This is a genomic window from Stenotrophomonas maltophilia group sp. P373, from assembly GCF_053295075.1.
Window position 1 is genome coordinate 2,344,821 of record NZ_CM129994.1, and the last position, 55,645, is coordinate 2,400,465.

General features: G+C 66.7%; 54 protein-coding genes and 1 pseudogene (2 of these 55 only partly in view). 24 read left to right on the forward strand and 31 right to left on the reverse strand.

The annotated features are described in order from the left end of the window. Positions 1-173: the 3' portion of a hypothetical protein gene (locus tag ACSYHF_RS10905; RefSeq protein WP_005416693.1), read on the forward strand. Its footprint begins 700 nt before the window's first position; the window shows 173 of its 873 coding nt (coding positions 701-873); its start codon lies beyond the left edge, outside the window; it ends in the stop codon at positions 171-173. 42 nt (positions 174-215) lie between these two features. On the opposite strand, the gene ACSYHF_RS10910 is transcribed toward ACSYHF_RS10905, so the two are convergent. Both ACSYHF_RS10910 and ACSYHF_RS10915 read right to left on the reverse strand, forming a co-directional pair. Continuing rightward, a complete protein-coding gene (locus ACSYHF_RS10910) occupies positions 216-641 on the reverse strand; it encodes an organic hydroperoxide resistance protein (RefSeq protein WP_005416694.1) in 426 nt (141 codons plus the stop codon). A 117-nt stretch (positions 642-758) separates the two neighbouring features. Continuing rightward, positions 759-1,424: a TraX family protein gene (locus ACSYHF_RS10915; protein ID WP_005416695.1), complete on the reverse strand. Its 666-nt coding sequence runs from the start codon at positions 1,422-1,424 to the stop codon at positions 759-761. Between the two features lie 114 nt (positions 1,425-1,538). Between ACSYHF_RS10915 and pip the strand changes: the two genes are divergently transcribed. The 8 genes from pip to ACSYHF_RS10955 all read left to right on the forward strand — a co-directional run bounded on the left by pip (position 1,539) and on the right by ACSYHF_RS10955 (position 9,655). Then, the gene (gene pip / locus ACSYHF_RS10920; protein ID WP_005416696.1) at positions 1,539-2,486 is read left to right on the forward strand and encodes a prolyl aminopeptidase; all 948 of its coding nucleotides are present in this window, start codon (positions 1,539-1,541) and stop codon (positions 2,484-2,486) included. A 207-nt stretch (positions 2,487-2,693) separates the two neighbouring features. Further along, positions 2,694-2,993 carry a hypothetical protein gene (locus ACSYHF_RS10925; protein ID WP_005416697.1) on the forward strand — a complete coding sequence of 100 codons (300 nt, stop codon included), beginning with the start codon at positions 2,694-2,696 and terminating at the stop codon, positions 2,991-2,993. Positions 2,994-3,286: 293 nt separating this feature from the next. Beyond that, positions 3,287-3,586 (forward strand): hypothetical protein, encoded by a 300-nt coding sequence (locus ACSYHF_RS10930; RefSeq protein ID WP_005416698.1) that lies wholly within the window; start codon positions 3,287-3,289, stop codon positions 3,584-3,586. A 63-nt stretch (positions 3,587-3,649) separates the two neighbouring features. After that, positions 3,650-6,409: a magnesium-translocating P-type ATPase gene (mgtA, locus tag ACSYHF_RS10935; protein ID WP_005416699.1), complete on the forward strand. Its 2,760-nt coding sequence runs from the start codon at positions 3,650-3,652 to the stop codon at positions 6,407-6,409. Positions 6,410-6,440: 31 nt separating this feature from the next. Beyond that, positions 6,441-7,178 (forward strand): MgtC/SapB family protein, encoded by a 738-nt coding sequence (locus ACSYHF_RS10940; RefSeq protein WP_005416700.1) that lies wholly within the window; start codon positions 6,441-6,443, stop codon positions 7,176-7,178. Positions 7,179-7,417: 239 nt separating this feature from the next. Further along, on the forward strand, positions 7,418-8,473 hold the full coding sequence (locus ACSYHF_RS10945; protein ID WP_005416701.1) for a sensor histidine kinase: 1,056 nt from the start codon (positions 7,418-7,420) through the stop codon (positions 8,471-8,473). Continuing rightward, positions 8,466-9,107: a response regulator transcription factor gene (locus ACSYHF_RS10950; protein WP_005416702.1), complete on the forward strand. Its 642-nt coding sequence runs from the start codon at positions 8,466-8,468 to the stop codon at positions 9,105-9,107. The genes ACSYHF_RS10945 and ACSYHF_RS10950 overlap by 8 nt, the downstream gene beginning before the upstream one ends. Further along, the gene (locus ACSYHF_RS10955) at positions 9,104-9,655 is read left to right on the forward strand and encodes a DUF1697 domain-containing protein (RefSeq protein WP_005416703.1); all 552 of its coding nucleotides are present in this window, start codon (positions 9,104-9,106) and stop codon (positions 9,653-9,655) included. Before ACSYHF_RS10950 ends, ACSYHF_RS10955 begins: the two co-directional genes overlap by 4 nt. 69 nt (positions 9,656-9,724) lie before the next feature. On the opposite strand, the gene ACSYHF_RS10960 is transcribed toward ACSYHF_RS10955, so the two are convergent. After that, on the reverse strand, positions 9,725-10,897 hold the full coding sequence (locus ACSYHF_RS10960; protein WP_447575638.1) for a low temperature requirement protein A: 1,173 nt from the start codon (positions 10,895-10,897) through the stop codon (positions 9,725-9,727). Positions 10,898-10,906: 9 nt separating this feature from the next. After that, positions 10,907-11,173: a hypothetical protein gene (locus ACSYHF_RS10965; protein ID WP_005416705.1), complete on the reverse strand. Its 267-nt coding sequence runs from the start codon at positions 11,171-11,173 to the stop codon at positions 10,907-10,909. Positions 11,174-11,376: 203 nt separating this feature from the next. Between ACSYHF_RS10965 and blaL1 the strand changes: the two genes are divergently transcribed. Beyond that, complete coding sequence (blaL1, locus tag ACSYHF_RS10970; RefSeq protein ID WP_005416706.1) at positions 11,377-12,246, forward strand: L1 family subclass B3 metallo-beta-lactamase; 870 nt, start codon at positions 11,377-11,379, stop codon at positions 12,244-12,246. A 116-nt stretch (positions 12,247-12,362) separates the two neighbouring features. Here blaL1 and ACSYHF_RS10975 read toward each other — a convergent pair whose 3' ends face one another. The 3 genes from ACSYHF_RS10975 to ACSYHF_RS10985 all read right to left on the reverse strand — a co-directional run bounded on the left by ACSYHF_RS10975 (position 12,363) and on the right by ACSYHF_RS10985 (position 15,669). After that, a complete protein-coding gene (locus tag ACSYHF_RS10975) occupies positions 12,363-12,902 on the reverse strand; it encodes a DUF411 domain-containing protein (protein ID WP_095377529.1) in 540 nt (179 codons plus the stop codon). A 114-nt stretch (positions 12,903-13,016) separates the two neighbouring features. After that, positions 13,017-13,358: a hypothetical protein gene (locus ACSYHF_RS10980; protein ID WP_447576437.1), complete on the reverse strand. Its 342-nt coding sequence runs from the start codon at positions 13,356-13,358 to the stop codon at positions 13,017-13,019. A gap of 25 nt (positions 13,359-13,383) precedes the next feature. Then, entirely contained in the window at positions 13,384-15,669 is a 2,286-nt protein-coding gene (locus ACSYHF_RS10985) for an FdhF/YdeP family oxidoreductase (RefSeq protein ID WP_447575639.1), read from the reverse strand. A 244-nt stretch (positions 15,670-15,913) separates the two neighbouring features. Here ACSYHF_RS10985 and fdhD point away from each other — a divergent pair, with 244 nt between their 5' ends. Both fdhD and ACSYHF_RS10995 read left to right on the forward strand, forming a co-directional pair. After that, positions 15,914-16,753 (forward strand): formate dehydrogenase accessory sulfurtransferase FdhD, encoded by an 840-nt coding sequence (gene fdhD, locus ACSYHF_RS10990; protein ID WP_134955807.1) that lies wholly within the window; start codon positions 15,914-15,916, stop codon positions 16,751-16,753. A 204-nt stretch (positions 16,754-16,957) separates the two neighbouring features. After that, positions 16,958-17,956, forward strand: a complete 999-nt coding sequence (locus tag ACSYHF_RS10995; protein ID WP_162911588.1) for a TraB/GumN family protein — start codon at positions 16,958-16,960, stop codon at positions 17,954-17,956. A 56-nt stretch (positions 17,957-18,012) separates the two neighbouring features. Here ACSYHF_RS10995 and ACSYHF_RS11000 read toward each other — a convergent pair whose 3' ends face one another. Next, complete coding sequence (locus tag ACSYHF_RS11000; RefSeq protein ID WP_447575640.1) at positions 18,013-18,549, reverse strand: carboxymuconolactone decarboxylase family protein; 537 nt, start codon at positions 18,547-18,549, stop codon at positions 18,013-18,015. 106 nt (positions 18,550-18,655) lie between these two features. Here ACSYHF_RS11000 and ACSYHF_RS11005 point away from each other — a divergent pair, with 106 nt between their 5' ends. After that, complete coding sequence (locus ACSYHF_RS11005; RefSeq protein WP_134955805.1) at positions 18,656-19,537, forward strand: AraC family transcriptional regulator; 882 nt, start codon at positions 18,656-18,658, stop codon at positions 19,535-19,537. 128 nt (positions 19,538-19,665) lie between these two features. Here the strand turns inward: ACSYHF_RS11005 and ACSYHF_RS11010 are convergent, their stop codons facing one another. The 8 genes from ACSYHF_RS11010 to ACSYHF_RS11045 all read right to left on the reverse strand — a co-directional run bounded on the left by ACSYHF_RS11010 (position 19,666) and on the right by ACSYHF_RS11045 (position 26,293). Next, positions 19,666-20,223 carry a TetR/AcrR family transcriptional regulator gene (locus tag ACSYHF_RS11010; RefSeq protein ID WP_005416714.1) on the reverse strand — a complete coding sequence of 186 codons (558 nt, stop codon included), beginning with the start codon at positions 20,221-20,223 and terminating at the stop codon, positions 19,666-19,668. A gap of 4 nt (positions 20,224-20,227) precedes the next feature. Beyond that, positions 20,228-21,760 carry an MFS transporter gene (locus ACSYHF_RS11015; RefSeq protein WP_447575641.1) on the reverse strand — a complete coding sequence of 511 codons (1,533 nt, stop codon included), beginning with the start codon at positions 21,758-21,760 and terminating at the stop codon, positions 20,228-20,230. Positions 21,761-21,911: 151 nt separating this feature from the next. Further along, positions 21,912-22,658 (reverse strand): hypothetical protein, encoded by a 747-nt coding sequence (locus ACSYHF_RS11020; RefSeq protein ID WP_447575642.1) that lies wholly within the window; start codon positions 22,656-22,658, stop codon positions 21,912-21,914. Beyond that, entirely contained in the window at positions 22,658-23,278 is a 621-nt protein-coding gene (locus ACSYHF_RS11025) for a DUF3299 domain-containing protein (protein WP_375366715.1), read from the reverse strand. The genes ACSYHF_RS11020 and ACSYHF_RS11025 overlap by 1 nt, the downstream gene beginning before the upstream one ends. After that, positions 23,268-23,819, reverse strand: a complete 552-nt coding sequence (locus tag ACSYHF_RS11030) for a DUF3299 domain-containing protein (RefSeq protein WP_375366717.1) — start codon at positions 23,817-23,819, stop codon at positions 23,268-23,270. Before ACSYHF_RS11030 ends, ACSYHF_RS11025 begins: the two co-directional genes overlap by 11 nt. Positions 23,820-23,821: 2 nt before the next feature. Then, entirely contained in the window at positions 23,822-25,075 is a 1,254-nt protein-coding gene (locus ACSYHF_RS11035) for an ABC transporter permease (RefSeq protein ID WP_447575643.1), read from the reverse strand. Then, entirely contained in the window at positions 25,068-25,763 is a 696-nt protein-coding gene (locus ACSYHF_RS11040) for an ATP-binding cassette domain-containing protein (RefSeq protein ID WP_111129344.1), read from the reverse strand. Before ACSYHF_RS11040 ends, ACSYHF_RS11035 begins: the two co-directional genes overlap by 8 nt. Then, positions 25,760-26,293 (reverse strand): ZrgA family zinc uptake protein, encoded by a 534-nt coding sequence (locus ACSYHF_RS11045; protein WP_095377519.1) that lies wholly within the window; start codon positions 26,291-26,293, stop codon positions 25,760-25,762. The genes ACSYHF_RS11040 and ACSYHF_RS11045 overlap by 4 nt, the downstream gene beginning before the upstream one ends. 32 nt (positions 26,294-26,325) lie before the next feature. Here ACSYHF_RS11045 and ACSYHF_RS11050 point away from each other — a divergent pair, with 32 nt between their 5' ends. Then, entirely contained in the window at positions 26,326-26,799 is a 474-nt protein-coding gene (locus ACSYHF_RS11050) for a MerC domain-containing protein (protein WP_095377518.1), read from the forward strand. A gap of 175 nt (positions 26,800-26,974) precedes the next feature. Here the strand turns inward: ACSYHF_RS11050 and ACSYHF_RS11055 are convergent, their stop codons facing one another. Then, positions 26,975-27,877 (reverse strand): LysR family transcriptional regulator, encoded by a 903-nt coding sequence (locus tag ACSYHF_RS11055; RefSeq protein WP_111129348.1) that lies wholly within the window; start codon positions 27,875-27,877, stop codon positions 26,975-26,977. A 118-nt stretch (positions 27,878-27,995) separates the two neighbouring features. Between ACSYHF_RS11055 and dkgB the strand changes: the two genes are divergently transcribed. Genes dkgB through ACSYHF_RS11075 form a run of 4 tightly spaced genes read left to right on the forward strand, consistent with a single transcriptional unit; the run spans position 27,996 to position 31,036 of the window. Beyond that, the gene (gene dkgB / locus ACSYHF_RS11060) at positions 27,996-28,799 is read left to right on the forward strand and encodes a 2,5-didehydrogluconate reductase DkgB (RefSeq protein ID WP_447575644.1); all 804 of its coding nucleotides are present in this window, start codon (positions 27,996-27,998) and stop codon (positions 28,797-28,799) included. A gap of 11 nt (positions 28,800-28,810) precedes the next feature. Continuing rightward, positions 28,811-29,758 (forward strand): TIGR03571 family LLM class oxidoreductase, encoded by a 948-nt coding sequence (locus tag ACSYHF_RS11065; RefSeq protein WP_005416725.1) that lies wholly within the window; start codon positions 28,811-28,813, stop codon positions 29,756-29,758. Between the two features lie 19 nt (positions 29,759-29,777). Then, positions 29,778-30,716: a cyclase family protein gene (locus ACSYHF_RS11070; protein ID WP_111129351.1), complete on the forward strand. Its 939-nt coding sequence runs from the start codon at positions 29,778-29,780 to the stop codon at positions 30,714-30,716. Next, entirely contained in the window at positions 30,713-31,036 is a 324-nt protein-coding gene (locus tag ACSYHF_RS11075; RefSeq protein ID WP_111129353.1) for a MoaF-related domain-containing protein, read from the forward strand. The genes ACSYHF_RS11070 and ACSYHF_RS11075 overlap by 4 nt, the downstream gene beginning before the upstream one ends. A 19-nt stretch (positions 31,037-31,055) precedes the next feature. Here the strand turns inward: ACSYHF_RS11075 and ACSYHF_RS11080 are convergent, their stop codons facing one another. Further along, complete coding sequence (locus tag ACSYHF_RS11080; protein WP_111129355.1) at positions 31,056-32,009, reverse strand: LysR family transcriptional regulator; 954 nt, start codon at positions 32,007-32,009, stop codon at positions 31,056-31,058. Between the two features lie 106 nt (positions 32,010-32,115). Here ACSYHF_RS11080 and ACSYHF_RS11085 point away from each other — a divergent pair, with 106 nt between their 5' ends. Beyond that, entirely contained in the window at positions 32,116-32,859 is a 744-nt protein-coding gene (locus tag ACSYHF_RS11085) for an SDR family oxidoreductase (protein ID WP_447575645.1), read from the forward strand. 165 nt (positions 32,860-33,024) lie between these two features. Here the strand turns inward: ACSYHF_RS11085 and ACSYHF_RS11090 are convergent, their stop codons facing one another. The 3 genes from ACSYHF_RS11090 to ACSYHF_RS11100 are packed head-to-tail and all read right to left on the reverse strand — an operon-like array spanning position 33,025 to position 38,515. Beyond that, positions 33,025-36,102, reverse strand: coding sequence for an efflux RND transporter permease subunit (locus ACSYHF_RS11090; protein WP_447575646.1), 3,078 nt, complete (start codon positions 36,100-36,102; stop codon positions 33,025-33,027). Next, complete coding sequence (locus ACSYHF_RS11095) at positions 36,099-37,271, reverse strand: efflux RND transporter periplasmic adaptor subunit (RefSeq protein ID WP_447575647.1); 1,173 nt, start codon at positions 37,269-37,271, stop codon at positions 36,099-36,101. The genes ACSYHF_RS11090 and ACSYHF_RS11095 overlap by 4 nt, the downstream gene beginning before the upstream one ends. Continuing rightward, positions 37,268-38,515: a TolC family protein gene (locus ACSYHF_RS11100; RefSeq protein WP_197598954.1), complete on the reverse strand. Its 1,248-nt coding sequence runs from the start codon at positions 38,513-38,515 to the stop codon at positions 37,268-37,270. Before ACSYHF_RS11100 ends, ACSYHF_RS11095 begins: the two co-directional genes overlap by 4 nt. Positions 38,516-38,577: 62 nt before the next feature. Between ACSYHF_RS11100 and ACSYHF_RS11105 the strand changes: the two genes are divergently transcribed. Then, positions 38,578-39,252: a response regulator gene (locus ACSYHF_RS11105; protein ID WP_053500938.1), complete on the forward strand. Its 675-nt coding sequence runs from the start codon at positions 38,578-38,580 to the stop codon at positions 39,250-39,252. Continuing rightward, positions 39,245-40,618: a sensor histidine kinase gene (locus tag ACSYHF_RS11110; RefSeq protein WP_197598953.1), complete on the forward strand. Its 1,374-nt coding sequence runs from the start codon at positions 39,245-39,247 to the stop codon at positions 40,616-40,618. Before ACSYHF_RS11105 ends, ACSYHF_RS11110 begins: the two co-directional genes overlap by 8 nt. Before the next feature lie 143 nt (positions 40,619-40,761). Here the strand turns inward: ACSYHF_RS11110 and ACSYHF_RS11115 are convergent, their stop codons facing one another. The 3 genes from ACSYHF_RS11115 to ACSYHF_RS11125 all read right to left on the reverse strand — a co-directional run bounded on the left by ACSYHF_RS11115 (position 40,762) and on the right by ACSYHF_RS11125 (position 46,400). Beyond that, positions 40,762-43,113 carry a GH92 family glycosyl hydrolase gene (locus ACSYHF_RS11115; protein WP_447575648.1) on the reverse strand — a complete coding sequence of 784 codons (2,352 nt, stop codon included), beginning with the start codon at positions 43,111-43,113 and terminating at the stop codon, positions 40,762-40,764. 82 nt (positions 43,114-43,195) lie between these two features. Then, positions 43,196-45,646 carry an NERD domain-containing protein gene (locus ACSYHF_RS11120; RefSeq protein ID WP_197598951.1) on the reverse strand — a complete coding sequence of 817 codons (2,451 nt, stop codon included), beginning with the start codon at positions 45,644-45,646 and terminating at the stop codon, positions 43,196-43,198. Between the two features lie 337 nt (positions 45,647-45,983). Continuing rightward, a complete protein-coding gene (locus tag ACSYHF_RS11125) occupies positions 45,984-46,400 on the reverse strand; it encodes a baeRF12 domain-containing protein (RefSeq protein WP_197598950.1) in 417 nt (138 codons plus the stop codon). Positions 46,401-46,973: 573 nt separating this feature from the next. Here ACSYHF_RS11125 and proP point away from each other — a divergent pair. After that, positions 46,974-48,464 (forward strand): glycine betaine/L-proline transporter ProP, encoded by a 1,491-nt coding sequence (proP, locus tag ACSYHF_RS11130; protein ID WP_329845964.1) that lies wholly within the window; start codon positions 46,974-46,976, stop codon positions 48,462-48,464. Positions 48,465-48,537: 73 nt separating this feature from the next. Here the strand turns inward: proP and ACSYHF_RS11135 are convergent, their stop codons facing one another. From ACSYHF_RS11135 to ACSYHF_RS11150, 4 genes are all read right to left on the reverse strand, one after another. Then, complete coding sequence (locus tag ACSYHF_RS11135) at positions 48,538-49,167, reverse strand: AAA family ATPase (protein WP_447575649.1); 630 nt, start codon at positions 49,165-49,167, stop codon at positions 48,538-48,540. Positions 49,168-49,170: 3 nt separating this feature from the next. Then, complete coding sequence (locus tag ACSYHF_RS11140; RefSeq protein WP_005416745.1) at positions 49,171-49,512, reverse strand: type II toxin-antitoxin system prevent-host-death family antitoxin; 342 nt, start codon at positions 49,510-49,512, stop codon at positions 49,171-49,173. Between the two features lie 70 nt (positions 49,513-49,582). Next, positions 49,583-51,169: a sensor histidine kinase gene (locus tag ACSYHF_RS11145; protein ID WP_197598947.1), complete on the reverse strand. Its 1,587-nt coding sequence runs from the start codon at positions 51,167-51,169 to the stop codon at positions 49,583-49,585. A 9-nt stretch (positions 51,170-51,178) separates the two neighbouring features. Beyond that, positions 51,179-51,583, reverse strand: a complete 405-nt coding sequence (locus ACSYHF_RS11150; protein WP_005416747.1) for a response regulator — start codon at positions 51,581-51,583, stop codon at positions 51,179-51,181. A gap of 123 nt (positions 51,584-51,706) precedes the next feature. On the opposite strand from ACSYHF_RS11150, the pseudogene ACSYHF_RS11155 reads away from it, so the two are divergent. Together ACSYHF_RS11155 and ACSYHF_RS11160 are read left to right on the forward strand one after the other, a co-directional pair. After that, a pseudogene (locus ACSYHF_RS11155) lies at positions 51,707-51,860 on the forward strand (OsmC family protein); the annotation flags it as partial. 323 nt (positions 51,861-52,183) lie between these two features. Beyond that, positions 52,184-53,149, forward strand: a complete 966-nt coding sequence (locus tag ACSYHF_RS11160; RefSeq protein ID WP_253137552.1) for an IS110 family transposase — start codon at positions 52,184-52,186, stop codon at positions 53,147-53,149. Positions 53,150-53,178: 29 nt separating this feature from the next. Here the strand turns inward: ACSYHF_RS11160 and ACSYHF_RS11165 are convergent, their stop codons facing one another. From ACSYHF_RS11165 to ACSYHF_RS11175, 3 genes are all read right to left on the reverse strand, one after another. After that, positions 53,179-53,508, reverse strand: coding sequence for a hypothetical protein (locus ACSYHF_RS11165; protein WP_053500994.1), 330 nt, complete (start codon positions 53,506-53,508; stop codon positions 53,179-53,181). Positions 53,509-53,605: 97 nt separating this feature from the next. Next, entirely contained in the window at positions 53,606-55,351 is a 1,746-nt protein-coding gene (locus ACSYHF_RS11170; protein WP_095377500.1) for a putative porin, read from the reverse strand. Positions 55,352-55,393: 42 nt separating this feature from the next. Continuing rightward, positions 55,394-55,645, reverse strand: partial view of a TonB family protein gene (locus tag ACSYHF_RS11175; RefSeq protein ID WP_447575650.1) — the final stretch only. 414 nt of this gene lie beyond the right edge of the window; 252 of the gene's 666 nt are visible here — the last part of the coding sequence; the start codon falls outside the window, past its right edge; its stop codon occupies positions 55,394-55,396.

Sequence of the window (55,645 nt, forward strand, 5' to 3'; positions counted from 1 at the left end):
CGCGCGTGCCAGTGCTGCTTGCCGCGCATCGTAACGATGACGACGGCGCCGGCACCCTGCACGTGCTGGGTGAGTTCCGGCTGGATGGGAGCACTGCACAGTCGGACGCACTGTCCAGCGCGGTGCAGGCATTTCTTGCGGCATCACCGCTGGACTGGATGGCGCCGAGGTAAACCCGAAGGCCGCAGCGGGCGCGTCCCGCTGCGGCGGTTGGCTCAGGCTACGATGAGCGCGACGTTGATGTTGTTGCGGGTGGCATGCGAGTACGGGCATACCACGTGGGCCTTGCTGACCAGATCACGTGCCTGCTCGCTGTCGACGCCCGGCAACGAGATGGTCAGCGCGACGTCGATGGCGAAGCCGGTGCTGACCGGGCCGATGCCAACGCGACCGGTAACCGAAGCATTGTCGGGGATGCTCACGCCCTCGTGGCCAGCGACATGGCGCAGCGCGCCGAGGAAACACGCCGAGTAACCTGCGGCGAACAACTGCTCCGGGTTGGTGCCCGTCCCGCCAGTCCCACCCAGTTCTGCCGGCGTGGACAGCGCGATATCGAGCATCCTGTCCGATGAGGTGGCGTGGCCCTCGCGACCACCGACGGCGGTGGCCTGGGCGGTGTACAGGATCTGTTCAATGCTCATGGAGTGCTCCTTTGCGTGGTTGCGCGACCGCAGACGCGGCCGGAAACCGCATCGTGGAAGCAGGATCGAGCACGTTCCATCGGACAGGGACGATAGCCGCCACCCTGCAGCGACGAATCAGGCGCGCAGCAGCACGAACGCAGCAAGCACCGCCAGGTGCCCGACGTAGTAGAGATAGAACGCCCACCGCCAGCGCGGCAGTGGCCATGTCACCCGCGCGGCCAGCAGCACCACCGGTACGGCCAGCAATGCCCAGCCGTTGTGGTTCGCCCAGCACACCGCTGCGAGCCCGACCAGCAGCAGCCACCACGCGCGATGCCGGAACGCGATCCATCCCAGCAGCACGCAGCCGACACCCGCCCACTGGTAATCCACAAACATCGGCAGCACGCCGGCGGCCAGCAACAGCAGAACGGGCCGATGGTTCGCCAGCGCATGAATGGCCACCGCAGCCAGGGCAAAGGTCAGCAGGATGTTGAGCGGCAGCCAGGAACCAAACGCGAATGCGTGCAATGGCTGCGCGATCAGCCCCCACAACGCGAGCCGGCGTATCGATTTGCGCAGGTCGGCCCCGGGCTGGGCCAGGTTGCAGGCCATCACCAGCGCGAACAGCGGGAAGGCAATGCGCCCCAGTTCGCTGACCACCGGTACGTAGCCGCCAAAGACCACCTTGGCCACGTGATCACCGGTCATGGCCAGCAGTGCGATCCACTTCAGCAGCTCGCGCGCGCCGCTGCAGAGGGTGAAGTTGAAGGTTGACGTCCCGGTCGTGGTCGCTTGCATCGCGGAAGCTTATGCGCATCGGCCAACCCATTTCCAGCGCCGCGCAGGAGCCCGTCGCTGCAGCCCGCAGGTGGCGGCGCTATGCTGGCCGCCCCAGCTTGTGAGACACCTGCCATGCGTACCCTGTACCCCGCCATCGAACCCTACCGCGAGTTCACCCTGCCGGTGAGCGATCTGCACACGCTGCATGTCGAAGAGTGCGGCACACCGGACGGCATTCCGGTGGTGTACCTGCACGGCGGCCCAGGCGCGGGCATTTCACCCACCCATCGCCGTTTCTTCGATCCGGCACGCTACCGCATTGTGTTGATCGACCAGCGTGGCAGCGGCCGCTCCACACCGTTCGGCGAGCTGCGCGACAACACCACGCAGGACCTGGTGGCCGACATCGAGAAGGTGCGTGAGCACCTGGGCATCGAGCGTTGGCTGGTCTATGGCGGCTCCTGGGGGTCGACCCTGTCACTGGCCTACGCACAGGCACATCCCGAGCGCGCCACCGGCCTGATCGTGCGCGGCGTGTTCCTCGGCCGCGAAATGGAAAACCGCTGGTTCGCCGAAGCCAACGGCGGTGCGCGCTGGATCTTCCCGGAGCGCTGGGACCGCTATGAGGCCTACATTCCGGAAGCCGAGCGCGGCGACATGATCGCAGCCTACTGGAGCCGCATGGACAGCCCGGATGTGGCGATCCGGATCGAAGCCGCGCAGGCCTGGCTGGGCTGGGAGGACAACGCGGCCACCCTGCAGCACGACGTGGATGCGCAATCCACCGACGACCCGCTGGACACATTGGCAAAGGCCCGCATTGAAGCGCATTACTTCCGCAACAGCATCTTCCTGGAGCCGGACCAGCTGCTGCGCGATATCGATCGCATCCGCCACCTGCCCTGCGTGATCGTGCAGGGGCGCTACGACATCATCTGCCCGCCGCGCAGTGCGTGGGATCTGGCCAAGGCCTGGCCGGAAGCCCGGCTGGAGATGGTGACCTCCGGCCACAGCGCGAACGAGCCGGCCACGGTGGATGCGCTGGTGCGGGCCACGGACGCCTTTGCCGACCGCTTCTGAAGCAGACGGGAGTGCCGGTCGATGGCCGGCATCCCACCGTTCGAGGGTAGCTTCGACTCCGCGCAATCGCTGCTGCGCGGCCAGGTGAATGGCGACCCACCGGCAACGGTCCACGGCCCCATTCTTCGCAGCCCGCTTACAGCTCCGCGCAGAAGATCCGGCGGTGACCACCGCACCGGTGGTTCGCCCTTTCCCCAGGAGCACGCCATGGCCGGTTATCGCTGCCTTCCCATCGCTCTCTCGCTATCTGCGGGCCTGCTGCTGGGCGCCTGTTCCAATCCCCAGGAGGCCAGCAAGGCCACCGCCGCCGAGGACGTGACAGAAGTAAGGCTCATCCCTGCCTACGAATCGCTGGACAAGGACAAGGACGGCATCGTCACCCTGGCGGAAGTCGATGCGGTAGCACCGGACTGGGCCGAACGGCTGCATGCCTGCGATACCGACCGTGACAAGACGTTGACCCGTGGCGAGTACGACGTGTGCAAGCAGACCAGCGCTTCGCATTGATCCATCACTGAACCCTCGATTGGCGCTGTGCATGCCCGGCTATACCAAGGTATAGCCGGGCTAACCCACGAGTCTCTAGGCCTGTCCCATTCAGGGGCGGACAATAGCACCACTGGCCAGGGCAACCCTGGCTGGCAACTTTCCCTCATGGAGACGCAGATGGACCCCGACCCTGCCGGGTGCGCCGCACCCCGGATCACCGCCTGTTGCCTGTTCCTGGCGCCTGTCCGCCGGTCCCTGCCTGCCTGAGTGACGGGGGACCGCCAGGCGCCGCCTGCCTGGAGATCGCCCCCATGTCCTACAAGATCCTCTACATCACCCTGCGCCGCCTGATCGGCGAGCGCGATGTTGCCGCCCTGCGCAGCCAGCTGCTGCAATACGGCCCGGTCATGTTTGCCCGTTCGCTGTCGCTCGGTTCGCCGCGCGTGGTGGCCGACGCCTTGTCGCTGCTGCCGATCAGCGAGCGCATCACTGTGCTGCGGCATCTGCCCTATCCCCTGCGCGATGCGATGAAGCCACTGTGCATCGGTGGCAGCCAGCGGCTGCACATGCAGCCATGGTCACCGGCGGTGCTGGCGATGCGCCACGCCTGATCTGTGTCACCCATTCCGTTCGTGTTCCGGCTGCGGCCGGCTCTGACATTCGAGGAGCGTCCCATGAGCCTGCTCAACGCCTGGTTCAACGCCTTCCTGCGCAGCCGTCGCGCAGGCAACCTGTTCCGCCGCCGCGCAATGCCCGAAGCCGGGTTTGGTCCGGGCAGCGCCGAAGCAGCGCCGTTCGCGCTCACCACCGGCCTGGTCACCCTCGCCCAGCAGGACGAAGCCGAGCTGCTGGCCACGCTGGGCTCGCATGCCGATGGCCTCAGTCCGCATGAGGCCGAGGAGCGACTGGCCACGCTCGGCCCCAATGAGGTGGATCACGAGAAGCCGCTGCCGTGGTGGCGCCACCTGTGGCAGTGCTACCGCAATCCGTTCAACCTGCTGCTGACCGTGCTGGCGGCGGTGTCCTGGCTGACCGAGGACATCAAGGCGACGATCGTCATCGGTGCGATGGTGCTGCTGTCCACGCTGATCCGCTTCGTGCAGGAGGGTCGTTCGAACCGAGCGGCCGAGCGGCTGAAGGCACTGGTCGGCAACACTGCGCGCGTGCTGCGCCGCAATCCCGGCACCGAGGCTGCGGATGTGGCAGACCAGTACTTCGGCGCGCGCCTGCACAGCCGTCGCCCTGCACGCCTGCTGGACCTGCCGATCCGTGAACTGGTGCCCGGCGACCACATCGTGCTGTCGGCAGGCGACATGATTCCGGCCGATTGCCGCGTGCTGAACGCCAAGGACCTGTTCGTGGCGCAGGCGGCGATGACCGGCGAGTCGCTGCCGGTGGAGAAGTTCGCGCACCCGGGCGATGGCCTGGCCGGCCTGCTGGAACAGCACAACCTGCTGTTCATGGGTACCAACGTGGTGTCCGGTACGGCCACCGCCATTGTGCTGGCCACCGGTAACCGCACCTACTTCGGCACCCTGGCCCAGCGCAGCACCGCCACCGACCGTGCGCCCACCGCATTCCAGGCCGGCGTCAACAGTGTCAGCTGGCTGCTGATCCGCTTCGCGCTGGTGATGGTGCCGTTCGTGCTGCTGATCAACGGCTGGACCAAGGGCGACTGGACCGAGGCGTTCCTGTTCGCGCTGTCGGTGGCGGTGGGCCTGACGCCGGAAATGCTGCCGATGATCGTCACTTCCACCCTGGCCAAGGGCGCGGTGCTGCTGTCGCGGCGCAAGGTGATCGTCAAGCGCCTGGATGCCATCCAGAACTTCGGCGCGATGGAAGTGCTGTGCACCGACAAGACCGGCACCCTCACCCAGGACAGGATCGCGCTGGAGCGCCACACCGATGTGTTCGGCCACGATTCGGAAGACGTACTGAAGTTCGCTTACCTCAACAGTCACTTCCAGACCGGGCTGATCAACCTGCTGGACCGCGCGGTGCTGGAGCACGTGGAGCTGCAGAGTTCGTTGCGGCTGTCGCAGGACTACCACAAGGTGGATGAGATCCCGTTCGACTTCGAGCGCCGCCGCATGTCGGTGGTGGTCTCCGAGCGCGAGGATCACCATGAGCTGATCTGCAAGGGAGCCGTGGAAGAGATGCTGGCGGTGTGCAGCACCGTGCGCGAGAACGGCCAGGACATGCCGCTGGACGAGCGCCGCCTGGCGCGGGTGCGGCAGACCACCGAGGAACTGAACGAACAGGGCCTGCGCGTGGTTGCGGTAGCGATGAAGGAGACCGCGGCCAGCCAGACCACCTATTCGCAGGCCGACGAATGTAGCCTGACCCTGATCGGCTACGTGGCGTTCCTCGACCCGCCGAAGGAATCGGCCGCGCAGGCGCTGCAGGCGCTTGCCGCGCATGGCGTGGAGGTCAAGGTCTTCACCGGCGACAACGAACTGGTGACCGCGCGTGTCTGCGCGCAGGTGGGGCTGGACGCCGACACCATCCTGACCGGGCCGCAGATCGAGCGCATGGACGACGGCGCGCTGTCGCGGGCGCTGCACCACCATCGCGTGTTCGCCCGGCTGACGCCGCTGCACAAGGAGCGCCTGGTGCGCGAGCTGCGTGCTCAGGGCAAGGTGGTCGGCTTCCTCGGCGACGGCATCAATGATGCACCGGCGCTGCGCGCAGCCGATATCGGCATCAGCGTGGACAGCGCGGTGGACATCGCCAAGGAGGCTGCCGACATCATCCTGCTGGAAAAGAACCTGATGGTGCTGGAGGAAGGCGTCATCCAGGGCCGGCGCACGTTCAACAACATGCTGAAGTACATCCGCATGACCGCCAGCTCCAACTTCGGCAATGTGTTCTCGGTGCTGGTGGCCTCGGCCTTCCTGCCGTTCCTGCCGATGCTGCCGCTGCAGCTGCTGGTGCAGAACCTGCTGTACGACATCTCGCAGATCGCCATTCCGTTCGACAACGTGGACGAGGAGCTGGTGCGCAAGCCGCTGAAGTGGAACCCGGCGGACATCGGCCGCTTCATGGTGTTCTTCGGGCCGATCAGCTCGATCTTCGACCTGACCTGCTTCGCGTTGATGTGGTACGTGTTCGATGCACGCACGCCGGCCGACCAGGGCCTGTTCCAGTCCGGCTGGTTCGTGGTCGGCCTGCTGACCCAGACCCTGATCGTGCACATGATCCGCACGCCGAAGGTGCCGTTCCTGCAGAGCATCGCCGCGCCGCCGCTGCTGCTGATGACCGGCCTGATCATGGCCATTGGCGTGGCCCTGCCGATGAGCCCGCTGGCCGGCTACTTCAAGCTGCAGGCGCTGCCGGCCGGCTACTGGCCGTTCCTGGTGGCGATCCTGTTCGGCTACGCGGTGCTGACCACTGCGCTGAAGCGGTTCTACATCCGTCGTTACGGCTGGCAGTAAGCGCCCGCCGCTTTGTCCAGGGAGAAACACAATGGACATCAATCCAAACCTGCCGGCGTTCAACGCCGGCGCAACGCTCAGCTCGCTGATCAGCCTGTCGGTGGCGTTCGTGCTGGGCACGGTCATCGGCCTGGAACGCCAGCTGCGGCAACGCACCGCCGGCCTGCGTACCAACACACTGGTGGCGGTGGGAGCGGCGGTGTTCGTCGATCTGGCGGTGCGATTCCATGACCTGTACGGCGGTCCACCGTCACCGCTGCATGTGGTGGCCTATGTGATCTCCGGCGTCGGCTTCCTTGGTGCCGGCGCGATCATGAAGGACGGCGCGCAGGTGTCCGGCCTGAACACCGCCGCCACCCTGTGGGGATCGGCGGCGGTGGGAGCATGTGCCGGTATCAAGCTGCTGCCTGAAGCAGTGCTCGCGGCGGTGTTCGTGCTGGCCGCCAACACCCTGCTGCGGCCGGTGGTGAACCGCATCCAGCGGCAGCCGCTGCCGGAAGCATTCAGCGAGGCAACCTATGCGATCAACGTGGTCTGCCAGCGCGAGCAGCAGGCCGAGGTACTGGACCAGCTGTTGCTGCTGCTTGAGCAGGCGCAGTACCCGGTGCGCGCGGTCGACCAGCGCCCGTTCGGCGAGCGCGACGTGGAAATCGAAGCGGTGCTGTATGCCACCACGGTGGATGCCGGCGAACTCGATGCGGTACTGGCCACGCTGGCGACCACGCCCGGCGTGCTGCAGGGGTTCTGGAACGCCAGCCTGGAGGAGTAGTGCCGGCCGCTGGCCGGCAACCGGATGATCCGCAGACGCCCCATGCATCGCCTCGGCATGCCCACCGCTGGGGGTAGTGCCGGCCGCTGGCCGGCAACCCCGTGATCTCCGGAAGCACCGTGCAGATGCCGGCCAGTGGCCAGCACTACCAGGCATCGCTTTGACCGGTGCCGACCAAGGCCGGCATCCACCGATGGCGGCTTTGCTATCCTTTCACCCCACGCCAGGGAGCCGTCCCGATGCCATCGCTGTCGCCCCGCCGCCCACTGGTGCTGCTGGTCCTGATCGTCGTGATGGCGGCGATCTTCCTGATCGACACCGTCACCGATTACGCGGTTGCCGCTGCCTGCTTCTACGCGGCGGTCATCCTGGCCGCATCGCGCGTGCTGGGCGCACGCGGGTTGATCACGCTTGCCCTGGCCTGCATCGCGCTGACCGGGCTGAGCTTCTTCCTGACCCGCTTCGGCACCTATCGCATCGGCCTGGTCAACTCGGTCATCGGCATGCTGGTGATCGGCATCACCACCTACCTCGCGCTGAATATGGAAGCGGCCAAGGCCGCCGTGCAGGAAGCACAGGGCCGCCTGCTGCGGGTAGCGCGCGCCTCCACCGTGGGCGAGCTCACCACCTCCATCGCGCATGAAGTGAACCAGCCGCTGGCGGCCATCGCCAGCAGCGCCGAAGCCTGCCAGCGTTGGCTCGCGCAGGACCCACCGAACGTGGACAAGGCCCGGCAGACCGTGGCCCGCATCCTGGCCGATGCACACCGCGCAGGCGACGTGATCGCCCGCATCCGCGGCCTGACCCAGGGCGCGGCACCGGAGCGACGCGCCTTCGATCTGAACGAGGCGGTGGAGGAAATGCTGGCGCTGTCGCGCAGCGAGCTGGACCGGCATGGCGTGGCCGTGGCGCTGCTGCTGGACGCCGAACTGCCACCGGTGCAGGCCGACCGTGTGCAGGTGCAGCAGGTGATCGGCAACCTGATCCTCAATGCGGTGGACGCGATGGAGACCGTGTCCACCGCCGACCGGCGCTTGTCCCTGCTGACCCGGCGCGACGGCCAGCGGGTCAGCCTCAGCGTCCGTGATCGCGGTGTCGGCCTGCCCGCCGACCATCCCGAACGCGTCTTCGATGCCTTCTGGACCACCAAGTCGCACGGTCTGGGGCTGGGTCTCAGCCTGAGCCGCTCGATGATCGAAGCCAACGACGGCCAGATCCGTGCCGAACGACCGGCAGGCGGCGGTGCCTGCTTTGTGTTCGACCTGCCCATTGCCACGGACGCCCACCATGCGTAAGCCCACTGCCGCCAACCCCGATCGGGCACCCATCGTCTATGTGGTCGACGACGATCCGTCGGTGCGCGCGGCACTGGAAGACCTGCTGGCCTCGATGGGCCTGCAGGTGCGGGCCTTCGCCTCCACCCAGGCCTTCCTCGAACACGCGCTGGAAGACGCACCGGCATGTCTCGTGCTGGACGTGCGCATGCCCGGCCAGAGCGGTCTTGAATTCCATCGCACGATGGGCAGCCACGGCCTGCAGCTGCCGGTGGTGTTCATCACCGGCCACGGCGACATCGCGATGGGCGTCAACGCGATCAAGGACGGCGCCATCGAATTCCTCACCAAGCCCTTCCGTGACCAGGAACTGCTTGACGCCATCCACAAGGGCATCGAGATCGACCGCCAGCGCCGCCGTGAGGGCGAGGCACTCGGCGCGCTGCAGCTGCGCTGGGACACCCTCAATGCCGGCGAGCGCGAGGTGGTCGATGGCGTGGTGCGCGGCCGCCTCAACAAGCAGATCGCCGGCGATCTGGGCGTCAGCGAGATCACGGTGAAGGTGCGCCGTGCGCAGGTGATGCGCAAGATGGGCGCACGCACCCTGGTTGACCTGGTGCGCATGTACGACCGCCTGCAGGCGGGTACGCCATGAACGTCCACGTCGCGCTGCTGCGCGCGGTCAACGTCGGCGGCACCGGCAAGCTGCCGATGCGCGAACTGGTGGCGATGTGCGAGGACGCAGGCTTCGCCGATGTCCGCACCTACATCGCCAGCGGCAATGTGGTGTTCCGCAGCGGGTTTGATGAATCCACCGTACGGGAGGCCCTCGCCCAACGGCTGCAGGCGTACGCCGGCAAGCCGCTGGGCGTGCTGGTGCGCTCGGCCAACGAGATCGCCGGCGTGGTAGCACGCAACCCGTTTGCGCAGGCCGCCGGCAACCGTGTGGTCGCGCTGTTCCTCGACGGCAGCCTGCCTGCCGATCCGCTGGACGGCGTGACCGGCCGGCGCGATGAACAGCTCGCACTCGGCACGCGCGAGATCTTCATCCACTACGGTGCCGGCATGGCCGACTCGCGCTTGCGGGTGCCCTATGCCCAGCACGGCACCGCCCGCAATATGAACACAATCGGCAAGCTTGCAGTGATGGCCGCAGCGCTTACCTCGCCTGCCAGCAATCCGCGTGCTGGCCGGAGGCGGTAGCGTCGACCTTCAGGCACTGCGCCGCGCTCGCGCTCCGTGAAGGCTGAAGCAGTGGGCGGACCCAACGGATCACGCCCGCTGCAAGCGGCGCTTCAATCGCGTATCCAGCAGCCCCACGCCCAGCAGCACCAGGCTGGTCAGCCATCCGGCGGCCAGCAGATGCACGTGCGGTAGCATCAGCCCCAGCACAAGCAGCGCCACCGCGCCCAGCAGATGCGAGCGCGGCGCGTGCCCATAGACCACGCGTTTGTACAGGGCACTGCCCAGCAGATAGATCAGCGGGCCTGCCACCATCACGGTGGCGTAAACCGGGGTGACGGCCACCCCCGGATGGTCCATGACCAGATCATTGCCCACCGCCGTGGCGATGATGCCGGCGATCAGCAATGCATGCACGTAGTGGAAGTTGGCGCCCATCCGCCCGGGGTCTTCGGCGTGGGTGATGGCCTCTGTGGCATCGCGGCTGGAGATGCCGAAGTACAGCCACCACATGGCAATCGTGCCGGCGAAGGTGGCCAACACCGCTGAAACCACTTCCAGGCTCCAATGCTCGACGTCGCTGAGCACGCCCCCGGTTGCCAGCAACGTCTCGCCCAGTGCGACGATGACGAACAGCTGGCAGCGTTCGGCCAGGTGTCCGCCCTCGATGGTCCAGTCGCGGGTGTGCGAACGGCCCATGCCCGGGAACGCGAAGCCGAACATCGGCGAGATGTATTCGCAGGCCACCGCCACCGCCCACAATGCCAGGCGGAGGTTGCCCTCGGCCGCCGCGCCGGCCAGCCAGAAGCAGGCCGACACGCTGACCCAGGCCAGCATGCGGCGGAAGTTCGGTGCCAACGGATGGCTCCGGCCGACCTCCAGCAGCACGAACGCGGTGCGTCCGACCTGCATCGTGGCGTACGCCCCGGCGAAGATCCACGCACGATCGGCAAACGCCTCGGGAATGGACGAGGACATCAACAACGCCAGCAGCATGGTGGCGAACAGCAGGCCGCGGATGCGCGGCACATCCGGGTCGAACCAGTTGCTGACCCAGCACGCGTACTGCCAGCCGAGCCAGACCGCGAACCACAGCACCAGCGTCTGCAGTACACCGGCCAGGTCCAGGTGGTGCAGCAGATGGTGGCTGAGCTGGGTGACCGCGAATACGTAGACCAGATCGAAGAACAGTTCTTCGTAGGTCACGCGGGCATGGTGGCCGTCGCGGTGGCGCAGCGCGGGCAAGCGCAGTCGGGTACGCATGGAACTCCTTCAGCGCGCCAGGCGCCAGTACAGGAAACCGGCCAGCAACGCCGGCGCGGCAAACACCAGCAACAGGATCGGCAACTCCTCGCGTACCGCGTAACCGGCCTTGCTGACCCCCACCCACATGTTGGCCACGGCCACCAGCAGCCAGGTAGCGATGAAGGCAATCAGCGCCGTGGGCAGCTGCGAGGTGCCCACGCTCCAGAGACGGCCAAACAGCAGGAACACGCCCAGCAGGAGCACGCCGCCGAGCATCACCATGAGCACATGCATGGTCCACCTCCTTGAGCCTGGGAACAGGCTAGCCCCGGCCGATTGTGCGCAACAGCCCGTGGAGATGGATTCACAGTCCAGAGCAAGCGAACAATCCCGGCATCGGCTGCGGCGGACCTTATGGCAGCCATGAGTTATTCGCGAAACGGGCCGTCCAGGGTACGTGCTAGCTTCATCCGACCCTATCCAGACCCCTCTCCGCCATGCGCCGTTGCCTGACGACCCTTGCCCTGACTGCCACACTTGCCTTTGATGCCACTGCCGCCGACACACCGCTGCCACAGCTGCAGGCCTACACCGTAGACCCATCCTGGCTGCAGCCGATGGCGCCGCTGCAGATCGCCGACCATACCTGGCAGATCGGCACGGAGGACCTGACCGCGCTACTGGTGCAGACCGCCGACGGCGCGGTGCTGCTCGACGGCGGCATGCCGCAGATGGCCAGCCACCTCATCAGCAACATGAAGGTGCGCGACGTGGCGCCGCAGGACCTGCGCTTGATCCTGCTCAGCCATGCGCATGCCGACCATGCGGGCCCGGTGGCAGAACTGAAGCGCCGTACCGGTGCGATGGTGGTAGCCAACGCCGAATCAGCGGTGCTGCTGGCGCGCGGCGGCAGCAACGACCTGCACTTTGGCGACAGCATCACCTTTCCGCCGGCCAGCACCGACCGCATCATCATGGATGGCGAAGTGGTCACGGTGGGTGGCATCGCGTTCACTGCACACTTCATGCCGGGGCACACCCCGGGCAGCACCGCCTGGACCTGGACCGATACCCGCGATGGCAAGCCGGTGCGCATCGCCTACGCCGACAGCCTGAGTGCGCCGGGCTACCAGCTGCAGGGCAACGCCCGCTATCCCCACCTGGTCGAGGACTACCGGCGCAGCTTCGCTACGGTGCGCGGCCTGCCCTGCGACCTGTTGCTGACCCCGCATCCGGGCGCCAGCAACTGGAACTATGCCGCTGGCAGCAAGGCCAGCGACAAGGCACTGAACTGCAAGGCCTACGCGGATGCGGCCGAGAAGAAGTTCGACGCGCAGCTGGCCAAGGAAACGGCCGCAGCACGCTGATCCCGTAGAGCCGAGCCCATGCTCGGCTTGCCGGCCAAACACAGCCGAGCGTGGGCTCAGCTCTACACAGGATTCGTCGAAGAGTGCCGGTCAGAACGACCGGCACCCGCCGTCCATCAGCCACCCTGTCCGTGCTGGGCGAACGGCTCGGTGCTGCCGTCGGTGCGCACCAGCTCGACGGTATACGGCTGCACGTAGCCATCCGGCATTTCCATGCCCGGCGAACCGGCCGGCATGCCGGGCAGCACCAGCCCGCGCGCGGCCGGGCGTTCGGCCAGCAGGCGCTTGATGTCCTCGGCCGGAACGTGGCCCTCGACCACATACCCGCCGATCTCGGCGGTATGGCAGGACGCCTTGCCGACCGGCACGCCCAGGCGAACCTTGATTGGGTTCATGTCGTCGGTGTCATGCACCTCCACCTGGAAGCCGGCGGCCTCCAGGTGGTCGACCCAGATGCCACAGCAGCCGCAGCTGGCGGTCTTGTGCACGATGGCCACCGGCAAGGCCGGATCGACCTTGGCCGGGCTGGCCTGGATCGGTGCCACCGGTGCTGCGCTGGCGATCGGTGCGGCGGCGGATTCTTCGGCGGCACGTGCACAGGCGGTCGTGGCCAACACGGTACCCAGCAGCAGGCCGAGGGAGAGAGTACGGTTCATTGCGTGATTCCTTTGCAGAGGCGGGCAACGCGGCCCGTCGCCCGCGCATCGAAGGCACAGGCAGCGTCGAGAAAAGTCGAGCAGCTACGGCAGGCGCTTGAGGCCTGCAGGGAATCACGCGATAGGGGGCCGCAACGGGTCCGGCATCGGCGGCGGTGCGCGTTGCCGGGTACTGGCGGCTACCGGCGCCTCGCGCCACGGCGAGGCGGGCATACCGCTCGACATGGCCAGCATGCCAAGGCAGGGCGGCGGGCATTCACACTCACCACTCTGGCAGGCCGCCGGGGCCGCATCATCGCAGCAGCCGGCTGCCGCCATCGCGGCCGAGTGCGGTGCAGCGCAGTGATCCTGGTTGCCCGACCCGCCGTACGAAGACGAGGCAAGCGCGAGCGCCGGTGCATTCAGCACCAGGGCGACAAGCAGCATCCATCGCAGCAGCAGGCCAGGCAGGTTCACCCGCCGATGATAGCCGATGCGCGTGTCACGCAATCGCCGCCGCCATTGCACTCATCCGCACCGGAATCGACTTGGCAGCGGGCGTGCCGCTGATGCGGTCGTAGTAGTCCAGTGGCAACAACGGGTTCAGTTCCGGGTAGTAACCGGCCAGCGCGCCGCGCGGCATCGGGTAGTCCAGTACGGTCAGGCCCTCGACGCGCCGCTGCACGCCATCGCGGCTGATCGTCTCCAGGCTGACCAGCGCCTCCTTCTCCAGCCCGCGCGCCAGCCGGTCCTCGATGTTCATGAACAGCACCATGCGATCGTTGTACACGCCGCGATAGCGATCGTTGTAGCTGTAGATCGTGGTGTTGTACTGGTCGTGCGAGCGCACGGTGGCCAACCGCAACATGTCCGGATCGTGCACCGGATCGTCGACGTCCAGGCCGGGCATCACCAGGATGTTGGCCTTGCCATTGGGCGTGGGCCACACGCGGCGGCGCGGCGGAATGTCCAGATGGAAACCGTGCGGCTGCTGGATGCGCTCGTTGAAGCCGGTGTAGATCTCCGGGTACACGGCAGCGATCAGTTCGCGAATAGGTGCATAGTCGTGCATGCAGCGCGCCCAGTCGACCTTGCTGTGAGGCAGCGCAGCCATCGCCATGCGGCAGACGATCTCGACCTCGGGCAGCACCTCCGTGCTGACCGGTTCGAGCACGCCGCGCGAGGCGGTCACGTTCGACATCGCGTCTTCGATGGTGACGAACTGCTCGCCGGCCGGCGTGACGATGCGCTCCGAGCGCGCCACTACCGGCAGGATCAGCGCATCGCGGCCATGAACCAGATGACCTCGATTGAGCTTGGTGGCGATGCCCACGGTCAGGTCCAGCCCACGCATCGCTTCATACGCGCGAGGCGTATCGGGCACCGCATGGATGAAGTTGCCCCCCAGGCCGATGAACACCTTGGCGCTGCCGTCCAGCATCGCCTCGATGGACTCGACCACATGGTGGCCATGCTCACGCGGCGGATCGAAGCCGAACACCTGCTGCACGCGGTCCAGGTAGGCCGGCTTGGGCTTCTCGTCGATGCCGACGGTGCGGTCGCCCTGCACATTGGAATGACCACGGATCGGCCCTATGCCAGCACCGGGCTTGCCGAAGTTGCCACGCAGCATCAGCAGGTTGGCGACCTGCTGCAGCAGGCGCGAGCCGTACTGATGCTGGGTCAGGCCCATGCCGTAGCAGATCACGGTGGCCTTGGAGCGGATGTAGATCTCCGCACAGCGGTGTATCTGCGCCTGCGAGATGCCGGATACCTGCACGATCTGGTCCCAGTCCTGCGCCAACACATCCTCGCGCAGCGCCTCCAGGCCCACTGTGTGTTCTGACAGGAAATCATGGTCGAGCACGCGCTCGCCCTGCGCCTCGCGCTCGAACATCACCTTCATCATGCCCTTGATCAGGGCCAGGTCGCCGCCGATGCGGATGTGCACGAACTCGCTGGTGATCTCGGTCGAACCGAACGTGGCCATCTGCACCACGTCCTGCGGCTCGGCAAAGCGGATCAGCGCGCGCTCGGGCATCGGATTGACCGCCACAATCGGGATGCCGCGTTTGCGCGCATCGACCAGGTTGCTCATCATCCGCGGTGAATTGGTGCCGGTGTTCTGGCCGATCACGAAGATCGCCTCGGCGTGCTCGAAATCCTGCAGCACGATGGTGCCCTTGCCCACCCCGATGGCCGGCGGCAGCCCGCGGCTGGTCGGCTCGTGGCACATGTTCGAGCAGTCCGGGAAGTTGTTGGTACCAAACTCGCGCACGAAGATCGAATACAGGAACGCCGCTTCGTTGGGCGTGCGCCCGGAGGTGTAGAACTCGGCCTGGTGTGGGCTGTCCAGCGCCTGCAGGTGGCGACCGATCAGTGCAAAGGCATCGTCCCAGCTGCACGGCACGTAGTGGTCGGTGGCTGCGTCGTAGCGCATCGGCTCGGTCAGCCGGCCCTGCATCTCCAACCAGTAGTCGGTCTGCGCCATCAGCTCCGTGACGGTGTGGCGGGCGAACAACTCGCGGCCGGCCCGGAACTCCGTAGCCTCCCAGGCCAGTGCCTTCGCGCCGTTCTCGCAGAACTCCAGCTTCCTGCGTTCGTCGGCATCGGGGAACGCGCAGCTGGGGCACTTGAAGCCACCGGGCTGGTTCATCGCCAGCAGCGCCTTCGACCCCTTGCCGATCACACTCTGCTGCAGCAGCACCTTGGCAGTGGCACCGGCGGCACCCCAGCCGCCGGCAGGCTGGTTGTAGGGCTTGTAACGCGGCGGTTTCTGCTCGGACATGTTCGGGAACCTTACGGAAGGAACGCAGCAACAATCGGCACAACGCGGTCCGGCGGCGCAGTCAATGGCACGACCAGCCGCACAGTCAAGCACGGCCTGCGCGGCTTCGCCAGAGGGTACAGGCGGTTTTCAGCACAACCTGCCATGGCAACGGTTACAGCCGCGTCTGCGCGCGACCACTGCGCTATCCTCGAAGCCGCAGGCGGTGGCCCGCCCGCGTTTCTCCCTTGTCCGGACGCGCTGCATGCCTGATTCGATCCCGCCACACACCCCACCTGCCGGCACCGCCCAACGCCCGCTGCAGCGCTGGCGCAACGAGGGGCAACAGCAGCAGGTCGATGTGGTGGCCGAAGAAGTGCCGGTGGCGCTGCGCTACAACGGCGCCGCCTTTGCTGTGATGATGGCCACACCGTGCGACCTGGAAGACTTCGCGCTCGGCTTCTCGCTCAGCGAAGGCCTGATCGACACCCCCTCGCAGCTGCTGTCGATCGACATCCGCCCGCAGCTGGAAGGCATCGAGTTACAGATGACCGTGGCTGAGGAGGCACCCGGTGCCGACCTGGACCCGTCCAATGGACGCCTGCTGCCCGGTCGTGGTGGCTGTGGCCTGTGCGGCACGCGCCAGCTGGAAGAAGTGCTGCGCCCACTGCCGCAGATCCGCGAGCGACGCAGCTACTCGCCCGCCGCTCTGCAGCGCGCGCTGGCCACGCTGACGCAGCACCAGCCGATGAATGCGGCAAGCGGCTCCACCCACGCCGCGGCCTGGGCCGATGCCAGTGGGCGCATCGGCTGGGTGCGGGAGGATGTCGGACGTCACAATGCACTGGACAAGCTGATCGGTGCGCTGCACCACAACGAACACGCCATCGAAGGCGGCCTGCTGGTGATCTCCAGCCGGGCCAGCTACGAAATGGTCAGCAAGGCGGTGCGCGCCGGTGCCAGCGTACTGGCTGCAGTCTCGGCACCGACCGCGCTGGCGATCGACCTGGCCCGCAGTGCCGGCCTGTGCCTGGTCGGGTTCGCGCGGGAGAGCGGGTTCAATGTGTATACCCATCCGGACCGGTTGCAGGCGGACGACCGGTAATCTCCGCTGCGTAGGGTCGACTATCACTCGTGGCGCGAGGTTTCCGGGCACCTGAAGGACGAGCAGTCGATTAACTGTCGACTCTACCGCAACGGCTTCCGGGCCCCTCGCCCAGCCAAGGCGAAATCGTCGTAGTCCGATAGCCAGCAATCGGCGCGCCACGCACCATCGAGGACACTCATCATGGTCCTTTCTGGAGTTCCCATGTCGGCTGCCCGGCAACCACGCTCACTGCTGTCGGTTTCCCTTGATGTTTCCGTGCACCGTACGTTGGCAGGTGCGCCGGCTTCCGGAAGCCGCGGAACCAAGGTAACGGATGCCCTGCCTCCCCCCACGATCCGTGCAGAAGGTCCGGCGCTCTGGCAGGCAAGGCGTGAAGAGGCCCACCTGTGGATCCTGCCCGTCCCCACCGCGCTACCCGGATCGATGCGATGCGTGACGGGCGAAGCAGGACGCATTGCCGCGGTTGCGCACACCATTCTGGGCCGGCCGAAGGTGGACATCACCGGCAGATGGGAGGGCTCGGGACTGAGCGCGTTGTTCACACTGGCCCGTGCGGTGTCTGAAGCCGAAACCATCCACCACAATCCCGACAACCTGACCCTGAAGGATGTTCTGCCGGCGGACGTCCATGCAGAATGGCAAGCGGCATTGAATGAGTGCGGAATCGATCCAATCGAGCTGGAACGCCTGCGTCCCCACTTCGCGGCCAGAGCGCTGCGCAAGGCCGTCATGGCCAGGCATCAGCTGGAGTCGCCGAAGGCATTCTGCAAGGAGCTGCGCAGGATAGGACGCGCGGGCGGAGCCCGCTACTTCGTGCCGCGCACTGAACTGGCTATCGACATCGCGGCAGCTGACGACTGCGGTAAACCGCATCCTGCACTGGATGACACGACACGGTTTGCGGTGCAGGTCGAACGACTCCGTCGCCTTCACCATACCGCCCGTGTTCAGTCCAAGGCCTGGGCGCAGGGCGATGCCCTTGGCATGTGTGGGCATGACGTGCCTATGGATATGCACGTGACAGCGACTGGCAGCAACGAGCTGGACACGCTTCGACGCGAGGCCTGGCTCAGCGCAGTGGAAACCGTAACTGCGGGAAGATCAACCACGCTTGCGATGCTCGATATTGCAGATGCGTTCGACGGGAACGGCTACATCAGAGCGCTGCGCGAACGCGGTTTCAGCTTCCAGCCGGCGTAGCCACTAAGCTGCGGGCCTGAGTCCGGGCAGCACTCTGCTGCCCGGAGCAATTGCACTCAGCGCAGCGCGACCTTCGGGAAGTCCACCGGCACGTCGAACGCCACGTTGACGTAGTTGGTGAACAGGTTGAGCGCCACATGCGCGAGGATCTCCACGATCTGCTCATCATCGAAGCCAGCCGCGCGCAGCGCCTGCACGTCGCCGTCGGCGATCTGCGCACGCTGCTCGACCACCTTCAACGCGAATTCGAGCGCCGCCGCAGTGGCCGGGTCGCTGGACTGGCCGATCTGCGCGGCGGTCATCTGCTCGCTGCTGGCGCCGGCCTTGCGGCCCAATGCCGTGTGCGCGGCCAGGCAGTACTCGCAGGCGTTGCGGTTGGCGATGGCCACGGCGATCTGCTCGCCCAGCAGCGGCGACAGGCGACCGCCGCCCAGCGCGCCGAACGAACCCCACATGCTCTGCAGGGCGGCTGGCGAGTTGGCCACGGCGCGGAACATGGCCGGGGTGGCGCCGAAAGCGGCGTGGACCTGACCCAGCAGGGCCTGGCGGTCGGCGGTGGTGTTGGCGGCATCGATCAGGGGGACACGGGACATGGTGGATCTCCTTGGGAAAGCGTCCGGGATTGGACGACCTGCCCATCCTAGGTAGACTCTCCGGACGCATCAGTCGCAATTCTCCGCACATGTTGTCCATACGTCCATGATCATGCCCGCCGCCGCCCTTGCGCCAGATCGACTCTCCTGCCTGCTGGAACGCTTCCGGGTGCAGGCGGCGCTGTTCCACAGTGGCCCGCTGTGCGGGCAGCACGTCTTCGAGCCGCAGCCCGGTCGTGCCTTCCTGCACATCCTGCGCCAGGGTGAAATGGAGGTCCGTCATCCCGACTGCGATAGCGCGCTGCCCCGGTTGAAGATCGACACACCCAGCCTGCTGCTGTACCCGCAGCCGCTGCACCATGTGTTCTTCAACGCGCCGCTGGATGGCCCGGATTTCACCTGCGCCACGCTGGATTTCGATGGCGGTGCGCGCAATCCGATCGTGCAGTCGCTGCCACCGGTAATGGCAGTACCGCTGGCGGCCATCGGCGAACTGGATGACACCCTGCAGCTGCTGTTTGCCGAGGCCGATCGCCAGCGCTGCGGTTCACGGCTGCTGACCAATCGCCTGTTCGAGGTGGCGCTGATCCAGATCCTGCGCTGGGTGGTCGACCACCCGGATGCAGCGGGTGTCAGTCATGGACTGATGCGCGGGCTGTCCGACGCGAGGCTGGCACGCACGCTGGTGGCGATGCACAAGGCACCGCAGGACGAATGGACGCTGCCCCGGATGGCGGCGACCGCCGGCATGTCGCGCAGCGCATTCGCGGCAGTGTTCAAGGAGGTGATGCAGGCGACGCCGGCCGCTTATCTGCTGGACTGGCGGCTGAGCCTGGCCTGCGCGCAGCTGCGGGCCGGCGTGGCGGTCAAGCAGGTAGCGGTCGAGGTGGGGTTTGCCGATACCGCGTCACTGTCGAAGGCGTTCCGCAAGCGGTTGGGGGCGTCGCCCAGGGCCTGGTTGGCCGCGAGCGCCACGCAGGCTCGGTAAATGCGTCAGGGTAGGGTCGGCCGCTGGCCGACCATCGCGCAAAGCGCGGGGTTTTCATGGCTTGGCCGCAGAGCAGCCGACCAGCGGTCGGCTCTACCACGGGCGATGTCGGCGCGCCGGCTGGCCGCTCAACTGGACGTGCCGTCAGACTTTGCCAGCAGCCCAGCGATGCGCTCGGCCACCTGGGCACGTACGCCTTCATCCAGCTGCCCTTCGTACATCGCCTCGTAGATCCACAGGCCGTCGGCCGCCAGCCGTGCTACGAAATTGTCGAGCGCGGCCGGGTCATTCTGCCCGGCCGACGGCGGCAACGGCGCCCAGCGGCGTACCGCCGGGCCCCACGGGCGCTCATCGGCGTCCGGGTCGGCCGATTCGAGCATGAACATCAGCTCGGCACGGGTAGCGCTCTGCGCCGAGACGCGCACGAAGGTCTGGTAACGTTCCAGCGCCGAGGCTTCGTCCGCACGCTTGCCCAGCAGCGTTTCCATCGACGACTCCCAGGCCTGTACCAGGTGCTCGTCGATGCCGCGCAGCAGCGCCTCGCGCGACGGGAAGTGGTAGAGCAGGCCGCCACGGGTCAGCTTGGCCTCGGCCGCCACCGACTCGAAGGTCACCGCGCGCACGCCGTCACGATTGATCACGTTGACGGCGGCGTCGAGGATGCGGTCGCGCTTGCTGGTTCTCATCGCGTCATTTTACGCGATCGGCCGCGCCCTCGCGGCTGCCGACGCGGCCGCGCAGCAGGCGCGCGATGATCGTCGCGCCCGCTCCCAGCACCGCCGTGATCACCAGCAGCACGATCTGGTAGCCACGGTCATATGCCGCCGCAGCCAGTGCGAACCACTCGCCCTGCCCGCTCGCGCGCGCGGCATGCAGCGCCTGGGTGAAACCCTCGCGGGCCAGCGCCGGCATATCGGCCGAGACCGGCAGGAACGCGCTGTACATCGCAGCGCTAAGACTGCCCAGCATCGCCACCGCCAGCAGGCCGCCGAACTCATAGGACACCTCTTCCACCGACGAGGCCATGCCCGCACGATGCGCCGGCACGTTGTTGAGGATGGCCGTGGACGCCACCGAGATGGCCGAACCCATGCCAAAGCCCATGATCGCCATGCCCGCGACGACCCAACCAAGGCCGTTCGGGAAGCCGAACGCCACCACGCCGACGCCCAGCGCACCTGCGGCCAGGCCGCCGCAGATCAAAGGGCGCAGGCCCACTCGGTGCAGGATGCTGCCGCCCAGCAGCGCACTGGGCAGGCTGCCCAGCGCTGCCACTGACACCAGCAGGCCCGCCTGCAGCGGCGTAAAGCCCGCCACCAGCTGGAAGCGTTGGGTGGTGACCAGCTGCAGGCCGGCCATGGCGAACAGGGTGAACACTGCCGACAGCGTGCCGGCCAGGAACGCCGGGTTGCGGAAGATCGCGAAGTCCAGCAGCGGGTACGGCAGCTGCTGCTGGCGGCGTGCGAACGCTGCGCCGCTGATGACGGCCAACAGCAGCGCGCCCCCGCCCAGGGCGTACGACGGCGGCGTCGCGATCAGCGACTTGATCGCCAGCACCAGGCCGGACAGTGCTGCCAATGCCAGCAGCGACGAAACCAGGTCCCACGGCCGCGAGGTGTCGCGCTGGCCTTCCGGTGCCAGCAGCAGCGTGGCCACGAAGGCGACCACCACCACCGGCACGTTGATCAGGAACACCGAGCCCCACCAGAAGTGCTGCAGCAGCCAGCCGCCAATGATCGGGCCGAGCGCCGCACCGACGATGGCCACCGAACCCCAGATTGCGATGGCGATGTTGCGTTCGCGCTCTTCGTGGAAGCTCAGGCCGATCAGCGCCAGCGTGGCCGGCATCATCGCGGCCGCGCCGACCGCCAGGAACGCGCGTGCGGCAATCAGCTGCGCTGCGGTGTCGGCGAACGCCGCCGCCAGCGAGGCCACGCCGAACACCATCAGGCCGATCAGGAACATGCGGCGGTGGCCGATGCGGTCGCCCAGCGTACCCGCACCCAGCAGCAGGCCGGCCATCACCAGCGGATAGGCGTTGATGATCCACAGCGCCTGGCCGGCACTGGCCGAGAGTTCTTCGGTCAGCGTCGGCAGTGCGGTGTAGAGCACGGAGTTGTCGAGCGTGACCAGCAGCAGGCCGGCGGCGACGGTGAACAGCAGTGCCCAGCGACGGGCACGCGACAGGGCCGGAGCACCGGCCAAGGGCTGGGATAGAGCCATGGGAGAACCTGGTGGGGTGGAGTACGGCCATAACTATACCGGATATCCTGTATAGTTATGATCTTCGAAGTCCACCGATTCAGCTTTTGTAGAGGCGGGCTTGCTCGACTGCGCCGCCAGCCAGGCATGGCCTGGCTCTACTGATTAACGTTTACCGGCAGTCTTCGGGCAGCGCGGCAACCGCCGACACCACCGCGCTCTGCATGCCCTGCCCCACGGCGGCGTCCAGCTCGCCGCCGATGCCACCGTGCTGGCGCCGCAGTTCGACCTCGCACAGGCCGCGCACCCGTGCACGGGCATTCGCGCGCAGGCTGCTGCACCGCCAATCGGTACCGCCCAATGGCAACACCGAATACACCACGTTGTTGCAGGCATTGCCGGCACGCTGCTGCAACGGCAGTCCACCGAAATCCCGCGGCTCGCTGCTGCGCTGCGGGTCAAAGTAGCTGTCCGGGAACATGCGCGCGTACTGTTCGATATCCACCGCCATGCTGCGCCCACCGGCCAGCGGCATCTGCAGCGGCTGGCCGCACGGCGTCGCATCAGCGCGATGCTGGATGTACTGGTAGATCGGCCGGTCCAGCATTGGATCCTGCTGGGTCACCGCACTCACCGCCGCCAGCACCGGCAACGACGCACGACTGGCCATGCGCGCCAGCAGCCCCGCCTGCGCTGGCTGGCAGCGGTCGCGCAGGGTCGCCGCGAGCAGGAACAGCACGTCATTGCGAAACGCGTGGTCATCGCCCAGGCGCTGTTCGATGCGCTGGCGGGCATCGGACGCCGGTGCCGGGAACGCGACTGCGGGCGGCGCAGCGGGTGCAGCCCGCCGCTGCCACCACACCAGCAGCACAACTGCGCCCAGCAGCACCCCGGCAGCCATGATCCGGCACCGGCGCATCAGTTGTGGATCGCCGTCAGCGTGGCCGCCGCGGCATCGTAGGACGCGCTGGCGATGTCCGCGTCGAAACGCTTCACCTGCAGGCGGCCGGCAAGCCGGTACGGATCCCACAGATCGCCCAGCGCGATCGGCGTGGCCAGGGTCACGTGGATGATCTGGTTGGGTGGCGGCGGCGGCACGTGGATGCAGGCCCCGTAGAACGGCACGAACAGCAGTTCATCGACCAGGCCGGCATCGTTGGTGCCGAGCGGTACCACGTAACCATCCAGATCCACCACGCGACCATCGACAGCGTCGACCACGCGCGAAGAGCCGAACTGCTTGGCGTGATCCGGGCTGGAATGGTCGATCTCCTGCCCCGGCGGCGTGCCTGAGCCGGTGTCGTCGATCAGCCCGCCCACGCCGTCCATGCCACCGCGTGACAGGCCGATCTGCGGCGGCGGGCGCTGGTAGGTCACTTCGTCGGGTCGCAACGCGTCCCAACGGTCGATGGGGGCTTCGGCCGTGGCGGAGGGCGCCGGTTTGTCCTGCGGCGTGACCACCACGGCGTCGCCGCCCGGCGCCGTACAGCCTGCCAACCCGACGCACCCCAGCACCAGCAGCAGGCAACTACGGTTCATAGGGCCTCAACTGTGCGTCACGCATGGTGTAGGCCGAACCGGCCAGATCGTCGTCCAACCGTTCGGCACGCAGGGTGCCGGCCAGGAAGAGCGGCGAGTACATGTCCGGCATCTCGATCGGGCGCGGCAGCACCACGTGCACGATCTGGTTCGGTGGTGGTGGTGGCACGTGGATGCAGGCGCCGTAGTACGGCACGAACAGGAATTCGGTCAGCCGCCCGTCCTGCGCGTTGGCCAGCGGTACCACGTAGCCCGGCAGGCGCACCGGTCGCTGCAGCACCGTATCCACCGTACGGAACGTACCGAACTGCGGCATGCGCCGGTTGCCGTTGTGCTCGACCTCCGGGCCCTCGCCCCGCTCCAGCGCGGCCAGCTCGTCCTTGGGCATCATCTGCAGCCAGTCCAGTTCCTGCTCTGCCGCATCCGCAGGGTCAGCGCGGTCGACAACCGGCGAAGGGGGCAACGCCTGCACACCGGTATCCACCGGCCGCTCGCAGGCGGACAGCGCCAGCACCATCGGCAATGCCCGCATCCAGCGCATGCTCAACCTCCCGGTGAAAGGCCATCGGCCACGGTGCGCCGGTAGGCCAGCCATGCCGGCACAAGCCCGGCCACGGCGCCGATCAGCAGCACGCCCCCAACCCACGCCAATTCGCGGCCATCCGGCCAGACATGGGTGATCGACAGGCCAAAGTTGGCCAGCGCCCAGCCGCGCCCGGCAATGCTGGCGGCAACCAGAAGCACCAGCGCCAGCGCGCAGGCCACCGCGCTGGTCGCCACCGCCTCCACCACCAGCAGGGCAGCGATGTAACCCGGCCGTGCCCCGGTGGCACGCAGGATCGCCATCTCGCGCCGCCGCTCCTGCAGGGTCGAGACCAGCAGCGCCACCAGCGAGACCATGCCGAGTGCCACCACCATCGCGCTGATCAGCTGCAGCGCCCGTTCGGCCATGCCCAGCGACTGCCACAACTGCTGCAGCGTGACGCCGGGCAGGATCGCCAGCATCGCCTCGTCGGGATACTCGTTGATCCTGCGCTGCACCGAAAACGTGGCAATGCGCGAGTTCAGGCCGAGCATGAAGGCGGTGATGCTGGTCGGGGTCAGATCCAGATGACGCGCCCGCTCGGCGCTGACGCTCTGGCTGCGCAGCTGCACGCCCGAACGCCAGTCGGCATGGATCGCCTCGATCGCTGCCAACGAGACCAGCAGCGACGAGTCGACCGGCGTGCCGGTTCGCTGCAGGATGCCGGCGATACGGAATGGCTTGTCGGCATGCGTGGCCAGGGTGACCGCGCCGGTGCCATGCGCCAGCACGATCTGGTCACCGAGACCAACCTTCTGTGCCTGTGCCACCTCGGCACCGATCACCACGTCATACAGGTCATCGAACGGCCGTCCGTTCGCGAACGCAAGCGCGTGCCCGGCGCCATAGCGGTAGTGCTCGAAATAGCCACCGCTGGTACCGACCACGCGGTAGCCGCGCCAGGAATCGCCCAGCGACAACGGCACCGCCCACTTCACCTGCGGTAGCGCGGACAGCTCCTGATACGACTGCCAGGACACGTTGTTGGTCGGGTCGCCGATATGGAACACCGAATACAGCAGCAGGTTCACCGGCCCCGAACGCGCACCGACGATCAGATCGGTGCCCGAAACGGTGCTGGCAAACCCCTCGTGCGCCTGCGTGCGTACACGCTCGACGCCCAGCAGCAGCACCACGCTGAGGGTGATGACCAGCACGGTCAGGCCCACGCTCAACGCGCGGCTGCGCAGGCTGGCCCAGGCAAGCTCAAGCATGGCCGGCACCTGCCTGGTTGATCTCGGACAGTGAAATGGTGCGGTCGAACAACGGCTGCAGGCTGTCGTCATGGCTGACCACCAGCACTGTGGTGCCGGCTGCCTGGCACTGCGCCGACATCAGCTGCAGGAACGCGGTGGCCGCGTCGCGGTCGAGCGCCGAGGTCGGCTCATCGGCCAGCAGCAACGCCGGGCGGCCGATCAGGGCGCGTGCCGCCGCCACGCGCTGCTGCTGGCCGACGCTGAGCGTGCCTGCGCGCCGCTGCATCAGCGCCGGGTCCAGCTGCAGGGCCTGCAGCAGGCGGGCGATCTCGGCATCCAACGGGCCACTGATGCGTGCGCTGCGCAGGCGCGAGAAGCGCAGGCCCAGCGCGATGTTGTCGCGCACGGTGAGGAACGGCAGCAGGTTGAACTGCTGGAAGATCACACCCAGGTGGTCGGCGCGGAAGCGGTCCCGCGCGGCACCACGCATCGCCTGCAGCGCGTGACCGGCGACCTCGATGCGGCCCTTGCAGGGCAGCAGCACGCCCGCGAGCAGGCCCAGCAGCGTGCTCTTGCCACCGCCACTGATCCCGCGCAGCAGCACGCTGCTGCCCTGCTCGATCCACAGCCGCGGCACGTCCAGCACCAGCTGCCGGCCATAGCCGAACTGCACGCCATCCAGCGCGATCACCGGTCGCATGCTCACGGAGCCAGCACCACGCGCAGGTTGTCCGGGGTCAGCACGCTGCGGTTCTGGCCATGGGCGGTGGCGCTGTTGACGATTACTTCGTGCAGGCCCGGGAACAATGCGGGCAGGCGCACGACAATGGCCCGCAGCTCGGCAGGCTTGGCGCAGTGGTACTGCAGCGTTGCGCTGAACCCCGCGTGCCGATGCTGACCTGATGGCGGTGCGGCAGCCGTCGCATCGAATCCCTCGGCCTTGGCATCGTTGCCTGAAAGGCGGCAGCCCGCGGCGGTAGGCAAGGTGACCCAGCTGCCGCCCTGCAGCAGCGCAGTCGCACGCGCCAGCGCGGACTGCTCGGCCGCATTGGCCGGCGGCCGCTCGAAATCAAGGATGCCGATGCCGGGGGCCTGCAGGGCGAATTCCAGCGTCTGCTGGTCAAGCGCAACATCGACGCTGGCCTGGCCGTGCACGTGCGGTGCGTGCTGGCGGATATCGTGGGCCTGCGCGGCGCTGGCGGCCAGCAGCAGGAAAAGAGCAGCAGAAAGCTTCATGGGGGACGCTCCAATTGTTACTATGTAACATTATGGACCACATCCCCACGACGCCCGCAAGGGCCCTGGCCCGGCCGCCAACTTCGGCACGCTGGCACCCCCGCTTCGATCTTGCCGGTGCCTGGCTGTCCCTGGCCTGCGCCGCCCATTGCATCGCCCTGCCCCTGCTGCTGGCCTTCGTGCCGGCAGCGATGATGGCGCTGCGTTCGTTCCAGCACCCCGGCCATGGCGCGATGACCGTGCTGCTGGTGATGTCGCGCTGGGAATGGCTGTTCGCGCTGCTGGCCTCGTCGCTGGCCTTGGCGAGCACCTCGGCCGGGCTGCACCGGCACGGGCGCGGGCGGCCCCTGCGGCTGGCGTGCGTCGGCGCGATCCTTCTACTGTCAGCCTCGCTGTACCTGCCGCTGAAGGAATCACTGCTCTGGCATGGCGTCACCACCGCGTGCGGCGGCATGATGCTGGCGGCAGCACACATCGGCAATCGGCGGGCGCTGCGCAACCGCTAACACCGGCTGCGGGTCGGTTGGAACACGCCATCCACGCATGGCGTGGATCTACTGAAACATGCAACACAGCCAACGGTAGAGCCGGCCGCTGGCCGGACGGAAAACACCATCCACGCATGGCGTGGATCTACTGATGCACTCCCGGCAGCCGGCCAGCGGCCGGCTCTACCCCTCCTTATTCGTCAAACGGACGCTGCCCCAGCGTCTGCGTCACATGGTCGACGAAACAGGTGATGCGGGCGGCCAGCGCGGTGTTGCGGTAGTACACCGCATTGATCGGCTGCCGCACTTCCTGCGTCTGCCTGGCAAACAGCTGCACCAGGCGGCCATCACGCCGATCCTGGCGGGTCAGGAAGTCGGACAGGCAGGCGATGCCCAGCCCGGCCACCGCCATCTGCCGCAGCGTCTCGCCGCTGGATGAAGCGATCGCCGGCTCGATCACGAAAGGGCCGCCATCGGCATCGTGTAGTGGCCATTCGTTCAACGAACTGGGCTGGGTAAAACCCAGCAGGTCGTGCTCGCGCAACTGCTCCACGCGCGTCGGCGTGCCGTGCCGTCGCAGGTACTCGGGGCTGGCCACCACGCGGATGCGGCTGTGACCGATCGGTCGCGCATGCAGGGTGGAATCGCGCAGCACGCCGATGCGGAACGCCACATCGGTGCGCTTTTCGATCAGGTCGGTGATGCCCTCGTTGGAATTCAACTCCAGCTCCACCTGCGGGTAGCGCTCGCGAAAGCCCTCCAGCAACGGCACGATCACGTGCAGCATGAACGGCGTGGCGGCGTCCACGCGCAGGCGCCCGACCGGCTGCAGCCGCCGCGCGGCCATCTGTTCCTCGGCCTCGTCCACCGTGGCCAGGATCGTGCGCGCGTACTCCAGGAACGCCGCGCCCTCCTCGGTCAGTTCCAGCCGCCGCGTGGTCCGCCGCAGCAGCGTGGTCTGCAGCTTGTCTTCCAGCCGCGCCAGGGTGCGGCTGGTGGCCGAGATGGTCAGCTCCAGGGCCTCGGCCGCCGCCGTGATGGAGCCACCATCGACCACCGCCACGAAGGCCTTCAGCTCATCCAGGGTGGTTTTCATTATTTACCTCGCCGCAAAAGCATTTCCCGTATACACGGCTTAATCAACAAATGTAAAGCGCCCACACTTCGCCCTGTCCCGAGCCCACCCGCTCTCAACGAAGTCCCTGGAGTCCATCATGAGCGTTCCTTCCTTTGGCGTCGGCACCTTCCGCCTGACCGGCCAGACCGTCATCGATTCGGTGCGCAACGCCCTCGACGTCGGCTACCGTGCGGTCGATACCGCGCAGATCTACGGCAACGAAGCCGAGGTCGGCCAGGCCATCGCCGAATCCGGCGTGCCACGCGACCAGCTGTTCCTGACCACCAAGATCTGGGTCGACAACTACGCCGCCGACAAGCTGAGCCCGAGCCTGCGCGACAGCCTGGCCAAGCTGCGCACCGGGTACGTCGACCTGCTGCTGATCCACTGGCCGGCGCCGGGCAATGGCGTTGAACTGCGCGAGTACATGACCGCGCTGGCTGAAGCCAAGGCGCTGGGCCTGACCCGCCAGATCGGTGTGTCCAACTTCAACATCGAACTGACACGGCAGGCCATCGAGGTGGTCGGCACCGGCGAGATCGCCACCAACCAGATCGAACTGAGCCCCTACCTGCAGAACCCGGCGCTGACCGCCTTCCTGCAGGAGCAGGGCATCGCGGTCACCTCCTACATGACCCTGGCCTACGGCAAGGTGCTGAAGGACCCGGTGCTGGCCGGCATCGCCGACAAGCACCAGGCCACCGTGGCCCAGGTCGCGCTGGCGTGGGCCCTGCAGCGGGGTTACTCGGTCATTCCGTCCTCGACCAAGCGCGAGAACCTGGCCAGCAACCTGCTCGCCCAGGACCTGCACCTGGATGCCGATGACATGGCCGCGATCGCCGCGCTTGACCGCAACGGCCGCGAAGTCGATCCGCCGGGCCTGGCCCCGGACTGGGACTGAGGCGCCTCGCCATGGGCAGTGCGTTGACGCGTCTGCAGGCCGGTGGCTTCAGCATCGGCATCGAGGCACCGCTGGACAATGACTGGACGCCACTGGGCGAACAGGCACGACGCGCCGCGCGACGCCTGCCCGGCGAACCGGACCTGCAGCGCCATGCGGAACTGGCACGGCTGGCCGACCGCCTCGGCTTCCGTGCGCTCTGGGTACGCGACGTGCCGGTGTACGACCCGGCCTTCGGTGATGCGGCGCAGGTGTTCGAGGTATTCAGTTACCTCGGCTACCTGGCCGGCATCACCGAGCACATCCTGCTGGGCACCGGTGCGGTGGTGTTGCCGATCCGGGAGCCGTTGCTGACCCTGAAGTCGGCGCGCAGCGTGCAGCGGCTGAGCGGCGACCGCCTGCTGCTGGGCGTAGCCAGTGGCGACCGCCCGGTGGAGTACCCGCTGTTCGGCCGCGACTTCGACAGCCGTGGCCGCCGCTTCCGCGAGCAGATCGCACTGCTGCGCGAAGGCGCCGCTGCGCACCTGCCGCAGGGCCTGGACGTGCTGCCCGCAGATGGCCCGGCCCTGCCGTTGTTCGTGGCCGGCCTGGCCCAGCAGCAACCGGCATGGATCGGCCAGCACATGGAGGGTTGCCTGGCCTACCCGGGCACGCCACAGGACCATGCGCAGCGCGTGGCGGCCTGGCGCGCCGTGGCCGGCAACAAGCCGTATGCCAGCTTCATCCACCTGGACCTGGTGGCCGATGCTGATGCCCCCTTGCAGCGCTGGCGCTTCGGCCTGCGTGGCGGCCGCAACGCCCTTTTGGCCGAGCTGCACGCCATGCAGGCAGCCGGTGTCGACCACATCGGCCTGCAGTTCCGCCGCAATGAACGGCCGTTGGCCGAAACCTTCCACGAAATCGCCGAGTACGTGCTGCCGCGCTTCCCGGCCCATGCCCGCGCCGCCGCGACGGCCTGACAGTTACCGGAGCTTTGCCATGAAGATGAAGACCCTGGCCGCGCTTGCGCTGGCCACCCTGCCGCTGTCCTTCCAGGCCACCGCCGAGGACTGGTATCCCTCCGCCTACGGCGCCGACGACGAGATCGGCGCGGCCAACCTGCTGACCGCCGACGTGGTCAAGCACGCGGTCTCGCTGGTCAGGACCGGCAAGACCTATCCGCTGGCGGTGCCGGTGGACAAGAACCTGCCCGCGTTCCGCCACCGCAGCTTCCGCCTGTACAACGTGCAGGTCGGCCAGCAGGCCGGCAGGTCGCTGGGCCCCAACAGGTTCACCTTCAACGATGAACTGGTGAACGCCTGGACCGGTGTTGGCACCCAGCTCAACGGTATCGGCCATATCGGCATCGACAACGTCTACTACAACGGCAACAAGGCCGCCGACTTCGTCACCGTGGACGGTGTGCGCAAGCTCGGCGTCGAGAAGGTGCCGCCAATGGTCACCCGCGGCGTCGTGCTGGACATGACCGCGTACTACGGCAAGGCGATCGTGCCCGGTGGCACCGAGTTCACCGTGGCCGACATCCAGGCCGTGCTGAAGAAGCAGGGCCTGAGCCTGCGCAAGGGCGACGTGGTGCTGTTCAACACCGGCTGGCTGGAACTGATCGGCAAGGACGACAAACAGTTCCTGGAAGTGGAACCGGGCATCGGCATGGAGGCGGCGAAGTGGCTGGCCGACCAGGGCATCGTCGCCTTCGGTGGCGACACCTGGGCCTCGGAGGTCTACCCGAACCCGAACGGTGCCGAGGAATTTCCGGTCAACCAGTACATGCTGGCCAAGCGCGGCATCTACAACCTGGAGCTGATCGACAGCCGTGCCCTGGTGCGCGACAAGGCCTGGGAATTCCTGTTCGTGCTCGGCCAACCGCTGTATGTCGGCTCGACCCAGGTGAACATCAACCCGGTGGCGATCCGATGAACACCGCCGCTGACCTTCCCGTGTTCGCCGGCCGCCGCTTCCGCGTCAGCTATGACGGCCTGGCCGCCGACAATGTCTACAGCGCCGATGGCCGCCACATGCAGTACGCCATCGTCTCCGGCGCCTATGCCGGTGCGCAGGGCGAAGCCGCCTGCGAGTGGCAGCGGATCAGCGACGGGGTCTATGCCATTTCGTGGCAGGAAGCCGATGGCGCTACGGTCGTGCATGTCGACGATTTCGTGGGCGGGCGTTCGCTGGCCTGGTTCACCGCCACCGATGGCAGCTTCCATCGCATGCAGGGGCCGCTGGCAGCGCTGTGATGCCGGCCAGCGGCCGGCACTACCCCCTGCGGTCGGACAGCTTCGCGTGCTGCGTCGGTAGTGCCGGCCGCTGGCCGGCAACACCGGTCTGCTCGAACACTCCGGCCACCCAGTCGATGAACACCCGCAACCGGGGCGACGGCGTGCGATTGCGCGGGTAGACCAGGCTCAACGGACTCGGCGTCGGCGGCGCCTCCGGCAGCAGCTCCACCAGCTGCCGGCGCGCGATGTACGGGTCCATCCGGTAGCGAGGTGCCTGGATGATGCCCAGGCCTGCCAGCGCGGCACCGAGGAACGCATCCGCGCCGGACACACGCACCCGCGCCGGCAACGGCAGATAGCGCACCTGCCCGCGCTGCTGGAACTCCAGGGGAATCAGCTGGCCGCTGGTGCTGGAGCGGTAGCCGACCATCTGGTGGCCGTCCTGCAGGGCATCGATGCTGCCCGGCACGCCCCTGGCCTGCACGTAGCCAGGCGAGGCGACCGTCACCTCGCGCAGCATCGTCAACCGGCGCGCCGCCAGATCGCTGTCGGCCAGCGTCCCGACCCGCAACGCCGCATCCACGCCTTCGCCCAGCAGGTCAACATAGCGGTCGCCTTCGCTGACCTCCAGTTCGATCTCGGGGTAGCGCTGCAGGAATTGCGGCAGGTGCGGGAACAGCAGGTGCCGGCCCAGCGTGCCATGCACTTCAATGCGCAACGGGCCGCGCGGCGGCGCGTCACGGAACGCGGCCTCGGCATCATCCATGTCGGCGATCAGGCGCAGGCAACGGCCATAGAAGGCCTCGCCTTCCAGCGTTGGCACCACCCGCCGCGTGGTCCGGTGCAGCAGGCGCACGCCCAGCCGCTGTTCCAGTGCCTTGATCGCGTCGGTCACCGTGGCCCGTGGCAGGCCGAGGTCTTCGGAGGCCCGGGTGAAGCTGCGGCGCTCGACGATACGGACGAAGGCGCGCATGGCCGTGAAGCGATCCATTGTTCGGTGATCCGGATGATGTTGGCGGATTATGCAGGATTATCCGAACGGGCAATGTCGCGAAGATAGTCCTGCGCCACTCCGGCGTGCCCCACTGGAGACCACCATGACCCTCTCCCCCGCCCGCCCTGTCGCTCTGGTCACCGGCGGCTCCCGTGGCATCGGCGCCGCCATTTCCCGCCGGCTCGCCGCCGATGGCCACGCTGTCGCCATCAACTATGCAGGGCGCCGCGACGACGCCGAAGCGCTGGCGGCCGAACTCAACGCAGCCGGTGCGCAGGCCATCGCGCTGCAGGCCGATGTCGCCGATCCGCAGGCAGTGCGGCAGCTGTTCGATGCCATCGAAGACCGCTTCGGCGGCATCGACGTGGTGGTCAACAGCGCGGGCGTACTGCAGCTGGCGCCGCTGGCCGACACCGACGACGCCCTGTTCGATCGGGTGATCGGCATCAACCTCAAGGGCGCCTTCAATGTGCTGCGCGAAAGTGCACGACGGGTGCGCGACGGCGGGCGCATCGTCACGCTGTCCACCAGCGTGGTCGGCATCCGGCTGGAGAACTACAGCGTGTACGCCGCCAGCAAGGCGGCGGTGGAGACCATGGGCGCGATCCTCAGCAAGGAGCTTCGCGGGCGCAATATCACCGTGAACGCCGTGGCGCCGGGCCCGACCGCCACCGATCTGTTCCTGGATGGAAAATCGCCCGAGCTGATCGAGCGGTTGGCGAGGATGACCCCCCTGGAGCGGCTGGGTACGCCGGAGGACATCGCCGGCGCGGTGGGGTTCCTGGCAGGTGCCGATGGCGGATGGATCAACGGCCAGGTGCTGCGCGCCAACGGCGGAATGGTGTAGATCGCACAGATGGCATCCACGCATGGCGTGGATCTGCTTGGGAACCCGTGGCGGTTGATCGAATCCACGCAGGACGCAAAGCCGGTGTAGAGCCGAGCCTGCGCTCGGCTGCTCTTCGCGCGAAGGCCAGAAGCAGCCGAGCGTGGGCTCGGCGCTACAGGCAGGTCAGGCGCCATGGGCCTCGCGACGCTGGTGTACCCAGTAGTACAGCGTGGGCAGTACCAGCAGGGTCAACAGCATCGCCGACAGCAGGCCGCCGATCACCACCACCGCCAGCGGCTTCTGGGTCTCGGCACCGATCGCATGCGAGGTGGCCATCGGCAGCAGGCCGAACATCGCCAGTAGTGCGGTCATCAGCACCGTGCGCAGGCGCTGCAGCGAACCCTGTACCACCGCCTGCAGCAGGTCCATGCCCTGCTCGCGCAGCTGGGCGAAGCGACTGAGCATCACCACCCCGTTCAGCACTGCTTGCCCGAACAACGCGATGAAACCGATCGCCGCCGACACTGACAGCGCGATGCCAGTGAGCCATAGGGCGAGGATGCCGCCGATCATCGCCAGTGGCACGTTGGCCAGGATCAGCGCAGCGCTGCTGATGTCCTTGAAGGCATCGAACAGCAGCACGAAGATGATCAGCACCGACAGCGGAATCACCCAGCCCAGCCGCTTCATCGCACGCTGCTGGTTCTCGAACTCGCCAGACCACTCCAGCCGGTAGCCGTCCGGCAGCTGCACGCTGGCGTCCACGCGCTTGCGCATGTCGGCCACCACGCTGCCCATGTCGCGGCCGGCGATGAAGATGCTCACCGCCTTCACCCGCCGTGCGTTCTCACGCGAGATGTTGATCGCGCCACTGGCCATGCGGAACTCGGCCACGTCGGACAGCGTCACGGTGTGGCCATCGCCAATGCCCACCGGCACCGTGCGCAACCGTTGCAGGTCACGGTCGGCGTCGTCCAGGCGCAGCGTGATCGGGAACCTGCGGTCACCTTCCCACAGTTCACCAACCTGGCGCCCGCCCAGTGCGGTCTCGATCACCTCGTCGATGTCGCGCACATTCAGTCCATAGCGTGCCGCACGATCGCGGTCGATCTCGATCTGCAGCTGCGGCAATGAGCCGTCACGATCAATGAAGGCACTCTCTACGCCCTCCACGCCACGCACCTGCCCCAGGATCGCCTGCGCGTGCTGGTTCAGTACATCCAGGTCCGAGCCGCTGACCTTGATCACCACCTGGCCCTTGATCTGCGAGATGCTCTCCAGGATGTTGTCGCGCACCGGCTGCGAGATCGAGAACTCCGGCCCCGGAATGCGCTGCTCCAGCATGCGCTGAAGGTCGCTTACCAGCTGTCGCTTGTCCACGCCCTTCGGCCATTCCTTCTCGGGTTTCAGTGCCACCAGCGCCTCGATCTGGTTGGCGCCCTTGGCGTCGGAGCCATCTTCCGGGCGCCCCAGCTTGGCCACTACCGTCGATACCTGCGGGAAGGTGCCGACCAGCTCACGGATGCGCCGCGACTGCTGCTGCGCTTCGCCCAGGCTGGTGCTCGGGTCGAGCGTGGCGGTCAGCCAGATCGAGCCTTCGTCCAGCTCGGGCAGGAACTCCGAACCCAACCGGGTGCCCAATGCCAGCGTGCCGACCAGCAGCGCAACTGCGGTCAGTACCACCGCACGCGGGCGGGCCAATGCACGCTCCAGGATCGGCTTGTACCCGCCGGTCAGGCGGTCCATCAGCGGATTGCCATCGCGCATGCGGTCGCGGCGCAGCCACCAGTAGCAGAACAGTGGCACCACGGTCAGTGCGAGGATCAACGCACCGATCAACGCCGAGGTCACCGAGTACGCCATCGGCGCGAACATTCGGCCCTCCTGGCGCTGCAGGGTGAAGATCGGGATGTGTGCGGCGATGATGATCAGCATCGAGAAGAACGTTGGGCGCCCCACTTCGGAGGCTGCCGAGAGTACGGTAGAGAAGCCCGTCTTCCTGTCAGCGTTCGGCGGCAGCTTCGACAGCCGCGACACGATGTGTTCGGTCACGATCACCGCGCCATCGATGATGATGCCGAAGTCCATCGCACCCAGCGACAACAGGTTGGCCGGTACGCCCCACAGATGCAGGCCAAGGAAGGTCGACAGCAGGGCCAGCGGCATCATCGCCGCCACGATCAGCGCGGCGCGGGCGTTGTACAGGAACAACCACAGCACCAGGAACACCAGCACCGCGCCTTCAAGCAGGTTGCGGAACACGGTCTTCAACGTGGTCGACACCAGCCACGAGCGGTCGTAGAACGGCTCGATGCTGACCCCGGCCGGTAGCTGGTTCGCTTCGATCTCGGCGATGCGCGCGTGCAGGGCGTCGAGCACGTCGGACGGGTTCTCGCCCTTGCGCATCAGCACCATGCCGAACACCGCATCGTCATTGTCATCCTGGCCGACCAGGCCCTGCCGGGGCAGGCCGGTATCGGCGATACCGGCAAGGTCGCGTACCAGGATTGGCGTGCCACCGCGCTGCGCCACCACCACGTTGCCAATGTCGGCCGGCGAACGCATCAGGCCCACACCACGGATCAGGAACTGCTGCTGGCCGCGTTCCACATAGCCGCCGCCCGCGTTCGAACTCCCCTTCTCCAGCGCCTCGGCGAACTCACCGAGGCTGATGCCGCGGTCACGCAGCTTGTCCAAATCCGGCTTGACCTGGAAGGTGCGCGCAAAGCCACCGAAGCTGATCACATCGGCCACTCCAGGAACGGTGCGCAGGCTACGCTCCATCGTCCATTCCTGCACGGTGCGCAGCTGGGTCGGGGTCAGGTGCGGGCCTTTCAGCACATAGCGGTAGATCTCGCCCACCGCCGAGCTCATCGCCTCCAGCTCCGGGGTCACCCCTTCCGGCAGCTCCACGCCCTGCAGGCGCTCCAGCACCTGCTGGCGTGCGAAGTAGTCATCGGCCTTGTCGTCGAAGGTCAGGATGATCATCGACAGGCCGAACTGCGTATGCGAGAACACCCGCACCGAATGCGGAATGCCAGACAGCGCCACTTCCAGCGGCATCGTCACCTCGCGCTCGACCTCTTCGGCGGCACGGCCCGGGTGCAGCGACACCACCGTCACCTGGGTGTCGGACACATCCGGGAAGGCTTCCACCGGCAGCACGCGGAACGCGGCGATGCCAGCGCCGATGAACAGCAGCAGCGCCAGCATCACCATCAGCGGCTGGCGCAGGCAATAGGCAATCAGGCGATCGATCATGGCGCGGCATGCCCCGTGCCGGCGCTGGCGGCGGCTGGCGCGCTGTCGACCAGTTGCTGCAGCAGCAGGCCACCCTCGACGACCACTCTGCTGCCCGGCGCCAGGCCTTCACGCACCCACAGGCGGCCGTCACCCAGCTCCTCGGCGTGCACCGCGTGGCGCGCGAAGCGGCCCTTGCCTTCCTCCACGAACACCACCTGCTTTCCGTCGATCAGCAACACCGCGGCGTCGGGCAGCGAGACACCGCCCTCGGACGGCAACGCCACCTGGGCGCGTACGTACTGCCCGGCCTTGAAGCCACGTGCGCGGTTGTCCAGCTCGGCACGCGCCTGCACCACGCGGCGCTCACTGTCGATGAAGTCATCCACGTGCTGCAGGGTCGCCTGCAGCGGCTGTCCATCGGCGCCGGGCACGCTCACCTGCATGCCGGCCTTCAACCGCCCTGCCAGGCTTTCAGGAACATCCAGCAGCAGCCACAGGCGGTCCGGATCGCCGATCACTGCCAATGGCTGCTCGCTGTCGGGACTGACCGACATGCCCGGGTTCATCCGCCGCTCCACCAGCACGCCATCAATGGGCGCGCGCAGCGGCAAGCGCTGGTCCACGCGCTGGCCATTGCCGTAGGCCCTGGCGAAGGCAGTCGCACGTGCATGATCAGCCTGGCTGCCAGCGAGGTTCGCTTCGGCTTCATCCAGTTCACGGCCCGACGCCACTCCCGCGGCGTGCAGCTCGCGGGTGCGCTCCAGCTCCTTGCGTGCCTGCTGCAGTTCGGCACGGCCACGCGCGCCCTCTGCCTGGGCCTGGCCGAACTCCGGCGAGGTGATCCAGGCGATGACCTGCCCTGCCTTCACTCTCTGCCCCGGCTGCGCCTCGATGCGCGCCACCTGACCCGGCAACGGCGTGCGCAGTGCACTGGAGCGTGTCTCGTCCCAGGCCACCCGGCCCGGCAGCTGCAGGCTGGCGCTGGCGCCGGCGGTCACCGCCTCGCTGCGCAGCACGTCCAGCTGGCGGCTGCCGGCTGGAAACTGGATCTGGCCGGCACTGACCTGCGGCGCGTCCTCGGTATACGACGCCGGTTCGCGGCCGCAGCCGCCCAGCAGGGCCAGCGCCAGCAGGGCCGGCAGCACGGCATGTCGCGCACGCAGGCGACGGGCGACGGTGGACTTCATCGGGACGCTCCTTCAACAACGGATGTGGCCGCTTCCCAGCGCGCCAGGGCAATGGCATGGTCGGCACGCGCTTCGATCAACGCGGCCTCGAATTCGCGCCAACTGCGGCGCGCATCCAGCAGATCGGTCAGGCTGGCGGCACCACGGCGGTAGGCCAGTTCGATGCCCTGTACCGCCTTGCGCGCGGCGTCGGACTGCAGTCCTTCGTAGTCGCTGCGGCGCTGCGCGGCGGATTGCGCGCCGGCCTGCAGCTGGTCCAGCTCGGCGCGCGCTTCGCGCTGCAGCACCTGCAGTTCCAGCGCCGCACTATCACGGTCGGCCTCGGCACGCTGCATCGCGCCGCGTGCACGCGATGGGCCACCGAGTGGAATGGTCAACGACACGCCCCAGGTCACACCGCTGATGTCGGTCGGCTCGCGTTCGGCTTCCATACCCAGCTGGACATCGCGATGGCGCTCGCTGCGCGCCAGTGCTACACCGGCATCGGCCGCGGCCAGGCGCGAACGCGCTGCGCGCAGATCGGCACGCTGCTGCGGATCGAACGCGCGCGTTGCGGCAACGCCTGCGAGGTCCGGCCAGGGGTCATCGGCGCTGAGGTCACCGCTGTCGTCACGCCCGAGCAGAAGGCCCAGCGCGTGCCGCGCATCGCGCAGATCCAGGGCCGCCTCGCGCGCCGCGTCGGCCACCGCCAGGTCGTCCACCGCCAGACGCGCGCGATCCACCGGCGCCATCGCCCCGGTGGCAACCTGCTTGTCGGCTGCCGCCATCTGTTCGGCCGAACTCTGGCGGTTGGCCTCGGCAATCTGCACCCGCTCCTGCGCGCGCTTCAGGCCGAAGTAGGCCTCATGCAGCGCCACCTGCTGGCGACGCCGCGCATCGAGCATCTCCAGCCCGGCCACCTCCAGCAGCGCATCGGCCTGGCGGATACGCAACGCGCGCTTGCCACCGCGTTCCCAGGTCCAGCCCAGGCCCACGGTGCTGTCCATCCGCTTGTCCTGCCAGCGGCCCGGGCCGACGCCGTGCCTGGGGCTGAGCTTGCTGGTGCCGATCGACAGCTCGGTCGCTGGACGCAGCGCCGCCGTCTGCGCGTCGCCCTGCACGCCACGCAGCGCCAGTGCCGCCACACGCAGGTCCGGGTTGTGTGCTTCCATGGCGCGCTGCGCCTCCTGCAGGGACAGTGCCGACGCCGCAGGTGCGCACGAAAGGGCGGCCAACACAGCCGCAAGGCAAGGGGAGAAATTCATGCGCGTCACGGTAAGGTGACGCACTTGCGCCAATCTTGCCCCAACCTTGCACGAAGCTTGCAATGCGAATCCTGCTGATCGAAGACGACGCCGCCCTGGCCGATGGACTGATCCGCGCCCTGCAGGGCGCCGGCCATCTGTGCGACCACCTTTCGCGTGGGCTGCACGCGCCGGCTGCACTGGCCAGCGCGCCGTATGACGTGATGGTGCTCGATCTTTCATTGCCCGACGTCGATGGCCTCGACCTGCTCTCGCGCCTGCGCAACGACGGTGTGATCCTGCCGGTGCTGATCCTGACGGCGCGCGACGGCGTGGAGGACCGCATCCTCGGCCTCGACCGGGGTGGCGACGACTATCTCGCCAAACCGTTCGCACTGGGCGAGCTGGAAGCGCGCCTGCGTGCTCTGTCGCGCCGCCGCAGCGACGCACCGGCGCAGAAGCGGTTGGGCCGTTTGTGCTTCGACAGCATCCGCAATGAGGCGCAGGTGGACGGCCAGCGCATCGAACTGACCGCCCGCGAGCTGTCGCTGGTCGAGGCACTGATGCAGCATCCCGGCCGCACCGTGACCAAGCAGCGCCTGTTCGACGCTTTGTACAGCTGGGACCACGACGCCAACCTGTCGGTGATCGAAGTGCATGTCAGTCGCCTGCGCCGCAAGCTGGAACAGGCGCGTGCCGGCGTCGGCATCCGCATGCTGCGTGGCCTGGGTTATCGCCTGGAGGCCAGCGGTGACTGAGCGCGTGCACAGCCTGCGGAGCCTGCTGCTGCGCCGCCTGTGGCTGCCACTGCTGGTGCTGCTGATGTGCAGCGCTGTGGGTTCTTTCGCGCTGGCGCGCTTCTACGCCGGTCAGGTCTATGACCGCTGGCTGCTGGACTCGGCGATGTCCCTGTCCGAGCTGGTGACGGTGCAGGAGGGTCATGCCTCGATCGAGATCACGCCCGCGGTGTCACGTATGTTCAGCTGGGACACCGCCGACGAAGTGCATGGCGAAGTGGTCGATGCTGCGGGTGGACGCTTGTATGGCGACTTGGCCGAAGCGCTGCCGCGCCCGGCCACCGCCGCATCAAGCGACGACGCGGTTTATTACGATGCGCGCCTGCGCGGGCAGCCGGTGCGCATGGTCGAAGTCCTCGTCAGTGCCGGACCGGGCCACGATATCCGGCTGCGCGTAGCCGAGACGCTGCGCAAGCGCCACCGGCTGGAGCGCAAGCTGCTGCTGACCAGCATCCCGTTCCAGGCTGCGATCCTCACGCTGGCCGCGTGGCTGGCCTGGTCCGGGACCGGCGCGGCCGCGCGCCATGCCAACCAGGTGGCGCGGCGCTTGGCCAGCCCCCGCCCGGACCCACTGGCGCCCCTGGAACCCGCGCAGGAGGCGCCACGCGAGCTGTGGCCGGCGGTGGAGGCCTACAACGCACTGTTGCAACGACTGGACGCCATGCAGGCCGCGCAACGGCGCTTCGTCAGCAATGCCGCGCACCAGCTGCGCACGCCGCTGGCGGCAATGCAGGTGGAGCTGGAGAGCTCACTCCGCCACCAGGATCCGCAGGCCCAGCAGCTGGCGTTGTCCGGCACGCTGGCCGGGCTGGCACGGCTGCAGCACCTGGTCAACCAGCTGCTGATGCTCAGCCGCTCGGAAGATCCACAGGGCAGCGCACTGCCGCTGCAGCCTCTGGATCTGGCCGCGCTCGCGCGTGGCGTGGTCGAGCGCTATGCCGACCGCGCATTGGTGGCGGGCGTTGACCTGGGTTACGACGGACCCGACGACGGCGTGCAGGTACAGGGCGATCCGCAGTTGCTGCGCGAGGCGCTGGGCAACCTGCTGGACAACGCGCTGCGCTATGGCGCCACGCCCGGAGTCATCACCCTCGGCGTTCGGCAGGGAACCGACGGCGTGCAGGTATGGGTGGACGATGACGGCGCCGGCATCGCCGAAGCCGAACGCGCGCGCGTCACAGAACGCTTCTACCGGGCCAGCAGCGAGGGCGACGGCTGCGGGCTGGGGCTGGCGATTGTGGCCGAGATCGCGCAGCGACATGGCGCGACCTTGATGATTGATACCGCCCCGATCGGCGGTGCGCGGGTGGGGTTGCGGTTTCGTTGACCTTTGTCGAATTGCCCTTGTAGAGCCGAGCCCATGCTCGGCTGCTTTTGGCACGGTGCCTGAGCCGAGCATGGGCTCGGCTCTACAGGTATCAGGTCACCCGTGAAGCGTGCCGACCAAGGTCGGCACCTACCACGTGCGCATCACCGGCTCATCGAATACGGCGCCTGCGCGCCCTGCCCCGGCCAGTCCTTGTTCGGCTCGGCCTGCATGCTGAAGCGCAGTTCGCCACCGGCCAGGATCTCGTCGTGGCGCAGGAAGGTACGCTGCAGCGGCTTGCCATTCAACGTCACGCTGCCCACATAGGTGTGCTTGTCATCCAGACCCTCGGCCACGATGGTGAACGTCTTGCCGTTCGGAAGACGCATCGCGGTCTTCGGCAGGAACGGACGGCCCAGGATGTACTCGCCCGAGCCCGGCGCCACTGGGTAGAAGCCCAGCGCGGTGAACACATACCAGGCCGACATCTGGCCAACGTCATCATTGCCGGCCAGGCCATCGGGGCGGTCGGCATACTGGGTGTCCATGATCTGCTTCAGGCGCGCCTGCGCGCGCCACGGCTGGCCGGCATACGAATACAGGTAGGCCACGTGGTGGCTCGGCTCGTTGCCGTGCGCATACCAGCCAATCAGGCCGGTGATGTCTTCCATGTGCTCGAAGATCGATGGATCCACCTTGGCGTTGAACACCTCGTCCAGGCGCGCGAGCAGCTTGTCGCTGCCCCCGTGCGCGGCGGCCAGGCCGGCGACGTCCTGCGGCACGTACCACGAGTACTGCCAGGCGTTGCCTTCGGTGTAGTCGGTGCCGTAGCCGCTGGCGCTGGGGTCGAACGGCGTGCGGAAGCTGCCATCGCGCTTGCGCGCGCGCATGAAGCCGGTGTCCTTGTCGAAGGCATTGCGCCAGTTGCCTGCGCGCTTGTCGAAGGTCGCCGCGATATCGGCCTTGCCCATGGCCTGCGCCATGCGTGCGATGGTCCAGTCGTCGAAGGCGTACTCCAGCGTCTTGCTGGCCGCTTCACCTTCCTCGTCGATCGGCACATAGCCCAGCTCGCGGTACTGCGCGATGCCATCATACGGGCCGTAGTTCGCGGTCTCGACCATCGCGTTCAAAGCCTTGTCCGCATCGAAGCCACGAATGCCCTTCACGTAGGCATCGGCGATCACCGGCACGGCGTGGTAGCCGATCATGCACCAGTCCTCCAGGCCGTGGAACGACCACACCGGCAGCATGCCGTAGGGGCTGTGCTCGTGGTGGGCCAGCATGGAGTTGATGAAGTCGCTGTTGCGCTTTCCCGGCTGCACCAAGGTCAGCAGCGGGTGCAGCGCGCGGTAGGTGTCCCACAGCGAGAACGTCGAATAGTGCGTGAAGCCATCGGCCTTGTGCACGGCATTGTCCGCGCCGCGGTACTGGCCATCGGCATCCATGAACAGCGTCGGCCCCAGCATCGTGTGGTACAGCGCGGTATAGGCACTGCGCCGCGCATGTTCCGGCGCGTCAATGTCCAGCACGGACAGTGCCTGCGTCCACTCCTGCTTCGCCTGTGCACGCACGCGGTCGAAATCGAAGTCGGCCACTTCCGCGTCGAGGTTGGCGATGGCACCCGCTTCACTCACCGGTGAGATCGCCACCTTCACCACCAGCGGTGCATCTAGCTTGCCGAAAGCGAACGTACCAACCAGCTGACGACCCTCGATCTGGGCGCGCTGCGCGGGATCCTTCTCACCCGGCGGCGGGAAGCCCTTGTAGACGATGTCCTGCTCGGTGTTGTGCAGCTCATGTCCGGCCAGCGGCCGCGAGAAACGCATCGCGAAGTACAGCTGGCGACCCGGCGCCCAGCCGCGCGTCTCGCGGAAGCCGGTCACCGTGCCATCGGCGCGCACCCGTACCCGCGACCACAGCACCTTGCCCGGGTAGTCATACATGCTGGTACGCATGTCCAGCAGCACCTTGGCGTCGGTGCCCTTGGGGAAGGCATAGCGATGCACGCCCACGCGCGCACTGGTGGTCAGCTCGGCACGCACCTTGTAGTCATCAAGGGTGACTGCGTAGTAGCCCGGCTCGGCCTTCTCGTCAGCGTGGCGGAACCGTGAGGCGTAACCGCTGCGCGGCTTCTCCGGATCACCCCGCTCCAGCCCGGGGTTGCCGGTGAACGGCATCAGCAGGATGTCGCCCAGGTCCGAATGACCGGTGCCGGAAAAATGCGTGTGCGAGAAACCGACGATGCTCCTGTCGTCGTAGCGATAGCCCGCTGCCCAGCCATAGGCCTTTTCCCGTGGCTGGATGCGCGTGTCCGGGCTGAGCTGGACCATGCCGAACGGCACCGTGGCGCCGGGATAGGTATGGCCCTCCCCCCCGGTTCCGATGAACGGGTCGACCGAGGCATAGGCGCGTTCGGCGGCGGATTTCGACGGGGCGGCCAGCACCGCCCCGGAGGCAAGCATGGCGGTCGCGACGAAAGCGATCAGGAGACGACGGTCCAGCGTGGGCATCGGCATTTGGATCGATTCAGGTGGTAGTCGGATCCTAGCACCGGGCCTGCTCTGTCGCATGCTGCAGTGCGGCTCTCCAACTCTGGCTCTAGGGCGAGCCCGCGAGCCGTCGAAGCACGTCCTCCGCCGCCACCTTGTAGGTCTTGCTGGCACCCGGCTGCTTGACGAGGAACCCGCGCTGGCAGGCGACGTTCCCCGCAGCCGCCATGTGCGCCTTCCAGGAATGGAGAGTCAGATCCACTGGCTGCTGGTAGCGCCCGAAGTACTTCTCGGCCACGTGGTCCGTTTCGATCAGGGCATTCGGGCCAAGCTTTGCAACAAGGGCAAGGATTAGCGTCAAGGCGCACTGATACATCGGCAATCCTCCCGCCGAGGGAATTTCCACAGGAAGCCGATGAGGATGATCTGCCTGCAAGGCCTGATAGATGGCAGCCACCGCCAAGCGCCAGGGAACGTCCTTCCGCTCCGCAGCAGTCAGCTTCTTTGATTCACGCGCGAGAAGCGCATCCACTCGCAGTATCCGCTCGAGAAACGCTTCGGCAGCATTGGATGGAAACACATCGAATCCGCAACATGGGCTGCAGTGATCAATGATCGAAGAATCCTGCCTCAGCGAGCGAAGGTGGGGAGTGATGCCCTTGCACGTGCTGCAATGGATCAACTCGCGTCCCATCCATGGAATGCGCCGTCCATCGTCGCGCTCGGGAGCGACGGACAACTGGACCGTACGCAATGTACTGATCTTCCAGACGTACAGCGGCGCAACGCGCCACTCGTCCAGAACCTTCCACCATGCCTGGGCCATCGCTCCCTGCAACTCCAAGCCCCAACCCTGCCATCGTGGTATGTGCGCTAGGCGGATCGTCTTCGTGGGCTGCCAGGTGACCTCGTCGTCCCTTCCGATAATTTCGGCGGAGGCAGCGCGCTTCCTCGCACTCCGGATCGCGTCGCTCAACGCTGGCACGCCAAGAAATGCGGGCTCGAATGCACCACGAACACCACGGGCGCCGACGTTCTCTGCATCGTAGATGGCAGTACACGCGGTGGTGGCACGAGAGTATGCACAGAACAGCTCTGCATCGGACATCGCATCGGCCCACATCACAATGACGACCGGCGCTTCCATGCCGCGGAATCGTGACAGGATCTCAGTGCGATAGCTGGCATTCTGCAGGCATTTCCCGTCCTCCTCTGTCTTGACCAGGACCACGATGTCCTCACGCTGAAGTCCTCCGGCCACATACTCGGCAACTATCCGTTGCAAGGCGTCCGTTGCAGGCGCCTCCACCAATTCACGCAATCCATGGCTTTCGGCGTCCCGCGGTAGTGAAAGCTGCACATCAGGTGGTACTGCCAACTGCAACCGCTCATAGACTTCGCGCGGCGAGCGGAGGGCAATCGTCATCTGGAAGGGAGAAGGATCTCCCACGGCCTGGCAAAGCTGTTGCTGGGTTACCCGATCACGCTCGAACGAAAACACCTGACTGAAGTCACAGAACGCAAGCAGCGCGCCCTTATGCCAGCTGCACAACCACTCGATCCACTCGCGCGCGAAGGACTGCGCCTCGTCAATGAGGATGACGTCGAACGCAGCCAGAGCGCCACGTGACGCCGCCGTCTGGACGTCCTCAAACGCACCTGATGCCAGCCACTGGTCTTTTTCGGCCTTGGACGTTGAGACCTTGCTGGCCGGAGTTGCACCCGCACAGAATCCATACCAGGTTGCCACCTGAACCTGCGGTGCATTGTTCAGTTCACCGGCAATGTAGCGGCTCAGGAGTGCATTGAAGACCAGCACCAGAACACGCTTTTCCTGAAGCGCTGCACGTCTGGCGGACTCGATCAGCACCACTGTCTTCCCCGTGCCCGGCCACCCTTTCACGACGGTCCGCTTGCGCTTCTCAACCACATCGATGACTCGTGACTGTTCAGGCGTGAGCCGAAGCCAGACCTTGCCATCCCAAAGTACACGCGACGCCCAGCTTGGTGCTCCGTCATAGCCTGGGCACAGACGAGCCACCAAGGCATCCATCCGTGCCCCCAGCACGGGTGCGGCGCAGCCTCCTTTCCAGAAACCCATCAAACGAATCACTGCCTGCCCAATCGAATCGAGATCAGGCTTGGAGATCAGCAACGAGCTGCTGCGCCCGTCATTGTTTGCTGTAAGCGCAGGGGGAAGATCCGCATACTCGAAGTCGCTGTGCGGGAACACAAGGCCATATCCGATCCTGAAGCGCAACGACGGATCGTCTCCCAGCCATCGTGCCAGTCCGTGTGTATTCCGCCTTGATTGAGAGACTGCATAGGTCGGCTTCCCCGTCTGCAGGTAAACGAACTCTCCATTCTGCAGATGGTGGATGCCGCCCTTCACCTCCAGCGCCAGGATACCGAGATCGGCATGAAGCACCAGAAAGTCGATCTCTCCGGTCGATGGCAACTCCCTGCCCTGCCCAATGTTTCGAACTGCCTCGTTCAGCCAAGGCAGGCTGTGGATGATCACGAAGTCGTCGTCCAGTTGCTCCTTCAGCAACTGGTACACGTGCCGCTCGCCTCGACTGCCTGTCTCCACCGGTCCGGAACCGGGAATCATCCGTGCCACTCTGCGCCCTGCCCAGACAAAGTCTTTCCATGATGGTGCCTACCCGTGCGGCGCTGCTGCTCCCCGACACCTGTGTCAGGTTCATCATCCCCGCGACTGCCAAACAGGATGTTGCTTGCAATTGAAATGCATGACAACAGTCATCGCACACGCACGGGCAGTACGCCATCTTCTGCAGGCTTGGCAGTCGCCCTTCAGGTGGGAAACGCAGGCCAAGCGTCAAATCTCTGGCGCCCTGCAGGGCACCCCCGCCACGCATCTTCCAGGCTCCGGAGTTCTACGCCCCCAACGCATTCTGGATATCCGCCAGCGGGGCGTTGGTCAGGTCCTTGGCAATGTCGCCCAGCAGGCGGGCCTGGACTTCCTTGTGCAGCAGCGGGCGGATACGGCCCAGCGTGGTGGGGTCTGCCACCAGCACCAGGTGTGCAAAGCGGTTGTTGAGCGCATCTTCGTTCAACTGCTCCGCCACCTGCTTGGCGAACGTCGCCTCGTTGAGCTGCGAAATGGACATGTCTTTCGGCACCGCGCCGGCCGGCCCCTGCCCGGAGACACCCTGCTCGCTGATGTCCTGCAGGCGCAGTTCGCCTTCCTGCTTCAGGGTCAGCTGGTGTTCGCTGCCAACATTGGTGAACACGCGGGCCGAACCACCATCAGCGACGATGATCAGCGTACCTTCGGGAATGCGACGGGTCATGCGGTGCTCCTTTTCGATTGCGCTATTGCATTCACCCCCACCGTAGACAGCATGGCGTGAGCGCTGCGGCCAGAGTTCGTTCAACGCATGTCATTGCACGCTGCGCGGATGAACAGGCGTGATGGAACACAGCGTGCAGATCAGCCGGCTTCTCTGCATGCTCACGCCGATGCCGTTATCATGAACGGATGATCGACACGACCCACTACGTGACGGGCGCACCTGTTACGTGGGAAGCACTGCCGACCGGCGCTTCGCTTGCCACGATGGCTCCCGCCCTGCCCTTCCACCGCCTCGCGCTGGATCCCGGCGGATGACGCCCGCAGGCGCTCTGCCTGCATTCCCACGCTGATGTGACCGCTGGCCGCTGATTGCGCGGCTGCACCGGTCTGTTTCCGCATGTCCACTGTTACGCCGGTGCTTTGCCGTGCGCGTGGCGTCGTGCCTGCACACATTCCCCGGCCCCCACGCCACTCACCGATGCCCCTGCGCCACCTGCGCCTGCATCGCCGTTTCCGATTTCCGGGACCTAGCCCACCGTCTATTCACCTCTTCCACTTACAAGGGAGCCCCATGCAGGACACCCCCGAGGCACACGCCCATTTCGGCTGGTTCAAACGCCGCCGCCACCTGAAGGTCGATGAGATCACCGTCGTCGACAAGCCCATGCTCAAGCGCGCCGTCGGCGCGGCCGCACTTGGCAATGCCATGGAGTGGTTCGACTTTGGTGTCTACGGCTATCTGGCCGTCACCATCGGCCAGGTGTTCTTCCCGTCCAGCAATCCCACTGCGCAGGTGATCGCCGCGTTCGCCACCTTCACCGTGGCGTTCCTGGTACGGCCGCTGGGCGGTCTGGTGTTCGGCCCGCTGGGTGATCGCTACGGCCGCCAGAAAGTGCTGGCGTTCACCATGATCCTGATGGCGCTGGGCACGTTTGCCATCGGCCTGATTCCCTCGTATGAGCGCATCGGTATCTGGGCACCGGTGCTGTTGCTGCTCGCACGCGTGGTGCAGGGCTTTTCCACCGGCGGTGAATATGGCGGAGCGGCGACCTTCATCGCCGAATACTCCACCGACCGCAACCGCGGCCTGATGGGCAGCTGGCTGGAGTTCGGCACGCTGGGCGGCTATATCGCCGGCGCCGGTACCGTGACCGCGCTGCACATGGTATTGAGCAGCGAACAGATGCTGGACTGGGGCTGGCGCATTCCGTTCCTGGTGGCCGGCCCGCTGGGCCTGCTCGGCCTGTACATGCGTATGAAGCTGGAGGAAACACCGGCGTTCCGCGCCTTCGCCGAGGAAGCCGAGAAGCGTGAGCACGAGCGGCCGGGGCTGGGCGCGCTGTTCCAGGTACACGGTCGCCAGCTGCTGGTATGTATGGGCCTGGTGCTGGTGTTCAACGTCACCGACTACATGCTGCTGACCTACATGCCCAGCTACCTCAGCGTCACCATGGGCTATGCCGAGAGCAAGGGCCTGCTGCTGATCATCATCGTGATGCTGGTGATGATGCCGCTGAACATCGTCGGCGGGTTGTTCAGTGACCGGCTGGGCCGGCGCCCGATGATCATCGGTGCGTGCATCGCGCTGCTGGTGCTGGCCATTCCATGCCTGCTGCTGGTCGGTAGCGGCAACGACGGGCTGATCTTCCTGGGCCTGATGCTGCTGGGGCTGGCGCTGGTGTGCTTCACCAGCTCGATGCCGTCCACGCTGCCGGCGCTGTTCTACACCCCGGTGCGCTACAGCGCGCTGTCGATCGCCTTCAATGTGTCGGTGTCGCTGTTCGGTGGCACCACGCCGCTGGTGACCGCGTGGCTGGTGGAGCGTACCGGCGACCCGCTGGTGCCGGCCTATTACCTGATGGGCGCGGCGGTGATCGGCCTGGTGACCATGCTGTTCGTGAAGGAAACCGCCGGCCTGCCGCTGCGCGGTTCACCGCCGGCCGTCGGCAGCGACAAGGAAGCGGCCGCGCTGTTGAAGAGCGATGTGCCGGTGACGGTGGACCCGACCTTGCCGCCGCTGCCGGATGTTGCCGAGCCCGAGCAGGTGAAGCCGGCGTTGTAGAGCCGAGCCCGCGCTCGGCTGCCCTTCGGGGGAATCAGCCGAGCATGGGCTCGGCTCTACAACGCACGCGCCCTCAATCGCGCGGGGTGTTCGATTCCATTGCACGCATCACGATGGGCTTGGCCCAGCCGGGCGTGTGCAGCAGGTCGGCTACGGCAATCGGGTACTGCAGTTCGCCTGCAGCCATGGCCAATACCGGCAGCGGCACCACGCAACCCTGCGCGTCGGCCGGTGCGCTGTTGTCGTAGACGTGCAACTCGGCCAGGTGCGGCAGCAGCTCCAGCAGGTTCGCGCGCGCGGAATCGAAACGCGCGCGGATCTTCTCGACTGGAATGTCATGGCCGCCGGCGGCCACCCGCGCAGCAACACGGGCGATATGCAGCTCAACATCGGCCAGCCCACAGAACCAGATCGCCACCTGATGCCGTTCGCAGGCCTCACGCAGCAGGCGCGGAATGGTGTTGCCGCCGAGCGTCGTCTCGAAGGCGAAGTCGGTGCCCTCGGCCATGGCCTGGCGCAGGCGGCGGGTGCCTTCCTGCCATGCCTCGGCGTTGGCCTCCGGCAGCGACCAGCCGGCGTCGACCAGGCGACGGGTGAACGCGTCCGGGTTGAACCAGCTCAGCCCTTCGGCGTCCAGCCAGGTGCCCAGCAGCGAACTCTTGCCGGCGCCATTGACACCGGCCAGCGCCAGGATGCGTCCCATCGATCAGAGCGGGCGGCCGAGGGTGACCTTGCGGCCGCGCCGGATCGGCTGGCCCAGCACCTTGCCCAGCCCTTCACCGCGCTGCAGCCCGGCCAGGGTCTGGTCGAACTCGCGGCGCAGGCGCTGCAGTTCCTCGTTGCGCTCACCGGCATCGCCGCCAGCGGCCTTGGCCAGCAGTTCCTGGTAGGTGCGGATGTCCACGATCACCGCTTCCGGGTGATTGTGGTTGGTGATGACCAGCGCCTGCTTTTCGCGCACGGTGCGCATCAGGCTCGGCCAGCCGCGGGTCTTCACCGACGAGGCCGGGGCCTTTTCGAGGCCAGGCAGATCCAGCGGCAGGGTCATGGCACGGCTCCAAGCGGGGCGGATGGGAACCACTATACCCAATTTGGCCAAATTGGAGATAAATGCCCTTTTACCCAGGCAGCCCGGTGTCCGGGGCGTCGGTCTGCAGCAGGCTGTCGCGATCGCGCAGCGGGAAGCGGATCCAGGCATCCAGGCCTTGCGGGGTAAAGCGCAGCTCGCCGCTGCCGGCCAGTTCATAGGGCACCCGCTGCTCGATCAGGACCCGCCCCAGGCCACGCTGGCGTGGCATCTCCCACCCCTCCACCTCGGCATGGCGCTCGCACCAGTGCAGGCCCAGCCACGGCTGCCCGTCCTGCACCTGCAGCTGCCAGCAGACATCGACCCGCCCGTCCTCGTGGGCCAGCGCGCCGTGCCGGAGCGCATTGGCGGCCAGCTCATGGATGGCCAGCGACAGTACTTCGGCCGCCTTCGGTGGTAACAGCACATCCTCACCCTGCAGGTGACAGGCAGCGGCCGCCGGTGCCTGCGCCGCGATCTCCTCCTCGAGCATGCCGCGCAGGCAGACCCCTACATTGGCGCCGCGGGTCAACAGGCTCTGCGTGCGCGCCAGTGACATCAGCCGCGCGCACAGGCGCTCGGCATACTCGTCCACGCTGCCGACCGATACGCGGGTCCGCCAGGCAATGGCATGGATGGTCGACATGATGTTGCGCACCCGATGCTGCAGTTCGGCCAGCAGCACCGACTGGCGCTCGGTGGCACGCTTGAGATCGTCGATGTCCACGGCGATCGCGAACACGCCACTCACCCCGCCATCGGCATCACGCAACGGTGCGGCGGCGACGCGTGTCCAGCGCGCGCGCCCGTCGTCATGGATGAACTGGAACTCCAGGCCCGGGACCATCGTCTCCCCCCGCAGGGCGCGGGCGATGGCGAAATCGTGGGGTTCGATGCGCGAGCCATCGGGATGCGTACCCTGCCACCGGTAATGGTTGGGGCGATCCGTGGAGGGCACCTTGCCGGTGGGAAGATAGGTCCGCATCTGGTCGTTGGACAGCTGCAGGTTGCCGTCGGCGTCGACAATGCAGACACCCACCGGCAGCACCTTGAAGGCCAGCGCCAACCGGCGGTCGCTCTCACGGCGCTTCTGTTCCTCGCGTTCGCGGGCCGCCTGCGCGACGTGCGCAGCGGTCGTTTCGAACATGGTCACCAGCACGCCGTTGATGCACCCGTCCTCTCCGCGTATGGGGCTGTAGGTGATGGTGAACCAGACATCCTCCAAGCGCCCCCGTCTCGCCAGCGGATAGAGCTTGTCCTCATAGGTGATGGTCTCGCCCTGCCACACACGCTGGTAGATCGGGCCATTGATGTGCCAGACCTCGGGCCAGCACTCGCGCGTCGGCTGGCCCAGTCCGCCAGGATGCTTGTCAGCCAGGATCTCGGCATAGCCATCGTTGTAGAGCTGCACCAGCTGCTCGCCCCACAGCACAATCATCGGGAAGCCGTGCGCAAGCATCAGGTCGACGGTGGCGCGCAGGTGCGGCGGCCATTGTTCGATCGCACCCAATGGCGTGCCTGACCAGTCGTGCCGGGCAATGCGGGCGGCCATGCCGTCATGGCGCGCATGGGCCTGCAGCGACGGCGGCATGCCTGCCGGGCGCTCAACGGCCCGGAGGCCTTCGGTGCGGCGCGACATGCCGCGCAATCAGGCGATGCCCGCAGGGGCCTGCGGCGTCGCCACCAGTCCCGCCAGCTGCTGGACCAGGGCCTCGATGTGATAGGGCTTGGTGCAGCGGGGCGCATCCGCGAAGCGGCTGGGCAGGTTGTCATCGTAGCCAGAGGTCAGCATGAACGGCGTACCCGCTTCGGCCAGCCGGTCGGCCAGCGGGTACACCTGTTCACCGCCCAGGTTGATGTCCAGCAGGGCCACATCGATGGGGTTGTCATCCAGCAGCCGGCCGAGTGCCTGCAGGTCCCCGGCCGGCCCCACCACCTGCGCGCCCTTCAGCTCCAGGTAGTCCACCAGGAACATCGCGATGGCGAATTCATCTTCCGCCACCAGTACTCTCAACCCTTTCAGGCCTTCTGGTTTGTTGCCCGCTTCCAGCACGACCGGCGCTCCTCGATACACGCGGCCCACCTCCGCCGCAACAGCCGTAGGATGCGCGAACCGGGCTACAAGGGCGCGTGATGATAGATGAAGATCGCAGCCGCGGCGCATTCACTCCGGCATGGCAGCTTCCATGCCGAGCTGCGCTCGGAACGTGACGAGGATGGCCGTTTCCACGTGCACCGCGTGCTGCATGCCAGCGCTGGAAGTGGCGGAGAAGACCCTGGTGATGCGCGAAGGTGCACGCATCACCAGTGAGCGCGGGGGTGCTGCGTAACCCCATCCACGCATGGCGTGGATCTACTGTAGAGCCAGGCCCATGCTCGGCTCCCCAGTGAGAAGCCGAGCATGGGCTCGGCTCTTGTGTCTCGGATGGTGCCCTGATCAGGCACAATTCCCCGGTGACCCGGGAGGCTCCGATGACGCTGCCTCGGCTCTTAAGCCTTTGAGCTTGCAAAGTAGATTCAGCGCGTCGGCGGCCTGACACCGCCTTGGAACTTGAACGGTATCTTAGGCCCACCCTTGGGTGAGAGCCTGTACTCACAAGGGCAAGTCTGGCGGCTTCCGATCACGATCGTAAGTTCAAGCTGGAGCGAAATCATGCAATTTATCGGCATCGACGCTGCCAAGGCGACCTTTGATATCGCCTTGCCGCTGCCTGATGGCAAATATCGAACCAAGGCCAAACTCCCCAATTCAGCCAAGGGCTTTAATGAGCTTCTTGCTTGGCGCGCCAAGCATGCGCCGAACGCGGCGGTAGGCATGGAGGCCACCGGTATCTACCACGAAGCTTTGGCGCGAACCTTGGTGGAAGCAGGGGTGGTGGTTCATGTGGCCAATCCCGCCCGGGTAAAGGCGTTTGGACAGGCGGAGGGCATCCGGACCAAGACGGACCGCAGCGATGCCAAGCTGATTGCCCGGTTCTTTGAGGCGCAGCGCTCGGAGAAGTTGCATCCCTACGTTCCGCCGACCCCCTCGGAGGTGAAACTGCGTGCCTTGGTACGGCGTCGAGATGACCTCCAGGAAATGCTGCAGATGGAGCGCAATCGCCTGGACGTTGCCGACATCTCGGTCCAGCAAGGGATCAAGGATGTGATCCAGACGCTGGAGGAGCAGATCAAGCAGGTCCAGAAGGCGATTGAGGACCATATCGATAACGATCCGGACCTGCGCCAGCGTCATCACCTGCTTACCAGCATTCCCGGTGTAGGCAACACCAGCAGTGCCCAGCTGCTGGCCATGCTGGGGGATCTAAGCAAATACAGCGACGTGCGCCAGGTGGTTGCCCACGCAGGCCTGAATCCGGCCCAGCGTCAATCAGGAAACTACGAAGGCAAATCCCACATATCACGCGTGGGCGACGCCAATTTCCGCAAAAAGCTGTACATGCCGGCGTTGACCGGGAAGACCTACAACCCCAGGCTGAAGTCCTTTGCAGACCGGCTCAGCGCGAAAGGGAAGCCCTTCAAGGTCGTCATGTGTGCGGTGATGCGCAAGCTCATCCATCTGGTTTGGGGCGTACTGAAAAGCGGCCGCCCATTTGAGCCTGACGGCGCCCTTGCCTAGGCAAGGGCAACACGGTATCTACAAAAGGCTCAACGCCGTGAATGCAGCACGGTGCGCTGGCGCATCGCGTTGAATTCCTGCTCTACCTGTTGGATATCCTCGGCCTGGAACCCGGCCGCGTCCAGCAGCTCGTCGGCGGCGGCGGCGGCCAGCGGATCATCGTCACGCTGGCGCCAGCAGCGCGCTGGCAGGAAATACCCCACTTCGCTGCGCCCGCGCATGATCACCACCGGCCGGCCTGCATACAGCAGGAACTCCGCCAGGTGCTGGCGCAGCCCCTCCACCGAGACATAGGCCGGGCCGATGCCCAGCGATCGGCTGGACGGTTCGGAACTTTCGAACAGCTTGCGACGGCTCATCCACTCCTCCTTATGTGCAGCGCGTGGTCTCCTTTCCCTAGACGGGCGCATCGCTGCGCCCCCGCCACGCACTACGTGATCCACATCACGCCGTCACTCAGAACCCGGTATTGAACTCCAGCTGGAACACATCGATCGACAGTGGAGCACCGGACACTTCCTTGGCCGCCATCCACTTGCCGCTGATCCAGCTGCGCGCGTCCAGCGCGTAGGCGCCGCCCACGTAGTAGCCGCGGGCGTTGGTGCCCCCGAGGTGGAAGTTCGGGTCGTTGTAGGCGTCCGGCAGCGCATCGGCCTCGATGCGCTTGTAGCCCAGCAGCGCCTGCCACTGGCCCTTCTCCTTCAGGTCGGTGGCACCGAAGGTGGCCTGCACCATCCAGGCGGTGTCGCCGCTGCGGAAGGTGTCGATGCTGGCGGTACCACCGGCGCCGTAGTTGTTGACGATGCCGTTGTTGGCGCGGCTGAACATCGCCTGCTTGTCGTAGGCCAGGTTGCGGATGTAGTCGCCGTCCAGGCGCAGGCCGATGCCCTGGGCCAGCTGCGTATCCCAGCGCAGGTTCAGCGTGGCCAGGCGGAATGCCGAGGCCAGGCCGACGTACTGCGGGGTGGGCGTGTTGGCTGGATCCAGCGGGTTGCGTGCGATGTCGCGGATCAGCATCAGGGTGTTGCCCTTCTGCATGAACGCCGGGCGCGACCAGTCGGTGTCGCAGCCCACCGCGCCCGCATACAGCGCGCACGGCGAGGACAGGCGGCCGCTGATGTTCTTGAAGTCGTAGTAACCCAGCGCGGCGCGCAGCGCGTTGTCATCGTTGAAACGCCAGTTCACGCCGACCTGTGCACCGGACAGCCACTTGTTCTCGTTCGGGGTCTTGACCCGACTCTGGCTGGGCGCGCTGTCGGAGGTGTACTCCAGCGGTACCACCGCCAGATTGCCGAACAGGCCAAGGTCACCGCCGCCGAAGTCGTACTGCAGGTTGGCGGCCAGGCCATCGAAGTTCAGGTCGTTGGAGAACAGCGTATCGCTGGTCCAGAACGGATTGCCGAAGCGGCCGCCGCGCACCGTCACCCAGTCGGCCGGGCTGTAGGCCAGCCAAGCCTGGTCCAGCCACACGTCCTTCTTGCTCAGGCCACCACCCAGCTGCTCGGTGGTTGACACCGGGCCATTGCTGCTGCCGCTGGCCAGGCGCACGCCGGCCGTGGTGTGCTGGCCGATGGTCGCCTCGATGCCGAGGCGGGCGCGGATGCGCCACAGGTTGCGGCGGTCCTGGCGGGTGTTCAGCAGCGGTGGCAGCTGCAGGTTGGTGTTGGTGTTGGTGTCGAAGCCGTTGCCGGAATTGATCGACGACCAGTTGCTGACGATGTCGCTGTTGCGTTCGGAGAAGAAGCGCGACTCGCTGCGCACGCGCATGTCACCGGTGACCTTGATGCGCTTGGTCCACTCAGCCACTTCGTTCGGCGCCGCCCAACCCTCGGACCTGGCCTGCGTCATCACTTCCTGGCGCACTTCGTCACGAATGCCGTCGCGCACGCTCTGCGGTACGTACGGCACGCGCACGTCACCGGCCTCCAGGGCCACGCCACCACTGGCGGCCGGTGTCCCGGCGGCCGCGGTGCGCTGCAACGCCGCTGCTTCGGCCTGCGCCTGCACCAGCAATGCCTGGCCGTCTTCGGGTTTCAGTGCACCGCTGGCGATCAGCCCCTTGATCAGCTTGACCATGGTGGTTTCGGCGGCCATCGCGCCGGCCGGGGCGGCCAGGCTGAGCAGCACGGCGCAGCACAGCAGCGCCCGTCGGGCCGGCCGCGGGTGGCGGGAGTCGGTTCGTGCACGGACGTGGTCGTTCATCACGGTTCTCATCGGAAGAAGGGAAATCACGGAGGTCGGGAATCAGGCCCCGGGCCGGCGGCCCTGGATCAGGACGCGGGCGGGGAAATCAAGCGACGGCGGCGGTGCCTGGTCGACCTTGCCGATGCGACGCAGTGCATCGAGCACGGCCGCGTCGGCCTCCTCGTTGCCACTGCCACGCACCAGCTCGACCTTTTCCAGGCGACCATCGCTGGCCAGCCACACATTCACCTGCAACTGGAACGCCAGGTGCTTGACCTTGTCGTCGCGCGAGATCGCCTGCTGCATCAGGTA

Bases quoted from the DNA above. Each gene is read 5' to 3' on its own strand.
- ACSYHF_RS10930 (WP_005416698.1), top strand. From the start codon at position 3,287: ATGTCCTACAAGATCCTCTACATCACCCTGCGCCGCCTGATCGGCGAG.
- ACSYHF_RS11015 (WP_447575641.1), bottom strand. From the start codon at position 21,760: ATGGCTCTATCCCAGCCCTTGGCCGGTGCTCCGGCCCTGTCGCGTGCC.
- ACSYHF_RS11115 (WP_447575648.1), bottom strand. From the start codon at position 43,113: ATGCCGATGCCCACGCTGGACCGTCGTCTCCTGATCGCTTTCGTCGCG.
- ACSYHF_RS11005 (WP_134955805.1), top strand. From the start codon at position 18,656: ATGATCATGCCCGCCGCCGCCCTTGCGCCAGATCGACTCTCCTGCCTG.
- fdhD (WP_134955807.1), top strand. From the start codon at position 15,914: ATGCCTGATTCGATCCCGCCACACACCCCACCTGCCGGCACCGCCCAA.
- ACSYHF_RS11075 (WP_111129353.1), top strand. From the start codon at position 30,713: ATGAACACCGCCGCTGACCTTCCCGTGTTCGCCGGCCGCCGCTTCCGC.
- ACSYHF_RS11055 (WP_111129348.1), bottom strand. From the start codon at position 27,877: ATGAAAACCACCCTGGATGAGCTGAAGGCCTTCGTGGCGGTGGTCGAT.
- ACSYHF_RS11100 (WP_197598954.1), bottom strand. From the start codon at position 38,515: ATGAATTTCTCCCCTTGCCTTGCGGCTGTGTTGGCCGCCCTTTCGTGC.
- ACSYHF_RS10940 (WP_005416700.1), top strand. From the start codon at position 6,441: ATGGACATCAATCCAAACCTGCCGGCGTTCAACGCCGGCGCAACGCTC.
- ACSYHF_RS10910 (WP_005416694.1), bottom strand. From the start codon at position 641: ATGAGCATTGAACAGATCCTGTACACCGCCCAGGCCACCGCCGTCGGT.
- ACSYHF_RS11145 (WP_197598947.1), bottom strand. From the start codon at position 51,169: ATGTCGCGCCGCACCGAAGGCCTCCGGGCCGTTGAGCGCCCGGCAGGC.
- ACSYHF_RS11080 (WP_111129355.1), bottom strand. From the start codon at position 32,009: ATGGATCGCTTCACGGCCATGCGCGCCTTCGTCCGTATCGTCGAGCGC.
- ACSYHF_RS11025 (WP_375366715.1), bottom strand. From the start codon at position 23,278: ATGAACCGTAGTTGCCTGCTGCTGGTGCTGGGGTGCGTCGGGTTGGCA.
- ACSYHF_RS10950 (WP_005416702.1), top strand. From the start codon at position 8,466: ATGCGTAAGCCCACTGCCGCCAACCCCGATCGGGCACCCATCGTCTAT.
- ACSYHF_RS10965 (WP_005416705.1), bottom strand. From the start codon at position 11,173: ATGCATGTGCTCATGGTGATGCTCGGCGGCGTGCTCCTGCTGGGCGTG.
- ACSYHF_RS11160 (WP_253137552.1), top strand. From the start codon at position 52,184: ATGCAATTTATCGGCATCGACGCTGCCAAGGCGACCTTTGATATCGCC.
- ACSYHF_RS11000 (WP_447575640.1), bottom strand. From the start codon at position 18,549: ATGTCCCGTGTCCCCCTGATCGATGCCGCCAACACCACCGCCGACCGC.
- ACSYHF_RS11095 (WP_447575647.1), bottom strand. From the start codon at position 37,271: ATGAAGTCCACCGTCGCCCGTCGCCTGCGTGCGCGACATGCCGTGCTG.
- ACSYHF_RS11085 (WP_447575645.1), top strand. From the start codon at position 32,116: ATGACCCTCTCCCCCGCCCGCCCTGTCGCTCTGGTCACCGGCGGCTCC.
- ACSYHF_RS11090 (WP_447575646.1), bottom strand. From the start codon at position 36,102: ATGATCGATCGCCTGATTGCCTATTGCCTGCGCCAGCCGCTGATGGTG.
- dkgB (WP_447575644.1), top strand. From the start codon at position 27,996: ATGAGCGTTCCTTCCTTTGGCGTCGGCACCTTCCGCCTGACCGGCCAG.
- ACSYHF_RS10925 (WP_005416697.1), top strand. From the start codon at position 2,694: ATGGCCGGTTATCGCTGCCTTCCCATCGCTCTCTCGCTATCTGCGGGC.
- ACSYHF_RS11030 (WP_375366717.1), bottom strand. From the start codon at position 23,819: ATGCGCTGGATGCGGGCATTGCCGATGGTGCTGGCGCTGTCCGCCTGC.
- pip (WP_005416696.1), top strand. From the start codon at position 1,539: ATGCGTACCCTGTACCCCGCCATCGAACCCTACCGCGAGTTCACCCTG.
- ACSYHF_RS11065 (WP_005416725.1), top strand. From the start codon at position 28,811: ATGGGCAGTGCGTTGACGCGTCTGCAGGCCGGTGGCTTCAGCATCGGC.
- ACSYHF_RS10915 (WP_005416695.1), bottom strand. From the start codon at position 1,424: ATGCAAGCGACCACGACCGGGACGTCAACCTTCAACTTCACCCTCTGC.
- ACSYHF_RS11170 (WP_095377500.1), bottom strand. From the start codon at position 55,351: ATGAACGACCACGTCCGTGCACGAACCGACTCCCGCCACCCGCGGCCG.
- ACSYHF_RS10960 (WP_447575638.1), bottom strand. From the start codon at position 10,897: ATGCGTACCCGACTGCGCTTGCCCGCGCTGCGCCACCGCGACGGCCAC.
- ACSYHF_RS11010 (WP_005416714.1), bottom strand. From the start codon at position 20,223: ATGAGAACCAGCAAGCGCGACCGCATCCTCGACGCCGCCGTCAACGTG.
- ACSYHF_RS11135 (WP_447575649.1), bottom strand. From the start codon at position 49,167: ATGGGACGCATCCTGGCGCTGGCCGGTGTCAATGGCGCCGGCAAGAGT.
- ACSYHF_RS11125 (WP_197598950.1), bottom strand. From the start codon at position 46,400: ATGACCCGTCGCATTCCCGAAGGTACGCTGATCATCGTCGCTGATGGT.
- proP (WP_329845964.1), top strand. From the start codon at position 46,974: ATGCAGGACACCCCCGAGGCACACGCCCATTTCGGCTGGTTCAAACGC.
- ACSYHF_RS10985 (WP_447575639.1), bottom strand. From the start codon at position 15,669: ATGTCCGAGCAGAAACCGCCGCGTTACAAGCCCTACAACCAGCCTGCC.
- mgtA (WP_005416699.1), top strand. From the start codon at position 3,650: ATGAGCCTGCTCAACGCCTGGTTCAACGCCTTCCTGCGCAGCCGTCGC.
- ACSYHF_RS10945 (WP_005416701.1), top strand. From the start codon at position 7,418: ATGCCATCGCTGTCGCCCCGCCGCCCACTGGTGCTGCTGGTCCTGATC.
- ACSYHF_RS11105 (WP_053500938.1), top strand. From the start codon at position 38,578: ATGCGAATCCTGCTGATCGAAGACGACGCCGCCCTGGCCGATGGACTG.
- ACSYHF_RS11070 (WP_111129351.1), top strand. From the start codon at position 29,778: ATGAAGATGAAGACCCTGGCCGCGCTTGCGCTGGCCACCCTGCCGCTG.
- ACSYHF_RS11045 (WP_095377519.1), bottom strand. From the start codon at position 26,293: ATGAAGCTTTCTGCTGCTCTTTTCCTGCTGCTGGCCGCCAGCGCCGCG.
- ACSYHF_RS11140 (WP_005416745.1), bottom strand. From the start codon at position 49,512: ATGACCCTGCCGCTGGATCTGCCTGGCCTCGAAAAGGCCCCGGCCTCG.
- blaL1 (WP_005416706.1), top strand. From the start codon at position 11,377: ATGCGCCGTTGCCTGACGACCCTTGCCCTGACTGCCACACTTGCCTTT.
- ACSYHF_RS11050 (WP_095377518.1), top strand. From the start codon at position 26,326: ATGGACCACATCCCCACGACGCCCGCAAGGGCCCTGGCCCGGCCGCCA.
- ACSYHF_RS11035 (WP_447575643.1), bottom strand. From the start codon at position 25,075: ATGCTTGAGCTTGCCTGGGCCAGCCTGCGCAGCCGCGCGTTGAGCGTG.
- ACSYHF_RS10975 (WP_095377529.1), bottom strand. From the start codon at position 12,902: ATGAACCGTACTCTCTCCCTCGGCCTGCTGCTGGGTACCGTGTTGGCC.
- ACSYHF_RS11020 (WP_447575642.1), bottom strand. From the start codon at position 22,658: ATGCGCCGGTGCCGGATCATGGCTGCCGGGGTGCTGCTGGGCGCAGTT.
- ACSYHF_RS10955 (WP_005416703.1), top strand. From the start codon at position 9,104: ATGAACGTCCACGTCGCGCTGCTGCGCGCGGTCAACGTCGGCGGCACC.
- ACSYHF_RS10995 (WP_162911588.1), top strand. From the start codon at position 16,958: ATGTCGGCTGCCCGGCAACCACGCTCACTGCTGTCGGTTTCCCTTGAT.
- ACSYHF_RS11165 (WP_053500994.1), bottom strand. From the start codon at position 53,508: ATGAGCCGTCGCAAGCTGTTCGAAAGTTCCGAACCGTCCAGCCGATCG.